Source organism: Terribacillus saccharophilus, assembly GCF_002272075.1.
GTDB classification, from domain to species: Bacteria; Bacillota; Bacilli; order Bacillales; family Amphibacillaceae; genus Terribacillus; species Terribacillus saccharophilus_A.
Window position 1 is genome coordinate 1 of the sequence record NZ_NPBJ01000043.1, and the last position, 55,191, is coordinate 55,191.

Annotated in this window: 63 protein-coding genes and 1 tRNA gene; 8 read left to right on the top strand and 56 right to left on the bottom strand. The window is 43.9% G+C overall.

The window, feature by feature from the left end; all coding sequences use genetic code 11:
• Positions 1-205: 205 nt before the first annotated feature.
• The 13 genes from lysS to spoIIE form a co-directional block, all read right to left on the bottom strand.
• Entirely contained in the window at positions 206-1,690 is a 1,485-nt protein-coding gene (gene lysS, locus CHH48_RS18535; protein ID WP_095220787.1) for a lysine--tRNA ligase, read from the bottom strand.
• A gap of 163 nt (positions 1,691-1,853) precedes the next feature.
• Positions 1,854-2,843, bottom strand: coding sequence for a tRNA dihydrouridine synthase DusB (dusB, locus tag CHH48_RS18540; RefSeq protein ID WP_095220786.1), 990 nt, complete (start codon positions 2,841-2,843; stop codon positions 1,854-1,856).
• Between the two features lie 25 nt (positions 2,844-2,868).
• Entirely contained in the window at positions 2,869-3,366 is a 498-nt protein-coding gene (gene folK / locus CHH48_RS18545) for a 2-amino-4-hydroxy-6-hydroxymethyldihydropteridine diphosphokinase (RefSeq protein WP_095220785.1), read from the bottom strand.
• Positions 3,363-3,725 (bottom strand): dihydroneopterin aldolase, encoded by a 363-nt coding sequence (gene folB / locus CHH48_RS18550; protein WP_095220788.1) that lies wholly within the window; start codon positions 3,723-3,725, stop codon positions 3,363-3,365. The genes folK and folB overlap by 4 nt, the downstream gene beginning before the upstream one ends.
• Before the next feature lie 3 nt (positions 3,726-3,728).
• Complete coding sequence (gene folP, locus CHH48_RS18555; protein WP_095220784.1) at positions 3,729-4,544, bottom strand: dihydropteroate synthase; 816 nt, start codon at positions 4,542-4,544, stop codon at positions 3,729-3,731.
• Between the two features lie 97 nt (positions 4,545-4,641).
• On the bottom strand, positions 4,642-5,565 hold the full coding sequence (gene cysK, locus CHH48_RS18560; RefSeq protein WP_095220783.1) for a cysteine synthase A: 924 nt from the start codon (positions 5,563-5,565) through the stop codon (positions 4,642-4,644).
• An 89-nt stretch (positions 5,566-5,654) separates the two neighbouring features.
• Positions 5,655-6,524, bottom strand: coding sequence for an Hsp33 family molecular chaperone HslO (hslO, locus tag CHH48_RS18565; RefSeq protein WP_095220782.1), 870 nt, complete (start codon positions 6,522-6,524; stop codon positions 5,655-5,657).
• Positions 6,525-6,681: 157 nt separating this feature from the next.
• Entirely contained in the window at positions 6,682-8,730 is a 2,049-nt protein-coding gene (gene ftsH / locus CHH48_RS18570) for an ATP-dependent zinc metalloprotease FtsH (RefSeq protein WP_095220781.1), read from the bottom strand.
• Positions 8,731-8,846: 116 nt separating this feature from the next.
• A complete protein-coding gene (gene hpt / locus CHH48_RS18575; protein ID WP_095220780.1) occupies positions 8,847-9,398 on the bottom strand; it encodes a hypoxanthine phosphoribosyltransferase in 552 nt (183 codons plus the stop codon).
• Positions 9,391-10,809 carry a tRNA lysidine(34) synthetase TilS gene (tilS, locus tag CHH48_RS18580; RefSeq protein WP_095220779.1) on the bottom strand — a complete coding sequence of 473 codons (1,419 nt, stop codon included), beginning with the start codon at positions 10,807-10,809 and terminating at the stop codon, positions 9,391-9,393. Before tilS ends, hpt begins: the two co-directional genes overlap by 8 nt.
• A 62-nt stretch (positions 10,810-10,871) precedes the next feature.
• On the bottom strand, positions 10,872-11,786 hold the full coding sequence (locus tag CHH48_RS18585) for a protein kinase domain-containing protein (protein ID WP_095220778.1): 915 nt from the start codon (positions 11,784-11,786) through the stop codon (positions 10,872-10,874).
• Complete coding sequence (locus tag CHH48_RS18590) at positions 11,767-12,501, bottom strand: vWA domain-containing protein (protein WP_095220777.1); 735 nt, start codon at positions 12,499-12,501, stop codon at positions 11,767-11,769. The genes CHH48_RS18585 and CHH48_RS18590 overlap by 20 nt, the downstream gene beginning before the upstream one ends.
• A gap of 64 nt (positions 12,502-12,565) precedes the next feature.
• The gene (gene spoIIE, locus CHH48_RS18595) at positions 12,566-15,022 is read right to left on the bottom strand and encodes a stage II sporulation protein E (RefSeq protein WP_095231855.1); all 2,457 of its coding nucleotides are present in this window, start codon (positions 15,020-15,022) and stop codon (positions 12,566-12,568) included.
• Between the two features lie 390 nt (positions 15,023-15,412).
• Between spoIIE and CHH48_RS18600 the strand changes: the two genes are divergently transcribed.
• Both CHH48_RS18600 and CHH48_RS18605 read left to right on the top strand, forming a co-directional pair.
• Positions 15,413-15,859, top strand: a complete 447-nt coding sequence (locus tag CHH48_RS18600; RefSeq protein WP_051748206.1) for a MarR family winged helix-turn-helix transcriptional regulator — start codon at positions 15,413-15,415, stop codon at positions 15,857-15,859.
• The gene (locus CHH48_RS18605; RefSeq protein WP_095220773.1) at positions 15,856-17,358 is read left to right on the top strand and encodes a DHA2 family efflux MFS transporter permease subunit; all 1,503 of its coding nucleotides are present in this window, start codon (positions 15,856-15,858) and stop codon (positions 17,356-17,358) included. Before CHH48_RS18600 ends, CHH48_RS18605 begins: the two co-directional genes overlap by 4 nt.
• Before the next feature lie 36 nt (positions 17,359-17,394).
• Here the strand turns inward: CHH48_RS18605 and CHH48_RS18610 are convergent, their stop codons facing one another.
• Complete coding sequence (locus CHH48_RS18610) at positions 17,395-17,970, bottom strand: histidine phosphatase family protein (protein WP_095220772.1); 576 nt, start codon at positions 17,968-17,970, stop codon at positions 17,395-17,397.
• Positions 17,971-18,099: 129 nt separating this feature from the next.
• Here CHH48_RS18610 and CHH48_RS18615 point away from each other — a divergent pair.
• Positions 18,100-18,173, top strand: a tRNA-Met gene (locus CHH48_RS18615).
• Between the two features lie 134 nt (positions 18,174-18,307).
• Here CHH48_RS18615 and CHH48_RS18620 read toward each other — a convergent pair.
• The 7 genes from CHH48_RS18620 to CHH48_RS18650 form a co-directional block, all read right to left on the bottom strand.
• Positions 18,308-18,724, bottom strand: a complete 417-nt coding sequence (locus CHH48_RS18620) for a S1 domain-containing RNA-binding protein (protein WP_038562403.1) — start codon at positions 18,722-18,724, stop codon at positions 18,308-18,310.
• Positions 18,725-18,798: 74 nt separating this feature from the next.
• The gene (locus tag CHH48_RS18625) at positions 18,799-19,179 is read right to left on the bottom strand and encodes an FtsB family cell division protein (RefSeq protein ID WP_095220771.1); all 381 of its coding nucleotides are present in this window, start codon (positions 19,177-19,179) and stop codon (positions 18,799-18,801) included.
• Positions 19,180-19,186: 7 nt separating this feature from the next.
• Positions 19,187-19,786, bottom strand: coding sequence for a spore cortex biosynthesis protein YabQ (yabQ, locus tag CHH48_RS18630; RefSeq protein ID WP_095220770.1), 600 nt, complete (start codon positions 19,784-19,786; stop codon positions 19,187-19,189).
• Entirely contained in the window at positions 19,783-20,067 is a 285-nt protein-coding gene (gene yabP, locus CHH48_RS18635) for a sporulation protein YabP (RefSeq protein WP_428848897.1), read from the bottom strand. Before yabP ends, yabQ begins: the two co-directional genes overlap by 4 nt.
• Positions 20,068-20,127: 60 nt before the next feature.
• Complete coding sequence (locus CHH48_RS18640; protein ID WP_038562415.1) at positions 20,128-20,385, bottom strand: RNA-binding S4 domain-containing protein; 258 nt, start codon at positions 20,383-20,385, stop codon at positions 20,128-20,130.
• 1 nt (position 20,386) lies between these two features.
• Positions 20,387-21,703, bottom strand: coding sequence for a MazG family protein (locus CHH48_RS18645; protein ID WP_095220768.1), 1,317 nt, complete (start codon positions 21,701-21,703; stop codon positions 20,387-20,389).
• Positions 21,700-23,280, bottom strand: coding sequence for a putative polysaccharide biosynthesis protein (locus tag CHH48_RS18650; RefSeq protein ID WP_176466513.1), 1,581 nt, complete (start codon positions 23,278-23,280; stop codon positions 21,700-21,702). The genes CHH48_RS18645 and CHH48_RS18650 overlap by 4 nt, the downstream gene beginning before the upstream one ends.
• A 125-nt stretch (positions 23,281-23,405) precedes the next feature.
• On the opposite strand from CHH48_RS18650, the gene CHH48_RS18655 reads away from it, so the two are divergent.
• The gene (locus tag CHH48_RS18655) at positions 23,406-24,620 is read left to right on the top strand and encodes an MFS transporter (RefSeq protein ID WP_095220766.1); all 1,215 of its coding nucleotides are present in this window, start codon (positions 23,406-23,408) and stop codon (positions 24,618-24,620) included.
• On the opposite strand, the gene CHH48_RS18660 is transcribed toward CHH48_RS18655, so the two are convergent.
• The 24 genes from CHH48_RS18660 to metG form a co-directional block, all read right to left on the bottom strand.
• Complete coding sequence (locus tag CHH48_RS18660) at positions 24,578-25,381, bottom strand: AraC family transcriptional regulator (RefSeq protein WP_095220765.1); 804 nt, start codon at positions 25,379-25,381, stop codon at positions 24,578-24,580. The genes CHH48_RS18655 and CHH48_RS18660 overlap by 43 nt on opposite strands.
• 77 nt (positions 25,382-25,458) lie before the next feature.
• On the bottom strand, positions 25,459-25,995 hold the full coding sequence (gene spoVT / locus CHH48_RS18665; protein WP_095220764.1) for a stage V sporulation protein T: 537 nt from the start codon (positions 25,993-25,995) through the stop codon (positions 25,459-25,461).
• A gap of 147 nt (positions 25,996-26,142) precedes the next feature.
• Entirely contained in the window at positions 26,143-29,673 is a 3,531-nt protein-coding gene (gene mfd / locus CHH48_RS18670) for a transcription-repair coupling factor (RefSeq protein ID WP_095220763.1), read from the bottom strand.
• Positions 29,674-29,763: 90 nt separating this feature from the next.
• Entirely contained in the window at positions 29,764-29,991 is a 228-nt protein-coding gene (locus CHH48_RS18675) for an anti-sigma-F factor Fin (protein WP_175074980.1), read from the bottom strand.
• 87 nt (positions 29,992-30,078) lie between these two features.
• The gene (pth, locus tag CHH48_RS18680) at positions 30,079-30,639 is read right to left on the bottom strand and encodes an aminoacyl-tRNA hydrolase (RefSeq protein WP_095220761.1); all 561 of its coding nucleotides are present in this window, start codon (positions 30,637-30,639) and stop codon (positions 30,079-30,081) included.
• 778 nt (positions 30,640-31,417) lie between these two features.
• Entirely contained in the window at positions 31,418-32,194 is a 777-nt protein-coding gene (locus CHH48_RS18685; RefSeq protein WP_095220760.1) for an ABC transporter permease, read from the bottom strand.
• The gene (locus CHH48_RS18690; protein WP_095220759.1) at positions 32,191-33,078 is read right to left on the bottom strand and encodes an ABC transporter ATP-binding protein; all 888 of its coding nucleotides are present in this window, start codon (positions 33,076-33,078) and stop codon (positions 32,191-32,193) included. Before CHH48_RS18690 ends, CHH48_RS18685 begins: the two co-directional genes overlap by 4 nt.
• The gene (locus CHH48_RS18695) at positions 33,075-33,272 is read right to left on the bottom strand and encodes a PLDc N-terminal domain-containing protein (protein WP_095220758.1); all 198 of its coding nucleotides are present in this window, start codon (positions 33,270-33,272) and stop codon (positions 33,075-33,077) included. Before CHH48_RS18695 ends, CHH48_RS18690 begins: the two co-directional genes overlap by 4 nt.
• A gap of 2 nt (positions 33,273-33,274) precedes the next feature.
• Positions 33,275-33,472 carry a transcriptional regulator gene (locus CHH48_RS18700; protein WP_371809692.1) on the bottom strand — a complete coding sequence of 66 codons (198 nt, stop codon included), beginning with the start codon at positions 33,470-33,472 and terminating at the stop codon, positions 33,275-33,277.
• Positions 33,469-33,771 (bottom strand): YxlC family protein, encoded by a 303-nt coding sequence (locus tag CHH48_RS18705; protein ID WP_095220757.1) that lies wholly within the window; start codon positions 33,769-33,771, stop codon positions 33,469-33,471. The genes CHH48_RS18700 and CHH48_RS18705 overlap by 4 nt, the downstream gene beginning before the upstream one ends.
• The gene (gene sigY, locus CHH48_RS18710) at positions 33,758-34,297 is read right to left on the bottom strand and encodes an RNA polymerase sigma factor SigY (RefSeq protein ID WP_095220756.1); all 540 of its coding nucleotides are present in this window, start codon (positions 34,295-34,297) and stop codon (positions 33,758-33,760) included. Before sigY ends, CHH48_RS18705 begins: the two co-directional genes overlap by 14 nt.
• A 106-nt stretch (positions 34,298-34,403) precedes the next feature.
• A complete protein-coding gene (locus CHH48_RS18715) occupies positions 34,404-35,039 on the bottom strand; it encodes a 50S ribosomal protein L25/general stress protein Ctc (RefSeq protein ID WP_095220755.1) in 636 nt (211 codons plus the stop codon).
• Positions 35,040-35,111: 72 nt separating this feature from the next.
• Entirely contained in the window at positions 35,112-36,059 is a 948-nt protein-coding gene (locus CHH48_RS18720) for a ribose-phosphate diphosphokinase (protein ID WP_095220754.1), read from the bottom strand.
• 19 nt (positions 36,060-36,078) lie between these two features.
• Positions 36,079-37,440 carry a bifunctional UDP-N-acetylglucosamine diphosphorylase/glucosamine-1-phosphate N-acetyltransferase GlmU gene (glmU, locus tag CHH48_RS18725; protein WP_095220753.1) on the bottom strand — a complete coding sequence of 454 codons (1,362 nt, stop codon included), beginning with the start codon at positions 37,438-37,440 and terminating at the stop codon, positions 36,079-36,081.
• A 212-nt stretch (positions 37,441-37,652) separates the two neighbouring features.
• Entirely contained in the window at positions 37,653-37,949 is a 297-nt protein-coding gene (gene spoVG, locus CHH48_RS18730) for a septation regulator SpoVG (RefSeq protein ID WP_038562451.1), read from the bottom strand.
• 119 nt (positions 37,950-38,068) lie between these two features.
• Entirely contained in the window at positions 38,069-38,881 is an 813-nt protein-coding gene (gene purR / locus CHH48_RS18735; protein ID WP_095220752.1) for a pur operon repressor, read from the bottom strand.
• A gap of 54 nt (positions 38,882-38,935) precedes the next feature.
• Positions 38,936-39,805 (bottom strand): 4-(cytidine 5'-diphospho)-2-C-methyl-D-erythritol kinase, encoded by an 870-nt coding sequence (ispE, locus tag CHH48_RS18740; RefSeq protein ID WP_095220751.1) that lies wholly within the window; start codon positions 39,803-39,805, stop codon positions 38,936-38,938.
• 116 nt (positions 39,806-39,921) lie between these two features.
• The gene (locus tag CHH48_RS18745; protein WP_038562461.1) at positions 39,922-40,098 is read right to left on the bottom strand and encodes a small, acid-soluble spore protein, alpha/beta type; all 177 of its coding nucleotides are present in this window, start codon (positions 40,096-40,098) and stop codon (positions 39,922-39,924) included.
• Positions 40,099-40,231: 133 nt separating this feature from the next.
• A complete protein-coding gene (gene veg / locus CHH48_RS18750; RefSeq protein WP_038562465.1) occupies positions 40,232-40,492 on the bottom strand; it encodes a biofilm formation stimulator Veg in 261 nt (86 codons plus the stop codon).
• 183 nt (positions 40,493-40,675) lie between these two features.
• Complete coding sequence (gene yabG / locus CHH48_RS18755; protein WP_095220775.1) at positions 40,676-41,554, bottom strand: sporulation peptidase YabG; 879 nt, start codon at positions 41,552-41,554, stop codon at positions 40,676-40,678.
• Positions 41,555-41,614: 60 nt separating this feature from the next.
• Positions 41,615-42,490: a 16S rRNA (adenine(1518)-N(6)/adenine(1519)-N(6))-dimethyltransferase RsmA gene (gene rsmA / locus CHH48_RS18760; RefSeq protein ID WP_095220750.1), complete on the bottom strand. Its 876-nt coding sequence runs from the start codon at positions 42,488-42,490 to the stop codon at positions 41,615-41,617.
• Positions 42,480-43,043, bottom strand: a complete 564-nt coding sequence (gene rnmV / locus CHH48_RS18765; protein ID WP_095220749.1) for a ribonuclease M5 — start codon at positions 43,041-43,043, stop codon at positions 42,480-42,482. Before rnmV ends, rsmA begins: the two co-directional genes overlap by 11 nt.
• Positions 43,044-43,053: 10 nt before the next feature.
• The gene (locus tag CHH48_RS18770; protein ID WP_095220748.1) at positions 43,054-43,824 is read right to left on the bottom strand and encodes a TatD family hydrolase; all 771 of its coding nucleotides are present in this window, start codon (positions 43,822-43,824) and stop codon (positions 43,054-43,056) included.
• A 68-nt stretch (positions 43,825-43,892) separates the two neighbouring features.
• Complete coding sequence (gene metG / locus CHH48_RS18775) at positions 43,893-45,851, bottom strand: methionine--tRNA ligase (protein WP_095220747.1); 1,959 nt, start codon at positions 45,849-45,851, stop codon at positions 43,893-43,895.
• Between the two features lie 461 nt (positions 45,852-46,312).
• Between metG and CHH48_RS18780 the strand changes: the two genes are divergently transcribed.
• Positions 46,313-46,591 carry an AbrB/MazE/SpoVT family DNA-binding domain-containing protein gene (locus tag CHH48_RS18780; protein ID WP_038562480.1) on the top strand — a complete coding sequence of 93 codons (279 nt, stop codon included), beginning with the start codon at positions 46,313-46,315 and terminating at the stop codon, positions 46,589-46,591.
• 34 nt (positions 46,592-46,625) lie between these two features.
• Here CHH48_RS18780 and rsmI read toward each other — a convergent pair whose 3' ends face one another.
• From rsmI to CHH48_RS18835, 11 genes are all read right to left on the bottom strand, one after another.
• Positions 46,626-47,501 (bottom strand): 16S rRNA (cytidine(1402)-2'-O)-methyltransferase, encoded by an 876-nt coding sequence (gene rsmI, locus CHH48_RS18785; RefSeq protein ID WP_095220746.1) that lies wholly within the window; start codon positions 47,499-47,501, stop codon positions 46,626-46,628.
• The gene (locus CHH48_RS18790) at positions 47,479-47,763 is read right to left on the bottom strand and encodes a GIY-YIG nuclease family protein (protein ID WP_095220745.1); all 285 of its coding nucleotides are present in this window, start codon (positions 47,761-47,763) and stop codon (positions 47,479-47,481) included. The genes rsmI and CHH48_RS18790 overlap by 23 nt, the downstream gene beginning before the upstream one ends.
• Complete coding sequence (locus tag CHH48_RS18795) at positions 47,750-48,496, bottom strand: tRNA1(Val) (adenine(37)-N6)-methyltransferase (RefSeq protein ID WP_095220744.1); 747 nt, start codon at positions 48,494-48,496, stop codon at positions 47,750-47,752. The genes CHH48_RS18790 and CHH48_RS18795 overlap by 14 nt, the downstream gene beginning before the upstream one ends.
• Before the next feature lie 70 nt (positions 48,497-48,566).
• The gene (gene yabA, locus CHH48_RS18800; protein WP_095220743.1) at positions 48,567-48,917 is read right to left on the bottom strand and encodes a DNA replication initiation control protein YabA; all 351 of its coding nucleotides are present in this window, start codon (positions 48,915-48,917) and stop codon (positions 48,567-48,569) included.
• Positions 48,918-48,932: 15 nt separating this feature from the next.
• Complete coding sequence (locus CHH48_RS18805) at positions 48,933-49,757, bottom strand: PSP1 domain-containing protein (RefSeq protein ID WP_095220742.1); 825 nt, start codon at positions 49,755-49,757, stop codon at positions 48,933-48,935.
• A gap of 8 nt (positions 49,758-49,765) precedes the next feature.
• A complete protein-coding gene (gene holB / locus CHH48_RS18810) occupies positions 49,766-50,752 on the bottom strand; it encodes a DNA polymerase III subunit delta' (RefSeq protein ID WP_095220741.1) in 987 nt (328 codons plus the stop codon).
• A gap of 24 nt (positions 50,753-50,776) precedes the next feature.
• Entirely contained in the window at positions 50,777-51,214 is a 438-nt protein-coding gene (locus CHH48_RS18815; RefSeq protein ID WP_095220740.1) for a YaaR family protein, read from the bottom strand.
• Between the two features lie 18 nt (positions 51,215-51,232).
• Positions 51,233-51,562, bottom strand: a complete 330-nt coding sequence (locus CHH48_RS18820; RefSeq protein WP_038562504.1) for a cyclic-di-AMP receptor — start codon at positions 51,560-51,562, stop codon at positions 51,233-51,235.
• A gap of 27 nt (positions 51,563-51,589) precedes the next feature.
• Positions 51,590-52,228 (bottom strand): dTMP kinase, encoded by a 639-nt coding sequence (gene tmk, locus CHH48_RS18825; protein WP_095220739.1) that lies wholly within the window; start codon positions 52,226-52,228, stop codon positions 51,590-51,592.
• The gene (locus CHH48_RS18830) at positions 52,225-53,652 is read right to left on the bottom strand and encodes an aminotransferase class I/II-fold pyridoxal phosphate-dependent enzyme (RefSeq protein ID WP_095220738.1); all 1,428 of its coding nucleotides are present in this window, start codon (positions 53,650-53,652) and stop codon (positions 52,225-52,227) included. Before CHH48_RS18830 ends, tmk begins: the two co-directional genes overlap by 4 nt.
• Positions 53,653-53,724: 72 nt before the next feature.
• On the bottom strand, positions 53,725-53,907 hold the full coding sequence (locus tag CHH48_RS18835) for a sigma factor G inhibitor Gin (protein ID WP_095220737.1): 183 nt from the start codon (positions 53,905-53,907) through the stop codon (positions 53,725-53,727).
• Positions 53,908-54,216: 309 nt separating this feature from the next.
• On the opposite strand from CHH48_RS18835, the gene CHH48_RS18840 reads away from it, so the two are divergent.
• Genes CHH48_RS18840 through CHH48_RS18850 form a run of 3 tightly spaced genes read left to right on the top strand, consistent with a single transcriptional unit; the run spans position 54,217 to position 55,171 of the window.
• Positions 54,217-54,780, top strand: a complete 564-nt coding sequence (locus CHH48_RS18840) for a sigma-70 family RNA polymerase sigma factor (protein ID WP_095220736.1) — start codon at positions 54,217-54,219, stop codon at positions 54,778-54,780.
• Positions 54,777-54,929, top strand: a complete 153-nt coding sequence (locus CHH48_RS18845; protein ID WP_084160723.1) for a YvrJ family protein — start codon at positions 54,777-54,779, stop codon at positions 54,927-54,929. The genes CHH48_RS18840 and CHH48_RS18845 overlap by 4 nt, the downstream gene beginning before the upstream one ends.
• Before the next feature lie 2 nt (positions 54,930-54,931).
• Positions 54,932-55,171 carry a helix-turn-helix domain-containing protein gene (locus tag CHH48_RS18850; RefSeq protein WP_095220735.1) on the top strand — a complete coding sequence of 80 codons (240 nt, stop codon included), beginning with the start codon at positions 54,932-54,934 and terminating at the stop codon, positions 55,169-55,171.
• Positions 55,172-55,191: the final 20 nt, after the last annotated feature.

Below are 55,191 nucleotides of genomic sequence, written 5' to 3' on the forward strand. Positions count from 1 at the left end.
GTTTTTGTTTCTCGTGTTTGCCGCTTCGTTTGAAGCAACTCTAATAATTTACCATGGATGTAATGGCATTGCAATAGTTTTTTTAAATAAATGTTAAACTTTCTTACAAACTGTTACATAGCATTATCCCTCATCCATTTGCATTCTATGCAAATGCCTATATAAAGGTGAAAAGGAGAAGGGCAGAATACCCTTCTCCTTTCTATTAAGAGCGATTACGCATCTGAGGGAACAGCAATACGTCCCGGATGGACGGAGCATTCGTTAACAGCATGATCAGGCGGTCGATACCGATACCCAATCCACCTGTAGGCGGCATACCATACTCAAGGGACTCTAAGAAGTCCTCATCCATTTCGTGCGCTTCATCATTACCTTGTTCTTTTTCTTTCATCTGCGCTTCGAAACGCTCACGCTGATCGATCGGATCGTTCAGCTCAGAGAACGCATTTCCATGCTCTCTTCCTACGATGAATACTTCAAAACGATCCGTGAAGCGCTCATCTTCTGGGTTCTTCTTCGCCAACGGAGAAATCTCAACCGGGTGACCGAAGATGAACGTCGGCTGAATAAGCTTGTCCTCTACACGCTGTTCAAAGAATTCATTTACAATATGACCGAACGTCATTGTATCTTTAATATCAATACCATTTTCCTTCGCTAGAGCTTTTGCCTCTTCGTCACTCATATGCTTCCAGAAGTCCACACCTGTATATTCTTTTACTGCATCTACCATGTGCAGACGTTTCCACTTCGGTTCAAGATTGATTTCATAGTCACCATAAGGAATAACGGTTTTACCAAGTACATCTTTTGCAACATGTGCAATGAGGTTTTCTGTTAATTCCATGATTGTATCCATATCACCATATGCTTCATACAGCTCAAGCATTGTGAACTCAGGGTTATGGCGTGTAGAAACACCCTCGTTACGGAATACACGTCCAATTTCGTAGACCTTCTCCAACCCACCAACGATAAGACGTTTCAAATGCAGTTCAATAGCTATACGCATATAAAGCGGTATATCCAATGCATTATGATGCGTAATGAATGGACGAGCTGCAGCTCCACCCGGAATGCTGTGCATTAGTGGTGTTTCTACTTCTAAGTATCCGATATCGTCCAAGTAACGGCGGATACTTTGGATGATTTTACTGCGAGTGATGAATGTCTGCTTCGATTCAGGATTTACGATCAAATCAAGATAGCGTTGACGATAGCGCTGCTCGATGTCAGTCAAACCATGGAATTTATCAGGAAGCGGACGAAGCGCTTTGGAAAGTATATCAAAGGAAGTTGCCTTAACAGAAAGCTCCCCAACGTTTGTTTTGAACATAACACCAGTAACACCGACGATGTCACCTAAGTCGGCACTGCTGAATAACTCATACGCTTCATCACCAACTTGGTCTTTACGTACATAAAGTTGAATCTGGCCGCTCAAGTCCTGCAAGTGAGCAAAACCTGCTTTACCTTTTCCGCGTTTAGTCATTAGACGGCCAGCAATTGTTACTTCCTCTTTCTTCTCTTCCAACTCTTCTTTACTGAAAGTATCAAAAGCTGCCACTAATTCTTCTGTTTGATGTGTACGCTCGAATCTAGCACCGAACGGATTATAGCCTTGGTTCATAAGCTCTTCCATCTTATCGCGGCGCACCTGCATCTGATCGTTTAATTCTTCACTCATCCTGTTCACTCCCATTTCTTCTATATTCATTCTCTATAATGCTAAAAAAACTGCCAGCTTGACTGGCAGTATCGTTCGTCCTCGTATAATGCAAGGTTTTCCGCATTGCTACCTCGTATAAGTATAGAAAAGCAGCCATGCTGTGTCAATAAAGCACGTCCGATTAAGACATTGCCATAGAAGCTTCTGCTTGGTCTGCAAAATCGTAAAGCAGATTAGCCATGTCTTCTTTTGTGGTTGTTTCATTAATCAATTTGCGCACTTTCCCAGTACCGTCTAACCCTTTCAAATACCAGGCAGCATGCTTTCGCATTTCCATAATCGCTACTCTTTCGCCTTTCAGACGAACTAAACGTTCCATGTGCAGCACGCAAACGTCAATCTTCTCACGTGGTTTTGGTTCGTCTAAAATCTCGCCTGTTTCCAGGTATTGAACAGTTCTATATATCATCCACGGATCTCCAAGAGCAGCTCGTCCGATCATAACTGCGTCAACACCAGTCTCCTCCAACCGCTGCTTTGCGATTTGCGGCGTTGTAATATCGCCATTCCCGATGACAGGAATAGAAACGGATTCTTTCACTTGGCGGATGATATCCCAGTTAGCGAGTCCTTCATAGTGCTGCTCACGCGTACGACCATGTAATGCGACTGCTGCCGCTCCTGCTTCTTGCAGCGCTTGTGCATTCTCCACAGCATAAATCGTACTGTCGTCCCAGCCTGTACGCATTTTAACAGTTACCGGCTTACCTACTTCTTTTACAACCGCAGATACCATTTCATAAATTTTCTCCGGTTGAAGCAGCCAGCGGGAACCTGCCATGTTCTTTGTGATCTTTGGCGCAGGACAGCCCATATTGATATCAATGATGTCAGCTGTCGTATTCTGATCGACGAATTTAGCAGCTTCCACCAGCGTCTCCGGATTAGATCCAAAGATTTGTAAGCTCATTGGCTTTTCCTGTTCATCTATATAAAGCATGTTCATCGTTTTCGCGTTCCGAGTCACGATGCCGTTATCACTAATCATTTCTGCACATACGATACCAGCTCCGAATTCCTTTACAGTCAATCGGAAAGCTGAGTTACTGATACCAGCCATCGGCGCCAATACCACTCGGTTCTTTATGGTGATATCACCGATATTGAACAACGTCTCTACCTCCCATTTGGTCTTTTTATATATTTAATGAACCCCAGCTTCTAACGCCTTGCACATCCTGAGCTGCTAATGTATCCAGCCATTCCTGCACTTTTTTACCTTTAAGGAACAACTCAGGAGCTATCTCAGCTAAAGGGACTAATACAAAAGCTCGTTCATGCATGCGCGGATGGGGAAGGGTAAGTTCCTCAACATTCATATTTTCTGTACTATACAGCAAAATGTCAAGGTCCACCGTCCGCGGTCCCCATCGAATAATCCGCTTACGACCTAAATCCTGTTCGATTTTTTGACAGACATGCAGCAGCTCCATTGGCTTCAAGCTTGTTTCCACCTCTGCCACCAAGTTCAGAAATTGATCTTGGTCCTCATACCCTACCGGATCGGTTTCATATACAGTCGATACCTGATTCAACTTTATTTCCGCGTGCTCATTCAGCGTTTGGATAGCCTGCTGTAAGTATATCTCTCTTGGGGCTATATTTGATCCCAGTGCAATCCACGCCTGTTTCATAGACGCTCCCGCCGTATTTCCACCGCTACCGATTCATAATGTCCTGCTATTGGAGGATTGGGTTTGATAACCTTCACTGTGCACGCCTCCAACAGAGAGAATGCCGCAAACAATTGCTTGGCAATCTCATCTGCCACTGCTTCTATTAAATTCTTCGCTCGTCCTTCAACAACATCTTTGATGACCTCAAATGCTTGTCCATAATGAATCGACTGCATCATATCATCCGATTCACCAGCTTTATGGAGGTCAAGCTCCAGTACAGCATCTACGATAAAACGCTGCCCTAGCTTATTCTCTTCCGGAAATAAACCGTGATAGCCGTAGAATTGTAATTGGTTCATATATATTTTATCCATCATTTACTCCTCCCTTACTAACGCGTCCATCATTTTCACAATTCGAGCTGTCTGTTTTACTTCATGTACCCGAACCATATGTATGCCCTTTGTAATACCAAAAGCTGTCGTAGCTGCTGTGCCTTCATCTCGTTGATCAGCAGGCAGATCAAGTACAGTACCGATGAATCGTTTGCGTGATGTACCGAGGAGGACAGGGTAGCCCATTGCCGTGATTTTATCTAACTCACGCATAGCAGCCATATTTTCATCAAAGGACTTAACAAATCCAATACCAGGATCAAGCCATATATCCTGTCGTTTAACACCTGCATCAATAGCTATTTGGATACTTTCCTCCAGATCAGCAATCATATCCGGAAGCAAATCATTATAATGCGCTTCTTCCCGATTGTGCATTAAAATGATTGGAACGCCCAAACGCGCTGCTACATTCGCCATATCAGCGTCATACTTTGCTCCCCATATATCATTAATAATCGATGCACCCGCTTCGATAGCTGCTTCTGCTGTTTTCGCCTTGTAGGTATCAATAGAAATCGGTAAATCTACCACTTCTCTAATGGCCTGTATTGCTGGAACGACGCGCGCGATTTCTTCATCGGCTGATACAGGTTCATACCCTGGCCGAGTCGACTCCCCGCCAATATCCAAAATATCCGCTCCCTCGGATGCAAGCTTTTGCGCTTGTTTAACAGCAGCTTCTACATTTGTATAACTGCCTCCATCTGAAAAGGAATCAGGCGTCACGTTAATAATCCCCATTACAAGCGTTTGCTTAGAAAGATCATATTCTTTATTGCCTATCATGCGCTTCATATAACGTCAACCTCTCGTTCAATCTATCTCTATAGTGTACACGAATCCATGCATAAAAAAACACCCCTGCTATGATAGGCAGGGGCATTCTGTTCAATTAGTCTTCGAATTGGTAAAGTGGAGTAGAAAGGTAGCGCTCACCGTTACTCGGAACAACAGCTAATACTTTTTTACCTGCTCCAAGCTCTTTCGCAACCTTCTTGGCAGCAAAGATGGCAGCTCCTGTAGAAACCCCGCCTAGCAAGCCTTCCTTGGCAGCTGTTTCTCTGGCAGTAGCATACGCTTCATCATTCTCTACTTGAATGATTTCAGAATAAATATCCGTATCCAGGATTGTTGGAACAAAACCCGCACCAATACCTTGAATTTTATGCGGTCCTGGCTTTCCGCCTGATAGAACAGGAGAGCTTGCCGGTTCAACCGCGATGATGCGGATATCTTTATTCAATTCTTTCAGAACTTGACCTACCCCTGTAATTGTACCGCCTGTCCCGATTCCTGCTACAAACGCATCAAGGTCGCCTCCGAATTCAGCTGCAATCTCCTTACCTGTCGTACGTGCATGAATGGCAGGGTTAGCTTCGTTCTTAAACTGCTGGGGCATGAAATAGCCATGTTCCTTTTGCAATTCTTCCGCCTTCTGAATGGCACCTTTCATTCCTTCTGCTCCTGGAGTTAACACTAGTTGAGCTCCATAGGCACGAAGCAGGTTACGTCTTTCCATACTCATCGTATCCGGCATAACAAGAATCGCTTTATAACCTTTGATAGCTGCTACTAGAGCAAGGCCGATTCCTGTATTACCGCTTGTCGGTTCGATGATTGTATCCCCTAGCTTCAAACTGCCGTTTTCTTCTGCATCTTCAATCATTGCAAGTGCAATCCGATCCTTAACAGATCCGCCTGGATTCTGGAATTCCAGCTTTACATAAATCTCAGCACTATCACTGTCCGCAGTACGATTAAGCTTAACGATTGGTGTGTTTCCGATCAATTCAGAAATGGATGATGCAATTGCCATGATTATTCCCCCTAATTCCCACTATTTTAATTGGATTTATTTAACTGTAAGCAAAATAATGCTAAAAGTCAATCCAAATAAGAGGGACTTCACCGAAGCAGTTCTTTTAATTCTTCTTCCGTAAACGTATACGTTTCATTACAGAAGTGGCAGTTTGCTTCCGCTCCATGGTCTTCATCGATCATCGCTTGGATCTCTTCGTTCCCAAGACTCTTAATTGCATTCTGGATACGGTCCTTAGAGCATTGGCAAGTAAAGCTAACCGGCATAGTATCGAGGAATTTAATATTCTCTTCTCCTATTAGCATCTCGAGGATCTGCTCCGGTGTTTTTCCTTCTCTGATCAATGTAGAGATCGGGGCAATAGAGCTGATCCGCTCTTCCAATTGTGTAATGATTGTATCATCAGCTCCCGGCAGCACTTGCAGAATAAATCCGCCAGCAGCAAGGATGGTATGATCTGGATTAACCAATACGCCCGCACCTACTGCAGAAGGTACCTGCTCGGAGTTGGCGAAGTAATAGGTGAAGTCGTCCCCGATCTCTCCAGAAACAATCGGCACTTGACCGGTGAACATTTCTTTCAGACCAAGATCCTTTGCTACACTCAATGTTCCGACAGTTCCTACAGCACGGGAGACATCCAGTTTTCCGATGGAGTTCAGTTCAAAGTCGACATGCGGATTCGTGATATATCCTCTCACTTCACCTTTTGCATTGCTGTCTACAATAATCGGCCCGACTGGTCCGTCACCTTCAACCTTTACCGTCAGCTTATCTTCTCCTTTAAGCATCACGCCCATCATTGTGCTTATTGTCAACGTACGTCCAAGCGCTGCCGATGCTGTTGCCCATGTATCGTGACGGCGACGTGCTTCTTCCACTAATTCTGTCGATTGTATCGCATAAGCACGGATATTTCCGTTGAATCCTGTTGCTTTAATTAAATAATCACCCATGAGAGCAATGTCACTCCTTCTATATATACCAACCGTTATCGGCCTATTTTTTTCCACAAGGTATTGTATATCTTATCATAATCCTTCAGGTAAATCCTTTTATATGTTTACTATACCCAAACAGAGAAAAAGGCCTCCTAGAAGGAGACCTTTTCTTTTATGCTTTTGGACGATCATCTGAATCATCATTTGTTCGCGGGTTATCTTCAGGTATACCTGACTGATCCGGCGATTTGGAAACATCTTCATCGATAGCTGTGTCATCGGATGGAGTTGCTTCCTTTTCTTCCTGCGGCTGAATTGTGACAGTTACATCCTCGTCACTCTCTTTCAGCAGGCTGGTTTTCTTATCAGATTTGCTGCGTTCAGCGGCAATCTCATCCTCTGTAGGAAGGCGTCCTTTATCAAACAATGTTTGAATTTGGAAAGCATCCAATGTTTCGATCTCAAGGAGTGTTTGAGCAATAAGCTCAAGCTTCTCTTTGTTTTCAGTAAGAATCTGCTTCGCACGTGCATAACACTGATTGATGAAGTTCTGTACTTCCTGATCGATTTCATAGGCGATTGCATCACTGTATGTTTGTTCATTTTGAATGTCACGGCCGAGGAATACATTACCGCCACTGCTAGTGAACTGCAACGGTCCGATCTTATCACTCATACCGTATTCGGTAACCATTTTACGGGCAATACCTGTTGCTCGCTGGAAGTCATTATGAGCTCCGGTACTTACTTCACCGAAGATAACCTCTTCTGCTACTCGTCCGCCGAGCAATCCGGTGATCTTATCAAGCAATTCTGGCTTGGTCATGAAATAACGGTCTTCTCTTGGAAGCATGACAGCATAACCGCCAGCTTGGCCTCGAGGAACGATGGTAACTTTATGCACCATATCTGCATCATCAAGCACCATACCGATAACAGTATGTCCGCTCTCATGGTAAGCAACGATATTACGTTCTTTCTTAGAGATAACTCGGCTTTTCTTCGCTGGACCTGCAATAACACGGTCGATCGCTTCATCAACGTCGTCCATGATAATTTCCTTACGGTCACTTCGAGCTGCTACGAGTGCAGCTTCGTTCAATAGGTTCTCCAAATCCGCACCGGAGAATCCTGGAGTACGCATCGCGATTGTACGCAGATTCACGGACTCATCAAGCGGTTTGTTACGGGCATGTACCTTCAAGACTGCTTCACGTCCGACTAGGTCAGGACGGTCAACTGTAATCTGACGGTCGAAACGGCCTGGACGAAGAAGGGCTGGGTCAAGAATGTCTGCACGGTTTGTTGCAGCGATGATGATGATACCTTCATTAGCACCGAAACCATCCATTTCAACAAGCAATTGGTTCAATGTTTGCTCACGCTCATCGTGACCCCCGCCTAAACCGGCTCCACGCTGGCGTCCAACTGCATCAATCTCATCAATAAAGATGATACATGGTGCATTTTTCTTCGCGTTCTCAAACAAATCACGTACACGGGATGCTCCGACCCCTACAAACATCTCTACGAAGTCCGAACCACTTATAGAGAAGAACGGCACGCCAGCTTCTCCTGCTACCGCACGAGCAAGCAATGTTTTACCTGTACCTGGAGGTCCCACAAGAAGGACACCTTTCGGGATACGTGCTCCTACAGCGGAGAATTTGCGCGGATCTTTCAAGAAGTCGACAACTTCGACAAGCTCCTGCTTCTCTTCATCAGCTCCGGCTACATCACGGAACTTCACTTTTTTCTTCTCTTCATTGTACATCTTCGCTTTGCTCTTACCGAAGTTCATCACCCGGCTTCCTCCACCTTGTGACTGACTCATGAAGAACAAGAAGATTAGCACAAGCAGCAAGATAGGGAGAAGGGTTGTCAAAAGAGTCTGCCAGAAGCTTGGCTGCGGCTCTTCTTCTGCATTCATCTTAACGCCTTGTTCATTTGCAGTGTTGATGATTTCACTCATCAGCTGTTCATTCTGAGGTACCTCAGTCTGGAACTGCGTGTTATCCTCCGTCTCGCCTCGTACCGTATAAATATTATTAGTAGGCTGGACGGTCATGCTTTGTATATCACCACTCTCAAGCGTGGTTCTAAACTTGTTAATGTCGTACTGTTCGATTTCGTTCGTCTGATTCTTGAATAAGTTGATCACACCGATAATGACTACAAATATAATTATAACCATTAAGGTATTGCGGAACACTTTGCTCATTGCCTACCTCCTCCCAAACGAGAAAACTATAGTAAATACTACCATATGCAAAACCTGCTATACAACTAAATACCCTTTACCTTATGTAAAAGGAAGATGATCCATACCGGTACCGTTTATTCAGTACGGGCGCCGCCATATACTTCCGGTTTTAAAACCCCGATATACGGCAAATTACGATACTTCTCCTGATAATCCAAACCATAGCCGACAACGAATTCATTTGGCACATGGAAACCGACCAAGTCCGCCTGGATCTTCGCCGTACGTCCTGAAGGCTTATCAAGAAGCGTGACGATTTTAATCGATTTCGCTTTCCGGTATTTGAACAAATCCACCAGATAGCTCAAAGTAAGACCACTGTCGATGATATCCTCAATGATCAAAAGATCTCTGCCTTCTACTTTTGTATCCAAGTCCTTGACGATTTTTACTTCACCAGAAGATGTCATGCCGCCGCCGTAGCTGGACACATCCATGAAATCCATCTCCAAATGTGTATCCATATGGCGGAGTACATCGGACATGAATGGAAGTGCGCCTTTCAATACACCGATAGCAAGCGGGAATGAATCTTTGTATTCCTCTGTAAGCTGCTTGCCGATCTCAGCGCATTTCGCTTCAATCTCTTCCTTCGTTATCAGTACTTTCTCAATCTCATCATGCATTGCTCGGTCCTCCTGTTTGTTCCCCTTTTTTCGCTTGGTAGCACAGACGCAAATAGCTGCCTGATTCTCCTGTTGTTCTGCCTGTTTCCCCTTTTCTTAAACCGATAAGCCATAAAATGGTGCCAGTCGCATCCTCCACAATCGGCCAGTCCCGCCTATTAACAGCCGGAATTTTTTCATCAATGAAAATATCTTTTACTTTTTTGGTCCCTCTCATTCCGCGCAGCTTCATTTTGTCGCCATTTTTCCTTGTGCGGACCTGCAAAGGCAAGGTAACATCCGCAATGGGCAATACGAAGTCGTGGAAACCGTTTTCGGTTGAGTGTGGGGTAAAAGAGGCCGTTAATAGAGATCCATCAGGTAACGTGACGCTTCCGGGAGCGTGAAATGTATAGTGGAATAAGTCCTTCTCCTCGTTACGGAAAGAAACCGTCATTCGGCTATAAGACTTTGTCAGTTGTAATCCTGCCGGAAAATCTAAAGAGCTGTTTGCTTTAGAGCTAGCTATCAGTTCAAAGAACTGCGCTTCGTGTCGATGGTGCAAGTCCACCGGAAGCGCTTGATACAGATACATCAATATTAGATGATACACTCTTCTTTGTAAAGCAATCGGGTATGTAAGAAATCGTTCTATTTCAAAGGCTGCCGCCTGTTTCCCGGCATCATATTCCACCACGTCAGTAAACATCTCCGCTGCCTGTCCTTCCAGATAAGCTTCATCTGCTTTAAGCGCTTCGCTAAAGCGCTGCGCATGCTGATGGAATGTCGGAAATTCTGTTTTTATTGGGTCGAGGACACGATGCCGGAAAAAATTACGAGTGTAATCTACTGTAGCGTTAGAAGGATCGATACGATACGGTATGTCATGCTGTTCACAATATTGTTGAATTTGCACTTTGCTGCACGATAACATCGGTCGGATGAGTTCTCCGCTAGCGAACGGTCGCGTAATATCCATGCCGCTGACTGCAGCAGGATTAGATCCGCGTGCCAGCCGCATCAAAATGGTTTCTGCTTGATCGTCCCCATGATGGGCAAGGAACATAACATCTGCCTTATAACGATTCATGCATTCCTCAAAATAGCGGTAGCGCATTTCCCTCGCTGCAACCTGGGTACTTTGCTGATGCTCTTTCTTCCACCCCGGAACATCTAAAGTTACAGTTTCAGATACAAGTCCCCATTTTTCACAGGTTTCCTTCACAAACACCGTATCTAACCTAGATTCCTCACCTCGCAAACCATGGTCGACACTTAAGGCGATGATATGCCAATTTCGACGCTGCTTCTGTTCCTTTAAAAAATGGAGCAGCGCCATCGAATCCGGTCCGCCAGATACACCTACCAGGATAGTTGTACCTTCCTTCCATAAACCATGTCTGTCCATAAATGCTGTCACAGTCTGTTCCATTTACCGTCATCCTTATGTAGTTGCTGCTTTTATCGTACCACTTATGCAGCAAGACAAAAAGTTTATTGCAGCAGATAAAGCACATAGCAGGCGATACCATAGAAACTTAACACTACGCACTCCCCCAACCCCGCCTTCCGTCGATTGCTCTTCGCTACTCGGGAAGGTGTTGCTGCAGAAGCAGGAGCCTTGTTCTTCATGAGATGCTTCACCAGATCCTGTTTCATTGCAGTGGCAGTAGTGTACTTGCCTGACAATGCCTTCTCCAAAATGGGCCGTAGTTTATCAGCACGGGAGAGCGCCTTTCGTATAGTGGATTTCGGCGTATCTCCTTTTGGAAATCTTCCGCCATTCATTATTTCCAATGCTGTCATAGCAAGAGCGAATAAATCATATGTGGGTTCTGCTTTCCTGCTTCCCATACCCCAGTGGCCACGGTCATAAAACTCGGTATATTCCTTAATTGCACGCCCTAATTGGGTTGTTCCTCCTACATCTACCCATCGGAGCCGGACAGGATTTTCACTGACTACTAGATTATCTAGCTTCAAATCACCAAAGACCCATCCTGCCTGGTGGAGATAATCCAGATCCTCCAGCAAGCTCAGCAGCAATACCGGAAGCCACTCCACTCCTTTTGCTTTTATGTATGTATCAAGTCTGCTTCCCTGGATATACTCCATCACATAAAAGGTATACAGCTGGCCGCTTGGACTGACATAGTCATCAGTATCAAACAAACAAGGTCCTAGGAAATGTCCCTGGACCTTTTTCAGCGATTGCAGTACGTTCATTTCCATCGTCATCGAGGTACGCTTTTCACTGATTTTCAAGGCGGCATCGACGCCGTTTCTTTTTGTCAGATAAACAGTGCCGATTGCTCCGCTGCCAAGTTTTCGTATCAGCGGATAGTTTCCATTATGCCATTTGCCTGTTAAACGGATACCTGCATGTAAATCAGCTGCCGAATTCTTCATATTCGCTAATCCCGTCTGTACGCTTAGGCAGTGATTGGCGGCTGAATTCATGAATTGCTTCCCGCAGCGCAGGCCCTGTCGGCGTGACTCCGCCTGTAGCAAGCTTCGGGAATACAGAAGACACGTTTTCCAGGCGCTCTGTCCACTCCATTACTTTGACAGCAGGGTCCCTTTTTCCCGGGAAACCAAGTATGGCAAACTTGTTGTTGCCAAGACGTGCATTCATACTAATCGAGAGATCGATTAAGGCTTCCTTCACAACAGGAAGCTTATGGTGCATGCTTGCACTTGTATCTACAAGTATAAGCACTTCCAGATTAGCCGTTTCACTTATCTCTTCAACGACCTCTAGTACATCCCCTCTTTTTTCCGGCGGCAAATCGTCCAATGTATTACCCGGGCCCAAGATCTGCTTTAGTTCCCGATTAACGACCCCCTCGATCGTCTGGGTCATTGCCTGTTTCGTTACCATTTGGACTGTCTCTGTCAAAGCTTGCTTATAGATTAACTGACTGACACCGCCTCCTGCTTTTGCAATATTCTCCACTTCATCAAGGCTAAGTGAATGTTCCGTATGCCCTTCCTCCAGAATACCGATTACATTTACCGTAATATGTTGGGCATTAGCCAAGGCAGCGACCGCTGCTGGGTCTTCGCCGCGGTTGGAGCATCCATCTGTGATCAGCAGGATCTGTTTCAGCGTACTCGGTTTCATCGTTATCCCTCTTCTCCATTCGTTATCTCCATCATCGACGGGAAAGAGAGATATTATACGTTCGCTATGCCTCCTTTACTTTGTTTTTATAAGTAGGAATGGACGCCCAATCCGGCATGTTGCGATCAATTGCTGCCACCATGACTGTCATATCATCCTCTATCTCTCCTGCCTGGCGAACAACCTCTTCCAGGAGCAGATCAGCCATTTCCTGCGGCACGGTAGTCTTCATTTCCTTGATCTTTCGCTTCAGCCATATATCCATGTTCTCAACGTGCCGCGGGGCTTCGAAAATTCCGTCACTCATCATGACGAGCAAGTCCCCTGGCTGGAGCTGCTCCTGGACAACATCCACATCCAGATCCTGTACGATGCCAATTGGTAAGTTACCAGACTCTATTTTAAGGACCTGATCACCGCGCTTGATGAAGCTTGGTGTCGATCCGATTTTAAGGAATTGGACTGCTGCGTCATGCAAATCGATGACTGCCAGATCCAATGTTGCGAATATCTCTTCGTTGGAGCGAAGCGAGAGGATCGAATTGATTGATTTGATTGCCACTTCTTCTCTGATTCCTGACTGCAGAATCTGCTGAAGCAGCCGTAATGTCTCGGTGCTTTCCTCATGTGCTCTGTCTCCATTTCCCATACCATCACTAATTGCAATCGCGTACTTGCCCGCCCCTAGTTCGATCGTGGAAAAACTGTCTCCCGACACGAACCCCCCACCTTTTGCCGCATGTGCAACACCTGTATCCACAACGAATTTCTTAATAGAAGAGAACGCTAGGAAACAGGACTTATCCGGAAACGGCGCTATTTCTTCCTTCGTCACGACGACAGTCTCCCCCAGAATGTCGGATAAAATAGGGCCAATCAGCTTCTGCCCCTCGCCATGGTATCCTTGTATGGATACATGCATCTCAATATCGATGCTCCCTTTCGTCAGGGAGAATACATCCAGCTTGTCCACGACTAAGCCAGCCGCCCGCAAAGCAGCCATCATCTCTACCTCTTGATGTTCATGGTTTTCCTTTTCCTTGACGATTTCTTTTGCAAAGTCACCCATTACCTCAGATACACCGTTAAGCTGATCGGCGACAAAGCGGCGGCTTTCCTGCACTTGCCGGCGCAGCATCTGATTAGCTTGATGGAAACTCAGCTCATGCTTCATCGTTTCAATCACTTTCTTTGATTTGACACAGTGAGATTCCAGATTCCGCTCTAGCAGCTTATTCGGCGGTCCCCCGTCCTCCATATCCTCCTTAAGACTCTCCATTAATTGATAGGTGCGATCAAACTGCTGCGCCCCCCAGCAGCGATCTTTTTTAAAGCACAGCTGACAGGTCTGTTCCGTAACATTGCCAAGCAGAAAATCAGTCTCTCGATTCCGAACATCTTCTGCTGCCCGATCAGGTGTGGCGAAGCTTTTCGCTAATGCATCGAACACATTAGAGAACTGCTGCACCCGACTAGCCGTAACATCCCGTACTTTTTGCAGATATTGCTCCTGTTCTTGGGCTTGCTCAGTAGTACCGGGAACGAAGCGGGACATACGCCGGATCCAGCTGTCCGGCGTCAAAACGAGCAACAGAATACTAATAGCTGATGCAAGCAAGGATGGATATACCTCCTGCATGCCCTGTTCCTGCCCATACACACCGATAAGTAAAGTACCGATAACGAGACCTATGCTCACCCCGAATTTCTTCCCATCCTTTAATAAACCGCCAAGCAAACCAGCAAAGGCTAATAGACTCATCTCATAGAGGCTGGCGACATTGGCAAGACTGAGGATCAAGCCGGCAACCACACCAACAGTCGACCCCATTGCCGCACCGCCGATCAAAGCCAGCAGCAAAACAAAGTAGCGGGAGAATATCTGTTCAACACCGGCCCCTTGTATTTGCCAGCCGATCGTGCCGGTCAGTACCGAGGCTAGCAAAATGATCAAGCAGACTATCTCTTCATTCTTTAATGCCGGATAATATCTTTTAATGGATAATAACGGAATGCTTTGCATAAAGATGATAAAGAGTACAGAACCAAGAATTCCTTCGACACCGATCATCATCCAGTCAAAGCTGGACAAGGTACTTTCATAAGAGAGTGCCAGCATCCTCGGGAGGGAACTTGCCAGAAAGACGAGTACAGCCATGACCCGAATTTGATGCGGTATCTTTTTACAAAGCAGAGCTAAGAAATAAAGGACAAATGCAGCACCTGCTATATAAAGGCCATGTGACCAATGATAGGTACTCGCTCCAGCGACTGTTGCCAATGTGATCTGCATCATCCTTTTCCTTCTTGTCAGCCAGATGGATGCCAGAAATGCTACAGCGAATGGGGAAACAGTGGTCAGTACTACAGCTCGTCCAAGTAAGAAGCCTACTAAAGCCAAAAGCCATGCTTTCTCTATTAATAGAAGTTTCGCCAGATCGAACCCCTTCTTCTTCCAATTTTCCAACCGCTTCTGCTCCACTCCATAGATGCCCCATTTCTTTCTTGATACTGTCTCCATTTCATTGAACACTCCTATCCTCATATTTACCGAGGCTCTGTGTACATACTATGGTAATCCCCGGGCAAACTCTTATTTGAATATAGTCATTTAACCACATCCCGTATTCACAATTTGTCAAAAGAACCGAGTGAGACCCAAAAACATTTCGACTTAATCCCATACCTTCTCACCGGCTTCAACACAGCTTGGACAGCATAAGCTTTTTTGCGGCAATTTTCCCTGTCGTAAAAGGCTCGGGTAACGTAACTCTTGTCAGAAAACTTTTATTTTTTATGGGAAGCGTTTTCCATAAAACTTCGATATTGCTTTTTTTTCAAAGAGGAGTAGAATAGTTCCTACTGAAACAGTTCGCATGCGAACTATTTTTTTGTTGAGGGGATGACAACTTTGACTGATGAGGAAAAAATCAGCCAAGTGATCCAATCGTTTCGATGTCTGAATCAAGCCTTCCACAAGCAATTTTGGCATAATGCTGATCAATTGGGTGTGACTGTCGTTCAGCTGCACATCCTAAAAGTATTAGCGGACGAGCCTGGAACTGGCTTGAATGATCTTGCCCATAAGGTGAATGCGAGCAAGAGTACAGTAAGCGAAACGGTGGAAAGGCTTGTACAAGCTGAATTGGTGAAACGGGAGCGCTCGACACACGACCGCCGCGCAATCGTTCTGTCACTAACTCCAAAGGGACTGGAGCAGAAAAAGACAGCCTACCGAACCTATTTGCAAAGATTGGGGAACATTTCAGACTTCAGCACGGAAGAAGTTGAGACATTATTGTCTCTTCACAGCCGTTTGCTACAAAAGATAACAACTCAAGGAGATGAAACAACATGAAAGATCGTTCCGCCTATGTTAGTCCGGAAACGTTAACCAGAGGTCCGATCGTCGCCATCTTGGTTCTAGGTGCATTCGTAGCTATCCTAAACCAGACACTAATGAACATTGCATTACCTGTCATGATGGTAGATTTGGACATAGAAGAAAATTCAGCTCAGTGGCTGACAACAGCATTTATGCTCGTAAACGGTATTTTAATTCCGATTACCGCCTTCTTTATGGAAAGATTCACAACTCGTAAACTATTTATCACTGCAATGAGCCTGTTCGCAATCGGAACACTTATTTGTGGAGTAGGACCTGACTTTACAACAATCTTAATCGGCCGTATTGTACAAGCAGCCGGCGCTGGTATCATGATGCCTTTACTATTTAATACTGTATTGAGCTTGTACCCAATTGAAAAACGAGGCAGCGCAATGGGTGTCATCGGTCTAGCGATGATGTTCGCACCTGCAATCGGACCTACACTTTCTGGTTTTGTAGTCGAGCACGTATCCTGGAGATGGTTATTCTTCATTATCTTGCCAATTGCTATCATCGATATCATTCTTGCAGTATTCATCCTGCGAAATGTAACGAAAACACAGAAATCATCAGTTGATGTCTTATCCGTCATCCTGTCTACTATCGGATTCGGCGGCTTGCTGTATGGCTTTAGTGTTGCCGGAGACAAGGGCTGGGATTCCGCACCGGTTATCACTACACTTGTAGTGGGCGGTATATCCTTACTTATCTTCATCATCCGACAATTGACAATCAAAAAACCAATGCTCGAGTTCCGTGTATTCAAATACTGGATGTTCTCTCTATCGACTACAATCAACGTCGTTATTACAATGGCTATGTTTGCAGCGATGCTATTGATTCCGATTTTCACACAGAATATGCTTGGTTATTCACCGCTTAAATCAGGTCTATTGCTATTGCCTGGTGCCCTAGTTTCTGCGATCATGTCACCGATTACTGGTAAATTGTTCGATAAAATTGGTGCTCGTCCGCTTGCATTGATTGGACTATTAATTACAACAATTACAACTTACTTCCTAAGTACGTTGACTATTGATACAACTTACACGTATATGATGACTGTCTATACCTTCCGTATGATCGGTGTATCCATGGTTATGATGCCAATCATGACAGCTGGTTTGAATCAGCTTCCTAAACGTTATTACGCTCACGGTACAGCTATGGCGAACACACTTCGTCAGATGGCCGGTGCAATCGGTACTGCATTGCTAGTTACGGTGTTCTCTACTCAATCAAAAGAACACGTTACAGACATGATTACGTCTGGTACACCACAGCAGCAAGCAACATTACTTGGTTCCATCGAAGGTATCAACGACGCCTTCTGGATTGCAACACTTATCGCAGCAGTTGGTTTCATCCTTTCCTTCTTCCTGAAAAAGGTTCGCCCTGCAGATGAGATTGAACAGGAACAATCAACAGCTACTACAACACCTGTCGGAAAACCTTCCGAAACGCATTAATAGAAAAACCTGCATCCGAATGGATGCAGGTTTTTTTTATATATTAGCAAGATGTTCGGAAAGGTTATAATCATGTACCTTCCACTTTTCTTCGATAAACTGAATATTACTCAAGCAAGCGTTAACTAGATGTGTGTTCTCTGTATCAATTTCTCCATTAGAAATAGTAGATAGGATTGCTGATATGACGGCCCCGTGACAAACGAGCAGCACCTTCTTATCACCATACTTCGCATTCACTTCCTGCAAAGCCAGCATAACCCGTTTCACTAAGTCATCCCATGATTCCATACCAGGGAAGTCCCAGCTAGGATACTTTGCCTCCCGCTCTGCCCGCGTCAGTCCCTCTGCCTCACCAAAACCTCTTTCGACGAAACCTTCCATCTCTACAAGCGGCAGCTGTAATGCTTCATTAAGAATATCTGCTGTCTTTCTGGCCCGTTTCATCGGACTTGCTACAATCAGGTCAAAATCACTTCCAGCAAGAAAATCACGGGTAGCCTGCGCTTGCCTGATTCCTCTTTCATTCAGCGGTATATCTGTACTTCCTTGTACTTTTCCTAGCTTATTCCAATCCGTTTCTCCATGCCTGACAAGACAAATCATCCTGATCCCCTCCCCTAATCTATAGTCCTACTATACCGTATTATTCCTGCCAGACGGTACCAATAAATTTATTGTTGACATATAGTCCAGGCTGTTGTATTATATTCCTTGTGCTTCTAAACAATTCATTTATATGGCGGTGTAGCTCAGCTGGCTAGAGCGTACGGTTCATACCCGTGAGGTCGGGGGTTCGATCCCCTCCGCCGCTATCCTTAAACAAGGAATGCAAATTGCATTCCTTGTTTTTTTGTGTATAAAAAAACGGATGCTTTTCAGCATCCGATCAATCATTTTATATCTTAAGATTTGCATTTTATCAAATCCCAATATATAGACAGCAAGTTTAACCTTTTTTAGCGCCTCTGCCACCACGTTTTGATTCTGTGTGTTTCTTAAGGGACGCTAGACGGTCCTCTGAATCCTTCAGGAAGCGATTCATTTTTGCTTCAAAATTCTCGGGGCGCTCACGATGACCACCGCCATGTCCGGAACCTCTATTGTTGTTATTACGACGTGCTGGTGGCGGATTATCTTTCGCTTTCTTGATTGAAAGTCCAATCTTTCCGTCCTTCTCATTAATAACCTTGACTGTGATCATATCACCAACAGACAAATGTTCATTAATGTCTTTCACGTAATTATCGGCAACTTCACTAATATGCACTAGACCAGTAGAACCTCCTGGCAATTCTACGAAAGCTCCGAAATTAGTGATTCCCGTTACCTTACCCTGATACTTGCTGCCTACTTCAATTGACATAAAAAAAATGCTCCTCCTTAAAGTTTGAAAGAAATATACTTCTTATATATTATATAAAAGCTTGGAAAAGGGTGTCAATAAGAGGGTTCCTCTTCAGTGATTTTAAAGATGGTTTCACCGTCTTTTGAGTAGAAATAGTTCGTTCTGGCGATTTCCAGTACATAACTCTTATCGTTCAAAAGTTCGATTTCCTCCTTGAGATCCTCTTCCTTCTTTTTCAAGCTGGCTAACTCTTCCTGCTTCTCTTCATATTCTGTCTGCTTAGAAGCATAAACACCACGCTGATGAATATGATAACCTATCATTAATCCCAGCAAAACAACTGCAAAAGCGGCGAACAAGATCAAACGCCGAAAGAGTCTTTTCTGTTTTTTCCGCTGCCGTTCTGTATATGCATCGTATTGTCTCGTGTAGCTGGACTCCATCTTCGTTACATTTCGTTTCTTTCTTGCCACGCCATTTTTACCTCCTTGCTTTGCGTAGTGAATCAAGTGCTTTCTTTGCTATATTCTTCATTTTACTATAGATACCTGCTAATTTGGAGTAAATTTTTCGGTACTTTTTTGGCGTCATTTTCCACACTACACGCCCAATCAGGCGTATTGGATAGAAAAGGATTACTAGAACCAATCTTATCAATCTCCATAAAAGCGTCACTACTCCTCCTGTCAGCAGTAGGAGCCCTTGGAGCAGCAAACGGATTGGCGTCAGGATAAGAACCTGTAAAATCCGTCTGACGATCAGGATGGTCCGCCGGATGACACGGATAAGCCATTCGAGCACCCGCCGATAGCTTGTCTGGAATAAAGCTCTATATCCTGCAAAACCACATAACAAAGCTAAAAGAATATAAAAGCGCATTTCCCCCTGATTCACTTGAAACAGCAGGAAAAACAAGAGCAAAGTCTGCAGCAGCCAAAAGCCGCATTCCATGATGTAACGCATGAAGACCTGCTTCTTCCAGTGTCGTTCGAAGCGGCGGAACGTATCCATGGCTGCACCAAGATAGACCCCGCCGGCAATCATCGACACGATGGTTAGGAATTGGACCGTGAGCGTCATTTGAAGAGCTTGCTAAAGATTCCTTTAGCCTTCTCCCCATGATGCTCATCCAAATAGGATAGCTCTTGGATTTTGCCTTTGATTGATACCTTCCCCTCCTGCAGATCCAGGTTCTTCATATGCAGGTTGCTCCCGCGAATGATCATATAGCCCATCTCAGTCTGGAGCAGGAATTCTTCGCTATCGAAGCTGTCCACTTCCTTCACGCCGCTGATCTCGAGCGATTTCCGATTAAACATCTTTATATCATGATCCGCTTGGGTATTCCGGGTTTGATCCATCATTACCGCCTCCCTTTATCCCTAACAATCTATGAAGGCAGGGACAAGGTTAGAACGGGTTTATTGTACAGGCTCTTCCTTTTTCACTGTGTACAGTGTCGCAGCATCTTCCTTCTTAACTGCTTCCTTCAGCTGCTGTACCTCTATCGTAAGCAGCTTCTGACCGAAGCGGATTGCCATCTCATCTCCAACCGCTACATTCGTTGAAGCCTTCGCCTGGACGCCGTTGATCGTAATACGGCCTTGATCGGCCACTTCTTTTGCTAATGTCCGGCGTTTGATCAATCGTGAGACTTTTAGAAATTTATCTAAACGCATATTATTCACTTCCCTTATCCGTACTTTTCTTACCCTCTATTACTTGATGCAACGCAATTTCTGGATTTATTTTATAATAGCCCGCATATGAAGCAATAGCAAACAGAAGCTCTCCAACGACCTTTTCATCCACCTCTGCCTCTGAAGCTCTTCTGCTAAACTCCGCCAGCAGCTGCGCTAAATTAGATGGAGAAGGTTTCCGCTTGCCCAACTCTGCTGCTTTCATTAGCTCCGGCTGCATTGATTCTTCCTCTTGCTCAAAATCATTCTCTGCTTTTTCTTCCTGCTTAATAGCTTCCCAGCTCTTGCTCAGCTCTTCTTCTGTTTCCAAGACTGCCTCTCCGAAAACGTGTGGATGACGGCGAATCATCTTTTCGGTCACACTCCGAATGACGTCTTCAATAGAGAAATAGCCATCATCTTCACCGATCTGACTGTGCAGCATAACCTGGAGCAGTACATCTCCGAGTTCCTCAATAAGATTCTCATCATCTTCCTTATTGATAGCATCAATCAATTCGTAAGCCTCTTCGATCAAGTATCTCCGTAAAGATTCATGTGTTTGTTTTTGATCCCATGGACAACCGCCTGGACCTCGCAGTGTCTGGATAACCTCACGTAATCGGTAGAATTTGTGGTTCATCTCCAGGGAGACTGCTGGCGGTACATACACACTCATCAAGTTGCTGAATTCTACACTCCTGTCCAAGTCCTCCAGCATTACAGTTTTGATACTCTCATCCGAGCTGCCTACTGCATCTACAATCGTAATCGGATATTCCGGCGGTAAATCTTCCAATAACTCCAGTTTTACTTCCGAAGCTACCATTTGGTCATACACCTGACAGAAGATGAGATGTTGTCTGTATTCCAACTCATCACGTTTGAATGACGTAGCGTCGACGAACTGAAAACCATCAATCGGATCAATTCTCAGTGCAGAGAATAAATCATCTAAAAAGCTCTGTCCTCCGATAATCTTAACGTCCACTTCTTGTTGAGCCAATAGCAGCTGAACTGTCATTTCAGCCAGCATCGGATGACCCGGAACTGCATAAATCAACGAACCTTCCTCAGCTTGTCGGAATAGAGCATTTGCTATCTCTTCGTAGACCGATTGAAAATCTGGATTGTTTTCGTAAATTTCGTCATAGGAATGGAACTCCACCCCTTCTTCCTCCAGTGTTCTGACAACAGGATGATCCTTCGTTCTTACAAAGATAGGCTCACCATGTTCTTTTAATTTCTTATATATTCCTAGTGACAACTGATTTATATCGCCACCACCAAGACCGACAACTTCAATTGTATGTTTCATTTTTCTTTTCTCCCTTCCAAGTGCAGTAAGTATTTGCTAAATGGCAACGATTCTAACTCTGCCCGATTGAATGCTCCTGTCTTAATCAAGGTTATTCCATACAATAAAGCACCTACCATGACTGCAAACAATACATACGCTAATAACAAAATTCGTGTTTTCACGTGAAACAATTCGACGGCAGCTACATATAAAAGTCCGACAGCGACAAGCATGGACAGTAATCCGACAAATAGACTTTTCCATGGAAGCTGAAATAATTTAATCTCCGGCAGATGCTGTTTAAGTAAAAACATATTACAAGCTAATATGCATGCCACAGTAATTACAGTCGCCAATGATGCACCCATGATTCCATAGATCGGTACGAGCCATTCATTCAAAAACCATTTTAGAAGAAAACCGGCTGCGATTATAGCAGCTGTTTGCTTCCACTTTCCTAAAGTCTCTAACATCGAAGCTGTCGTCAATGTAAGCGAACAAACAAAGATCGTCAGCGTGAATACTTGCAAAGAATATGTACCGACATCATCCTTAAACAACAGTTCGTTGACTAGCGGAAACAGAGCGACCAATCCAGCCGTTGCTGCGATTGATAATAGGAAGCTGAGCTTCCACCCGCTATGCAGCAAATGAACAACAGCCTTTTTCTCACTTATCAACTGTTCCTTCGTTATGGACGGGACGAATGCTAATGCCAGAGAGGAACCGACAACGATGCCTAACTGGACTAGCGGCTGTCCTCGATCATATATCCCTTTCCATTCACGTGCTTCATCCAAATTTAAACCATGATCTAGCAATCCGGAAACAAGCGTGAAAGCATCGGCAAACTGTAATAACAGCAATAGCATATAGTTTAGACAAATAAAAAGGCCGTATACGAGGATTGTCTTAATGATATGCGCCCACGGAAGGCGCTGCTCTACCGATGAAATAATCGACTCTTTCCTCATATAAAGACAAAGTATTACGATACCAAAGCATGCCCCTATTAAAGATGCCAGTGCAGCTTTAGCTCCAATGTCGTACAAATCACTCCCTGAACCGACAAGTAAGAAAGTGACGGCAAGAATCAAACCTACACGGACAAGCTGCTCCACTACTTGTGAAACAGCTGTCGGCGTCATATTCTGCTTCCCTTGATAAACACCTCGCAGAATCGAAGTAAAGGGCACTGCTAAGAAAATGAAAGATGCTGCTTGGAGTGGTTTCTCCAAAGCTGTATCACCCATCAACCCAGCAATTTGCGGTGCTGCCATATACAGCAAAGCAAATGTAATCACAGCCAGTCCGAGTAAGAAAACTCCTATCGGTAAATAAAACGAACGAAGAGATGGCGATGTGCTACGGTACCGATCAGCAACTAGCCTGGACACCGCTGCCGGAATACCGTATAGAGCCAGACTCGCTGCTATCCCAAGGAATGGATACACCTGCTGATAGATATAGAATCCCTTATCTCCTACTATATTTTGAAACGGGACCCGATAGCCCGCACTTAAAATCTTACTGATCAAACCAGCGACAGCCAGCACAAAAGCACCATGAAACAGCCGCTTCATCCCTAACCCCATCCGATGATTCCTCCAAACTTTTCCTATTGGGATTATACCATATAGCATATCCTGCTTTAACTTTGAGCAAGATCCAATACGACTTGTCTCCGTTAAAGAAATATGCTGGATTAGAGGTGAACAGCATGTATAAGGAAGTTATCAGAAATAAAAAAGCAGTCTATTACTTTTCAGGAGGCGCAATATCCCAAATCGGTGATATCTTATCAGGGTTAGCCTTCCTGTTTCTCGCTTATCGTTTGACTGGATCCAGTATCCATACAACAATGGTTGCTATTGCAGAAACTACGCCATACCTTCTTTTCGGATTATTCGGCGGAGCTTTGGCAGACCACGTCAACAGAAGAAATCTAATGGTGATCATTGACCTATTAAGACTGATTATCCTTACTATAATCATCATTCTCTACATACAGGATTGGTTAACCTACCCTCACCTTCTGGTTGGCAGTTTCCTGCTTCAGTGCTGTGGATGTTTTTTTAATCCGGCTCACCGAGCTGTGCTCCCTGAGATAATCCCAGAAGAAAAACTGTCTACCGCCAATAGTGCCTGGGACACCATTCAACGTACTGCATCCTTAATTGGTCCGATAATCGCAGTCTGGCTGCTGGCGAGTGCTGATATTATCTACTTTTTTGTAATAGATGCAGCTTCCTACACAATCAGCGCTCTTTGCCTTTCTCGTTTGCCGATTATGCCTACGTCTAGTAAGGAAGGCAGACTGTCTATCGTATCCCTTTATAGATCCGTATTCGATTTCTTTAAATGGATAAGAAAGAAGCCCGCTCTCGTGCATCTATTTATTACCACCTTCTTCGTGGTCTTTTTTAACACTTGGGTATGGCGGGTTGGCATATTACTTGCGTTCGAGGAAAACACACACAATGGAGAATCCTGGTATAACGCACTACAGATCGTATTTGGCATCGGAGCAACAATAATCAGCATTTTAATTCCGCTACTGATAAAAAGATTGGACATGAAAAAATATATTCTCGGATGCGTTATATGGGGTTCTGGAATCAGTATAATCGGTTCTGCTTACATGGTACCCTTCTTCTTTGTCGGCGCTATCCTTATCGGTATAGGTCTTCCTATAAGCAGCTTGACCCGGGTGTATCTTATACAGACCCATGTACCAAAAGTGATGCTAGGAAGGGCATTCAGCTCTAATGCTGTACTCCTGTATGCAGCAAATACGCTGTCACTGGCACTTTATGCCGGCTTATTACCCTTCCTATCCATTCGCAGCCTCATCCTGGTAAGCGGAGCAGGTATATTAGTAATTGTTTGTTTTTATATGTTAGTTATGGTTTTCCGAAAAAAACCAGGAGTCTGACCGTAAATACGCCTGAATACTGCGTGGTAAGAAGATACATTCTTAAAGCCTACTTGCATGGCGATGGAAAGGATGGAATCGTCAGTTTGACGGAGCAGCTTCTGGCTTTGGATAACACGATATATTTGAAGCCAGCTATAAGGAGACAGACCAGTTTCCTTTTTAAATAGATGACTGAATTGATATTTCCCTAACTGCGTCAGCTGCACCATGTTGTCCAATGTCCAGTCTTGCTGATAACTTTGTTTTAAAGCATCCAGAACGACGTGCACGGTTGGTTCATACCCTTTAATGTTCCACTTATTACTATGAGATCCTGGAACAAGGCGGAGCAGAACCATCGCCAGCTGGATCCAGCTGTTCTCAAGCCACAGAGCTCTTTCCTTTTCTGTAGCTGCCATCCTCCAATATAGATGAGTCGTGGAAAACCATTGTTGAAGAAGTGGGTGTTTACATACCACTAAAGCGAACATAGGATCAACTGTACTTCCGCTCAGTTCCTCTGCTACCTCTGTTACAAAAGCTGGCTTCAGTTCAACAATCCACTTTTCCGACGTATGGCGGAGCTGTTTATGTATCTCATGCGGATTAAGGAGCATGGCCTCACCATCAGACAGTAGCATGTTATGTTTCTGAAATCGGTAGGCGGCATGACCGCTAGGGCTGAAAATCAATTTATACGTATCATCATCCCGCCAGTTTCTTTCACCGAGCATTGTTGTCCGGTTCAATAAGAGACCATTCGTATGCTCCTCTATCATAAGCTCTCCTCCTCTTTTGGATTAGCTTAGCACAAAAAGAATCCCGCAACATAATCAGTTGCGGGATTCCACCTTTACTATTCCATCTGTCTTGCAAGGAAATTAGCAGCTGTTTCTGCTGCTTTCTCTTCGACTTTGCTAAGTTCGCCATCATTACGGCTCACGATAATAACACATCCAATTGGGTCGCCGCTAGCAATAATCGGACTGACCACATAAGCTGCAATCTCTTCTTCCCTGTCTTCTACAAGATCTACACTGCCAGCTTGATTATTTATCGCAGTCGTCCTCTCCATCATCGCCTTTTCGACAACCGAACCAATGCCTTTATTCATGTATTCTTTCTTCGATTCTCCTGCAACTGCAATATATTCATCACGGTCACATATCAGGACTCCATGATCAATCGAAGTAAATAATGCTTCCGCGTATTCTTTTGCGAAGTCACCCAACTCACTAATCGGAGAGTATTTCTTTAAAATAACCTCACCATCACGATCCACAAAGATCTCCAGCGGATCTCCTTCTCTAATGCGCAGTGTCCGGCGTATTTCCTTCGGGATAACAACTCGTCCCAAGTCATCGATTCTACGTACGATTCCTGTAGCCTTCATCTTCCAATGCCTCTCTTTCTGTATCCTAAGCTGCTCTGGGGTATTTTCTACTTATTATGAAGAAAAGAAGAATTCACCAGTTGTGAAGTTAGTATGATACACATCGGCATTACTATACATTTCCTGCGCAATTTTTAGTAACGTAATTTAGCTGGCCCGCTTTAGTTCGCGTATGGCTTGAATGAACTCTTCAGCTATTTCATATCGTCGTCCATAAGAGTTTCGATCCCAATTAAAGACGATTTTCAATTTCTTATCCTCTGTACCAAGCTGGACCATCCGGCCGTATTGATTTGCGAATTCGAACAGCTTGCTGCCGTCAACATGCTGACTCATATCGGAATCGACCAAAATCTCCATACGCTGTTTTTTCTTCTTCTCGCTGATGCTTTCGATTTTTTCGCGTTTGGCATACATCTTCAAAGAAGTGACATGGAAGAGGTTGCCCACTTCTTCAGGATAGTCACCAAATCGATCGATCAATTCTTCCCGTAAATCATGAATTTCCTCTTGAGATGTACAGCTCTGGAAACGTTTGTACATATCGATTTTCTGTTTCTCGTCTTTAATATAAGATTCTGGAATATACGCATTGATATCCAGATCAAGTTCGACCTCGAATGGTTTGATTTCTTCTGCAGGTTTACCTGCCTTCCGTGCTTCCACTGCTTCCGTAAGCATCTGGGAATACATATCAAAACCGACGGAATCGATAAAGCCATGCTGCTGAGAACCAAGCAAGTTGCCTGCTCCGCGGATAGTCAAATCCCGCATCGCAATTTTGAATCCTGATCCGAGTTCAGTGAATTCCTTGATTGCCTGCAGACGCTTTTCCGCCACCTCTGTTAACACTTTATCCTGCTGGTAAGTGAAATAAGCATATGCCACACGATTAGAACGTCCTACTCGACCGCGTAATTGGTATAGCTGACTAAGTCCCATTCTGTCTGCATTATCAACAATCAATGTGTTCACATTCGGAATATCCACACCTGTTTCGATAATGGTTGTGCTGACAAGAACATCATATTCTCCTTCAAGGAAGGCGAGCATGACACTTTCCAGCTCAGATTCGTTCATTTGTCCGTGCGCAAAGGCGACTCTGGCATCATCAACCAAAGCTGCAATCTCCTGTGCTTTACGCTCGATATTTTCTACCTTGTTGTAAAGGAAGAATACCTGGCCATCACGAGCCATTTCACGTTCAATAGCCTCGCGGATAAAGACTGGATTGTACTCCATCACATACGTTTGAATCGGGAACCTATTTTCAGGTGGTGTCTCGATAACGGAAAGATCACGAACACCCAGCATGGACATATGCAATGTACGCGGAATTGGTGTTGCAGTCAAAGTCAGAACATCCACATTCGTCTTCAGCTGTTTTAGTTTTTCTTTGTGTTTTACACCAAAGCGCTGCTCTTCGTCTACTACTAATAGGCCCAGATCTTTGTAGACAATGTCCTTGGATAATAGTCGATGAGTACCTACGACTACATCCACTACGCCGCTTTTCAGATCTTTGATTACCTCATTTTGCTGCTTACGCGTGCGGAATCGGCTCATCAGCCCTACATTGACTGCGTGGTCCTGGAATCTTTCCAGAATTGTCTCATAATGCTGCTGTGCCAAAATGGTTGTTGGCACTAAGATTGCTACCTGCTTACCATCAGCGATCGCCTTGAATGCTGCACGGATAGCCACTTCCGTTTTCCCATATCCGACATCACCACAAAGCAGCCTGTCCATTGGCCGTTCCCGTTCCATATCCTTCTTGATTTCATCAATGGTACGCAACTGATCTTCGGTTTCTTGATAAGGAAATGCCGCTTCGAATTCTCGCTGCATCTCGGTGTCTTCTGAAAATGCATAACCTTTGGAAGCTTCTCTCTCGGCATAAAGCTTGATCAGTTCATCCGCAATATCCTCCACAGATGATTGGACCCTGCTTTTAACCTTCTTCCACTCTGTTCCGCCAAGCTTGTAAAGCTTTGGTTCTTTTCCTTCTGATCCAACATATTTTTGCACAAGATCAATCTGATCAATTGGCACAAATAACTTATCGTCTCCGGAATAGCGGATCAGCATGAAATCCTTGCGCAGATCCTGCACCTGCAATGTCTCAATACCAACATAGCGTCCAATACCATGGTTTGCATGGACAACGTAGTCGCCTACAGCCAGCTCCTGGTAGCTCTTGATCCGCTCTGCGTTAGATATTTTCTGCTTCCGCTTCGGTCTTGCTGAACGCTTTTTAAACAGTTCGTTCTCAGTCAGTACTGCCAATTTGTGAAAAGGCAGCTCAAAACCGCTGCTGATATTACCAATCAAGATAGTCGGTGTGTTCACCGGCAAGGAAACACGCTCTGCAATGACTGCTTCCATATCGTAGTCAGCTAGAACAGCCTGAATTTTCTCTGCACGCTGCTGGGTAGGTGCCATTAAGATAGTAGAATAATTGCTCTTTTCCCACCGCTCCAGTTCATTTTTCAGCAAATGCATCTGTCCATGGAATTGCTGCATAGCCCTGCATGTTACATTTACAATATTTTGAGGCTGTGTATTCGGTATATGACGCAGGAATACGCTCAAATACAAACGTGGCTGCTTCATTTTCTGCAGTACTTCATGCCAGTCAAACGATAATTTCAGCTGTCTGACGGTTTGATGCGCTTCCAGCAGACTCTGATGCCATTCCGCTTCCTCTTCATCGAGCCGATTAGCTGTTTCTTGGATTCGGCTCATTTCATCAAGGATAATATAGCCACCTTCACCAAGATAATCTAACAGACTAGCTGGCTGCTCATAGAAATAGCCTGCATACTTGGCCATGCCCTGAAATCGCTCTTGCTGGCGTAGCCTTTCAAGATCCTGACTGACAGCCTCAAGAACTTGCTGCTTATGTTCATCCGACTGCAGCTTGCTTATTGTTTCCCCTAGCGCTTTCTCCAACCGATCTGCTGCTCTGGCGATGTCCTCACTATCGATGAGTAATTCCGTAGTAGGACCCACTTCGACCGAGTCTTTTTTCTCCAAAGAGCGCTGTGTGTCTGAATCAAAATAACGAATGGAATCGACTTCGGTATCAAATAATTCGATTCTGATCGGATTGGATTCCGTTAACGGATAAATATCCAATATCCCTCCGCGCAGACTGTACTCTCCTGGCGAAGCAACCATATCAGTACGTTCGTATCCCATATCGACCAGTGCGCGTAAATAGTGCTCTAAATCGATTTCTTCCCCAACACGAAAAGCCAGCTGATAGCTTTCCCATTTAGCTGGTTGTGGCAGTATTCTTTTTAGTGCTGCAGCCGGAGCTACCAAGATACCATTCTCGCTATGTTTCCAATTCCGCAACGCATCCAAACGTTGTGATCGAAGCTCCGGACTGGAGATGGCAATTTCGGATGCTAATAATTCATTCACAGGATACAGGTACACATTTGAATGCGTACTCAACTCCAATAAATCTTCATAAAGTGTTTGCGCCTGAGTCAGCTGATGGGTGACCAGGATTACCTTTCGCCGTATGGAGTCCTGCAGCACAGTTGCCAGTACTCCCCTTGCTGAACCAGACAATCCTGTCAAAAGCTGTTCGTCCATCCCAGACTTTATCCCATTAATGACTGATTGTATGTCATCCTGAGTTGAGATAAATTGCTTGATCTCTTGCATAATGCCTCCTTCTGCTAGTACATGTCATAAGCAAAAAATGCCTTGGTTCACGCACCAAAGCTTTGTATGACAACATTATTTAGCTTTACGTTATTGCATGAAATGATCCAGCTCATGATAATGCGGATTTCGCTGCAGCGCATTTTCGCAATCCTCACATGCTACCTGACAGACGATATGACCCGAATCGATCTGCACCATTTCCTGATAGTCTGCCGCGGATAATCGATCCCATCCGAGCGCCTTAATATCCACCTTATATTCATCCAGCTCTGCTAGCTGTGTTTTACAATGACGACAACGATAAACGATAGCCATAGTTACGCCTCCGGGACTTAGAATTGACTCTGTCAAAGTCTGCCCGAAAGCGCATAGATTCATACTTATCTTGTTGCAGTGTATGAATCAGCGATTGAAATCATTCATCACGTTCAGGAAAGGTTCCTTCAGCCAAGTTTCTGTGGCATCTGCCGCCTTCTTAACACTATCGACGATGTCTGGTATTTCTTCCTTGTGGAAGCGCTGAAGAACATAGTCTACAACAGGCTGCTGACTGACCGGACGGCCAATGCCGAGTCGCATACGCTTGAATTCTTTTGTACCCAAATGCGCAATCAAAGAACGGATCCCATTATGGCCCCCATGACCGCCTTTTTCCCGCAGTCGTACTTTTCCTGCTGGTAAATCCAAATCATCATAAATGACAACGAGATCCTCAAGATCTACATTATAATAATCCATAAGCGGACGAACGGCTTCACCTGATAGGTTCATGAAAGTTATAGGCTTTACCAAAATTACCTTTTCCCCATTTATCAAGCCGGTCGCATATACACTATTGAATTTTTTATTTGTTAACGGCAAATTGTGCCGATGCACTAATTCATCAATCGCAATGAACCCTATATTATGCCGTGTCTGATCATATTTCTGACCTGGATTCCCAAGTCCAACAATCATTTTCATATTTATAAACGCCCTTTACTCATAATCCATTCCAAAAAAACTATACCTTAACAGAAAATAAAATACAAGAAAACCGAAAAGCGAAGAAGAACGGTTAGAAACGGAGGAATAGGTGAGAAAGCCCGGAATGAGATGCTTTTTCTCATGCAGGGATTTATCGCCTATACCGCAGTTTCTGTTCTTCGCAGCTAGACACCACCGAAAAGCGGAAGAAACCGGTTAGAAACGGAGAAGTAAGGGAGAAAGCCCGGAGTGAGGCGTATTTTCCTTACGCAGGGATTTATCACTTACGGCGCAGTTTCTGGTTTCTGAAGCTAGACACCACCGAAAAGCGGAAAAGACCGCTTAGAAACGAAGCGGTAAGCAAGGGAGCACGGAGTGGATGACCTTTCCACGCAGGGATTCATTGCTTACAGCGCAGTTTCTGGTCTTTGGAGCTAGACAAAACCGAAAAGCGGAGAAGAACGGTTAGAAACGTAAGGATAGGTGAGAAAGCCCGGAATGAGATGCTTTTTCTCATGCAGGGATTTATCGCCTATACCGCAGTTTCTGTTCTTCGCAGCTAGACAAAACCGAAAAGCGAAGAAAACCGGTTAGAAACGGAGGGATAGGTGTATTCACCGTTAACACCCCACTGCTATTCTCCTTCTCCGACAGTAAGGATAAATCCTTCATTCTTGCACAAAAAGCACATCAAGGATGCTTGCTTTCCATCCTTGACATGCTTTGCCTATACTTTCTATCATATCCTTTGCCTGTAAGGAATAATCCTACTTCATTAAAACTTTACACTTTTTTCAAATTGTTTCACCATTGTAAAAAGTAATAAAGCAATAAAGGCAATCGTTGTAACGAGTACAGCTGCAATAGGCATAGTACCCTTTCCCGTACTCAGTAGCTCTGTTGCCAGGTTGAGGAGATTTGAAGGCAAATAAATGGCTATATCAGGTATTACTGTCGACAAGAGAGCGATACTAGCCAGTATTAAGATAGATATGCCAGCTACTCCTCCACTGCGACGAAGAAACGTACTAACAAACAACGTGACTGTTATAACTAGCACAATCCATAAACAATAAATCACAAAGCTTTTCCATACGGAACTAAGCGACACATCAGAAAAAAGGATGTTTGTATAATACCATGCGGCTCCATAGGAGATTGTAAAGGCACCAAGATGAAGCATTACAAGCATCGTCCACTTACTGAATATATAGGTGGCAGTATTTACAGGTCTGGAGAACAGCTGCATAAGAGAGCCGTTATTTCTCTCCTGTACAATTACATTCATACACGCAAGCACAATAATTGCCGTTCCAATCGTATGTAGCTGAGACAAAGTCCCCGCCAGAACTTCAGCACCGCTAGGGATTGGAAGTTCAATTACTGCTCCTGGCGGCAGACTATTAGAATTCTCCAAAATTGTTGGCATAAAATATAAACTGATTGGCTGAAGAAGTGTCACTAACAGGATGACAGCAGGCAGCCAAACCAGCTTCTTTTCTCTCCAAGCCTCTACCCATTCTTTATGAAACAGCACATTGAATCTCTTCAACCTTCCATCACCTCTATGTAATGTTCTTCTAAGGTTTTTTCTTCTGCCCCGAAATACCTGACTCCTATGTCTTGCTGGATACATTTTTGCAGTAGCATATTGGGCGTAACATTATGCCGCAATGTTCCGATGATCTTCCTTGATTCCTTTATATCTATCTCTTCATAAAGCTCCAGCAATTCTTCAATCTGTAAAGATTCTAATGTTTCCAAGCGATAGCGTTCTCTTAGCCGATTCCCCTTCCATTCCTTCATGTCTTCATAGGATATACTTTGACCTGATTTCATAATTAATGCCTTATCACATATCTGTTCCGCATCATGCAGTACATGTGTAGAAAATAGAATAGCCATATCCTTTTTCAAATCCTCCAATATATCCATGACATCAATTCTTCCAGCTGGGTCAAGAGCGGATACAGGTTCATCAAGCAAAAGAATTTTCGGCTCATGCATGATTGCTTGCGCTAAGCCGAGACGCTGTTTCATCCCTCCAGAGAAAGCTCCTATCTTCTGTTTCTGTGCTCCTAACAATCCTGTCATTTCCAATACACGCAAGCTTCGTTCTTTTATAGTTCGTTTAGTCATCCCAGATAATGTTCCAGCTAAAATGAGATATTCTTTAGGGTACATCCAATCGAAGAAGGTGGGATATTGAGGCAGAAATCCAATTTTATCTTTGTTAAGTACTTTGTTATCACTCATTATCAACCCAGCAGTTGGTGTGATTAATCCAGCCAGCATATGTAAAGTTGTTGTCTTACCCGCTCCATTTGGTCCTAAAAGCGCAATACACTCATTTTCCTTCAACTGAAGACTTAGGTTTTTTACCGCGACATGTTTTCCGTATCGTTTCGTCAATCCTTGTGCTTCTAAAATAGTCATTTATATGCATCCTTTCTTTGCCCAATCACGAAATAAAGGATAGGTCCGATGATACTGATACAGAAAATAATTACTATCCAGACCCATTTGGGTCCCAGCGTTTCTTCTGCTCGAATACAACTGATCAATGCAATAATGAGTAAAAGAAACTGGATCACGATAACAGGCAACAACAATGTCACAATGTTCTCCATCTTCAGTACCTCCTTTTATCTTTACGAATGATAAATACATAATATAAAAGAAGCGGTGTAGGAAACTGAATCAGTCCGACAATCCCCCATGCCCATGCATGAGTACCTCTTCTTTTTGCATCCATGTACAACCAGATTCCTTGTGCCAGCAATATAGGAATTGCTAAGATAATAATTTTCAGTTCATTCGAAGATATCATGTGACCCTTCCTTTGCTTCTTTCAACTAGTAATAGGATGACAACAGCAATAATTGAAATGAGCTGCATAATGTAGAAAGCCCAAGTGATATGTACGGCCATAAGCATGTACACGGATAGCAACACACATGCTAGAATGATGAACCTGCATAGTTCTCTGCGCATTCTTTCTCGATATCTCTTCTCACCCGAGCTTATCTGCTGCAGCATCTCATCCGTTTCAGGAACATCAATATGTAATTTTGCATCCATTTCATCCCAGGTTTCGTCCATCTTCTTCATCCATTCATCTTGTTTCATCTGACCACTCCTCTCTTAATTTCTTTAACGCATAATGAATACGGGACTTTACTGTCCCTTTTCTTAATTTTGTCATTGCACTAATTTCCTCAATTGAATAACCATAATAATGACGAAGCAATATTAACGTCCTAGTTTCTATAGATAACGATGCAAACAGATCCAGATGCAATGACCAATCCATATTGCCTTGTTCTAATTCCCATTTCATTTTTCGTTTTTCATTCTCCGTCAGCTGCAGTTGTCTTTTCCTATCTCGCTTACTTTTCCGTTGTTCATCCAAATATAAGCGAGTTGCGATAGATATAAGCCATGTAGAAAATTTAGATTGATAACGAAATTTCGGCAAATTGATATATGCCCGAATCATCGTTTCCTGCAGCAAGTCTTCTGTCATTTCTTTATTCATCGTGAGTTTAAAAAGATAACGATATAAGAACGTATAATATTGCTGGAAAAGCTGACTGAAAGCCGATTTGTCTTGTTTGGCATTTTCAATCGATATGGTTTCCGCTGATTCCTCCATCTCACTCCCCCTTCCTTCTCTGACTATATGACGTTTTAGGAATTTGAATGGTTCAATCAAAATAAAAAAAAGCTGTGCCTTTTCAGGCACAGCTTTTTGTAATCACTTAATCTTCTTTATCGTTCTTAGATCCTTCTTCGATTGCTTCTACATCATCCGCGTCACCAGTAGTTGTATCATCTGTTTCAATCTCTGCAGTAGGTGCAGTGACTGTAGCGATTGTTGTATCAGCATCCGTTAGGATTTCATAAGAACCATCTGTTGGCAGGTCGCCAACACTGATGCTGTCACCGACTTCAAGTTTGGAGACATCGACTGTAATCTGATCTGGAATGTCGTTCGGTTTTGCACTGATTTCCAAATCATATAGTGGCTGCTGAAGAACGCCGCCTTCACTAGAACCAGGTGCTTCACCTTCAAGCTGAATCGGCACTTCTACATTACGCGCTTCGGACATATTTACTACATAAAAGTCCGCGTGCACTAGACTGCCTTTCAAAGAATCTGTTTGATAGTCATGCAGCATGACATCTACTGTATCGCCTTTAACATCAAGGGAAATAATTGCGTTTTTCCCTTCATCACGAACAGTTTTCAGTAAGTCAACGCTATCTACCGCGACACTTACAGGATCTTTGCCATTTCCGTACACGACTGCTGGAATGATACCTTCTTCACGCAGTCCTCTAATATAAGATTTAGTATTGTTTTCTCGTTTGTCTGCTTTAAGTTTTACTGCCATCGTAATCACCCTCCATAGTTTTTAGGCGTCTACAAAGTATGATTCCCTTACGATTCCAGTATTAAACATTAATCAATCAAACAGGATACTTACAGATTGCTGTTCGTGAATACGAATAATTGCTTCACCGAACAATGGCGCAACAGAAAGCTGCGTGATATTTTCAATTTGCTTCTCTTTTGGAAGAGGAATTGAGTTTGTCACAACAAGCTCTTTTATTTGTGAATTTTGGATTCGCTCGATTGCCGGTCCGGATAGAACTGGATGAGAACATGCTGCGTATACTTCTGTCGCACCTTTTTCTCTCAATGCATTAGCAGCTAGCGTCAATGTTCCAGCTGTATCAATGATATCATCGATGATGATTGCAGTTTTGCCTTTGATCTCTCCGATGATGTTCATCACTTCTGCCACGTTTGGACGAGGGCGGCGTTTGTCGATGATTGCAATTGGCGCTTTCAAACGATCTGCCATACGGCGAGCACGGACTACACCGCCGTGGTCAGGAGATACAACGACGATATCTTCCAAGTTCTTTTTCTCGAAATAATCGGATAGAATTGGAACACCTACCAAGTGGTCGATCGGAATATCGAAGAAACCTTGGATCTGCGGTGCATGCAAGTCCAATGCCAAGACACGTGTAGCTCCGGCAGTCTGCAGGATATCAGCGATCAGTTTGCTTGTAATTGGTTCACGGGCACGGGCTTTACGATCCTGACGTGCATAACCGTAATAAGGCATGATGATGTTAATTGTTTTAGCTGATGCACGTTTTAATGCATCAATCATGATGAGCAGCTCCATCATATGCTGATTGACAGGTGCACTAGTAGACTGGACAACATAAACGTCACAGCCGCGGATACTTTCTTCGATATTGATCTGGATTTCGCCATCGCTAAAGTGGGAAACAGTGATTTTACCCAGTTCTACGCCAATGTGGTCTGCAATTGACTTAGCTAACTCCGGATTAGAATTCAAAGAAAAAACTTTTAACGATGGATCATTATAAGGCATGTCGAGTAACCCTCCAAAATTATTTATTCTTTAGATAAGAATTTTTGTTTTCTTGTCTTGCTCTGGCAATCGATAAAGCATCTGCTGGTACATCTTTTGTTATGGTCGAGCCTGCTGCCACAAGGGCACCTTCGCCGACCGTTACTGGTGCAATCAGGTTCGCATTACAACCGATAAAGGCATTGTCCTCAATCTTCGTCAGATGTTTATTCTTTCCGTCATAGTTCACTGTTATTGTACCACAACCGACATTAACATCTTTACCAACTTCAGCATCACCGATATAGCTAAGATGAGAAACTTTACTTCCCTCACCGATAGACGCTTTCTTCACTTCGACGAAGTTTCCGATCTTCACATTATCTCCAAGCTGTGCTTGAGGGCGAATATGAGCGAATGGTCCAATATTGACATCATTTCCGATTTCACTGTCATGTGCTAAACTTTGCTTCACAACTGTGCGGCTGCCGATTGTGACATCCTTCACTTCTGAGTTCGGACCAATGATGGCATCTTCTTTGATAACTGTCTTTCCAAGAATCATCGTGTTTGGCAAAATTGTTACATCCTGCTCGATAACCGCATCTGTACTGATATACGTTGAATCAGGGTCAATGATTGTTACGCCATTACGCATATGCTGTTCATTGACACGACGCTTCATAATCTGTTCTGCTTGAGAAAGAGCTACCCGATCGTTTACACCCATTGTTTCGTCAAAATCAGGTGTCTGATAAGCGGTTACAAGCTTGTTATCTTTTTTCAACAGCTCAAGTACATCCGGAAGATAATACTCACCTTGGGCATTATCATTCGATACATTATGCAATGCTTGGAATAATAGCTTATTATCAAAGCAGTATGTCCCTGTATTGATTTCATCCACGAGAAGCTCTTGGGCATTCGCATCTTTATGCTCTACAATACGCAGAACCTCTCCAGAGTCACTGCGAATGACACGGCCATATCCTGCTGGGTCCGGCGCTTTTGCAGTCAATACTGTTGCACTCGCTCCTTGCTGTTCGTGATGATTAAGCAATGCTTGAATCGTTTGGCCTGTAATAAGAGGCGTATCTCCGCTTAAAACGACAGTAACACCCTCATTGTCTTTCAAGAACTCTTCCGCTTGCAGAACCGCATGTCCTGTACCAAGCTGTTCCTCTTGAAGGGCATATTCACTCACATCTCCAAGTTGGGCTTTTACGTCTTCTGCTCCGTGCCCGACAATGGTAATTAATTTATCTAATTGTAAAGAATTCAACTGGTCAGTAACATGCTGTACCATTGGTTTACCCATAACAGGATGCAGCACTTTGTACAGCTTCGATTTCATCCTGGTGCCTTTCCCGGCAGCAAGGATGACTGCATATCGGTTTGACATGCGAACCCTCCATTCTTTTTATCCTCTGTAAATATATCTTAAAATAATTGTCATTTCAACAGGCGCAGCGCTCGAATTCAAGTAATTCGAGACGTTTTTTTCTCCAATCAACTGGATTGTGAGCATAAAAATAACAGCTATCCCATATGTTAGAACAGCTGTTAATTTTACCTTTATAGAAGATGACGTCATTGTCATCTATTGAGCTCATATCAAGAAGCGCCAGCGGCTTCCTCATACTCCACTTCTATTTCTTCTCCTGCACGATGATATTCCTGCAGCACAGCATCCTGTATCTTGCTCCGGGTACCAGAGTTGATTGGATGCGCTACATCGCGGAATTCACCGTCTGGTGTACGTTTGGAAGGCATAGCGACAAACAAGCCGTTATTCCCTTCGATGACACGAATATCGTGTACAACAAACTCTTGATCCATTGTAATAGAAGCGATAGCACGCATTCTTCCCTCGGTATTAACGCGGCGTAATCTTACGTCAGTAACTTCCATTATGCTTCACCACCCTTACCTTATTTAGAACTTATTACCAGTAATTCTACATAAAGCTGGAAACTCCTGCTCCCAATAGAACTTTTTTAAAAATAAATCGGTAAGGTGGAAAAGCCGGATTAGTTAAAGTAATTACCTTTTTGTACTTCGACCCGCTGATTACGTACATCAACGTTTTGGATCTTAATTAATGACGTGTAATCTTCTACTACACGTTCTTCTTCTTCGTCCTCTGCTTCAGCCAATACGCCTATAGCAGTAACATTTGCATTGAATTCCTGCAAAAGACTCTTCATTCCGTTTATGGTTCCGCCTGCTTTCATGAAGTCATCCACAATACAGACATTAGCTTGATCCGGGATACTGCGCTTAGACAAAACCATCGTCTGAATCTTCCTGGATGAACCAGAAACGTAATTCACACTCACTGTCGAACCCTCTGTCACCTTCGGGTCTCGTCTAACAATGACAACAGGGACATTCAAATATGCAGCAGCTGCATAAGCAATCGGAATACCCTTTGTAGCGACAGTAACCACTACATCAATTTCGCGGTCATGGAATGCCGTTGCAAAAAGACGACCGATCTTATTAACTGTTGCTGGTTCTCCGAGTATATCGCTCATGAATAGATATCCCCCAGGAAGAAGCCTGTCCGAATCTGCCAGCTTTCTGCATAGCTCATCAATGAAAGCAGCACTGTTCTCCTTGGAGTATACCGGGATGTAGCGAACACCACCAGCAGCGCCGGATACAGATTGTAAGTACCCAATACCTTCATGTTGGAACATATCATTTATAATCGACAAATCCTCGCTGACGGAGGATTTGGCAGCAGCGTACGTCGTCGAGAAATATGGCAAAGACACCAATTGTTGCGGATGATTCATTAAATAATTCGTCATCGCAACCAAACGTTCACTTCTTTTCATCTCTACACCTCAAAACCGAATGTTATTGTTAGATAATAACATTCTCGTACGGATTTAATCAAGCTCCGTTCGCCCTCCGAGCATCCGTACAACATACACTTGTTCACAAAATCCTCTTAAGCTGTTGTAGATCCGATAAGCGCGGCTCTCCTGGGATACGAGAGAGAAGACAGTCGGTCCGCTTCCGCTCATCAGTACCGCATCAGCTCCTGCTTCAACCATTTGCTGCTTAATTTGTTTTACTTCCGGACAAAGTTTAAGCGTAACTGGCTCGAGTACATTACCGACCTTGTCACAGATCGATTGAAAATCTCCTTGCTCAATAGCATCGACCATACCCTCTGTATCAGGATGCTGAATATGATCGATTTTTAACTGCTGATAGATCGTCTGGGTGGATACACCAATTCCCGGATTAGCAAGTACAACCCAGCAAGCTGGCGGAGCTGGAAGTTCCTTAATCTTTTCTCCACGTCCAGTTGATAATGCTGTAGAACCGTATACACAGAAGGATACATCCGAACCAATTTTCGCACCGAGCTCAGCCAGCGTATCCAACGATAGCTGCAGATTCCATAGTGTATTCAGACCGCGCAGTACTGCCGCTGCATCACTGCTTCCTCCAGCAAGCCCAGCTGCGACCGGTATCTGTTTGTCTATGTATATCTTGACACCTTTATTGATATTATATGTATCCTTGATCAATTGCGCCGCACGGTAGGCAAGATTACGCTCATCGTTCGGAACAAAACGATTGTCCGATTCGATTTCGATCTTGTTCTCCTGTAACACGATTAACTCTATCCGGTCTGCCAGGTCGATCGTTGTCATAACCATCTCTACCTCATGATAGCCATCCGGGCGTTTATACAGTACGTCCAACGAAAGATTGATCTTAGCTGGCGCCTTTTCGAGCAAATACATGTCATGTCACCTACTTTAGTTGAATTTCTCCAAAATTGTATCATAAAAAGGAAGTACAGGCTATTCTGCCTAAAAAGAAGAAGCCCTCCTCTTCATAAAAAAAGAAGGGCTTCACTTTATTGCTTATCGCGCATCGACTGTTCGGCCATGGCAATGGCATACTTGACCATGTTCCCGGCGTCGCGGGAACGAATGCCGCCCCAGCCTTCCTTTTGTACGGTGTCGTAAAATCCAAGTTCCTTTGCAATTTCCTCTTTTAGTGCATCAGACATGATTCCTCTTCTTCTGCCCAAAGAAAACAGCTCCCTTCAGAGATTATCACGACATCCTTATTTTCTGCCCAAGACCGTACGCTATGCCTGTCAGATGTTTGCAAATAAGACAAAATAAAAAGCAGGGGACTAAGCCCCTGCTTTCGTTTATGCGTTATTTCGCAATTTCGTTTAAATCATCCGTATCAAAATCTAATTCGACTGTTTCGGTTAAGACATCTGCATAGCTATAGGAGACACGCTCAAACGCATTTTCATCTTGATCAAGTTCTACGATGAATACAGCTGGATACGTTTCCGCAAGTACTCCGCAACGTTCGATGGTTTTCTTTCTCCCACCATTAGCTTTCAATTTTAAACGTTTACCAATTTGTCCTTCGAGACCCTGCTTAATTTCCACTAATGTTTTAGCCACTGCACTCCACCTCACTGATCTAATCATAGCATATTTTAGGTATAGAGTCAAATAAAACTTTTTATTATAACAGCATACCAATTTTGATGTCAATGAAAAGATTAAATGTTTCTTATTTCACTTTATTCTTTCAAATCCATACAAAATTATGCATCAGTGGTAAATTTACGATAAGGCAAGGGTCTAGGCGTCTTCTTTCTCCTCGTCTGGATCCACGAAAGGCAACCCTGTCCGAAGCAGGCCGCGAGTTTCAATTCCACCAAGGCCGCGTTCTCCTGTCAGTGTATTTCGGAGTGCATCCCATACGCCCACTTTTTCCATAAACGGCGTGAATGCGATTTTGGCAACAATATAAACCGGGTCCAAGGCATGGATATTAATCCTGCTTGGAGAGCTTGCAAAATTCGCCCCTGCACGTATCAAAGATTCAAAATGAGATTGGCAAGCGCCAGCAAAGATGATTAATTGATCTAGATGCGGATACAAGCGACGCGCCTCCCTTACCGTTTCGACGAAATACTGGGAATTTCGATAGGCACGGATATCCTGCTTATCTCCTTTGTTTTTCTGAAAGGCATCATGTCCTGTAATGACAATAATATCTGGCTGAATCTTTTCCAATAGGGAAGCAATTTGAAGTGGCATTTCTTTTTCATTCAGGTGGACACCATGTACTTGGATGCCGAAGCGCTGATAAAAATCGATGCACTTTTTTAAATATGTCTTATCTCCATCTATGTGGAGTACCTTTGCAGGAATCTGGAAGTAATTTGGGCTATGCTGATAACCAGAGGTTGATTCATAATCCCGCTTATCCTTCATCAGCAGGTAATCCTGGCGAAAGAGGCGGTAGGAGTAATCTTCTTTATCCTGCCATGTTTTCTTGCGTTTCGTTATTTCACGTGTTCCAGTCTTTACAAGGTCATCCTTGGGGGCGTCTGCGATGAGTCGCATATCTTCTCCATGCAAGATGACCTTATTGGCTGTAAAGCTGGATACACGGAACATTAAATCGTGCTGATATGATATTCTAGTGACGATATCACCAATCGCCAAATCCATTCCGTTCACCTCACCCACCAAAGCTTTCTCCTACAGCGTATGATGGATGGGCAAAAATGTTCAGCCTTTAGCTGTAAAGGTATTCGCTAAAGCAGCGAATTCCTCCATCGAAAGCGATTCTCCTCTTCTTGTGCCATCGATTTCAGCTTCGTTCATGATTTCTTCGAGCTCGTCTTTAGAAAAACGAGAAGAAAAATGCCTATTCAGATTGTTACGCAATGTTTTTCGTCGCTGGCCGAATGATGCTTGAATCAGGTCGAAGAAGAATTTCTCATCCTCTACATGGACTGGGGGCTCACTGCGTACTGCTAGATGAAGAACAGCCGAATCAACATTTGGCTGCGGCATGAACGCTGTTTTCGGTACAGTCATCACGACGGCAGCTTCTGTATAATATTGAACTGCCAGCGATAAGGAACCATAGCTTTTCGTATTTGGAGAAGCGGCCATGCGGTCAGCTACTTCTTTTTGAATCATGACTGTTATGCTGGAAATCGGCAGATTCCGCGTAAGCAGATTCATCAATATCGGTGTTGTAATATAATATGGCAGGTTTGCGACGATTTTTACTTTTTGGTCGCCGAAATACTGCTGTAGCTCCTGCTCGACATCTGCCTTCAAAATATCCTCGTTTACGACTTTAACATTGTCATATGGTGAGAGTGTGTCCTCCAGGATAGGCAATAGACGCTGATCTATCTCAAAAGCCAATACTTTATTTGCTGCGATAGCTAGCTGCTCTGTCAATGCACCCATCCCTGGTCCAATTTCAATCGCACCAACATCTTCTGTTACTCCTGCATGATGGATGATATTCCGCAGGATATTTGTATCAATCAGGAAATTCTGCCCGAGGCTTTTCTTGAAGGAGAAATTATATTTCTTAAGCAGTTCCTTCGTCCTTGTCGGTGTGGAAATATGCCGTTCATTCGTCATTGTCTTCCTCCTGTATAATTTGCTGCATCGTTTCGACAAACAATTGCTCTGGTATCCGGAACATAGCAAGCCGTTTGAGAAGCTGCTTGCCATTTGTATGGCCGATAGACAGTCTTTCTCCAAGCTTTTCCCGCCGCTGTTTTGCTCTTGGTCCACCAAGGAGACCGTATGCTATAACAGCTTCCCTGGAGATTTCCGGTTCGTACATCTCGCTCATCTCATACACTTGCTCCAAGGCTGTCCGAATTGACTCAGCTGAAGCGTGCTCAATACCTATTCCTTTGTTATTACGTGCACGCGCTTTATCCTTTGACAGGAACGCATGCTTACATCCAGGCACTGCCTGGGAGACAATATGACGAATACGCTCACCGGGATAATCAGGATCAGTAAATATGATTACGCCTCGCTTCGCTTGTGCATGTCTTATTTGTTCAATGATACCAGCATGTATAGCAGATCCGTTTGTCTCAATTGTATCCGCCTGGATCGCCTGATTTATCTTAGCTGTATCGTCTTTACCTTCAACAACAATCACTTCTTTAATTTGCACGTTATACCCTCTATGATTTGATTTGATATAGTCTTTCTGCATTTCGCATTGTCAGCTCTGCCAATTCCTCGTACCCAATGCCTCGCAGCTCAGCAATCTGTTCAGCTACAAGCTTCACATAAGCAGGTTCATTGCGTTTGCCACGGTTAGGATGCGGTGCCAGATACGGACAATCTGTTTCAATCAGCAGCCGATCTGCGGGTACCATTTTCGCTACTTCCTTCGGTGCCTTAGCATTTTTGAAAGTGACAGGCCCGCCTAGGGAAATATAGAAGTTCATGTCCAGAAACTCCTGCACAAGATCCGCTTCATCACTATAGCAATGCATGATGCCTCCGACTTCAGCTGCATTTTCTTCCTTCAAAATCGGAATGATGTCCTGTGTTGCTTCCCGATTATGAATGATAATCGGCAGCTTAACGCGTTTAGCCAGCTGAATCTGCTTTCGCAGCACATCCTTCTGAATATCCTTTGGTGACTTGTCCCAGTGATAATCCAGACCCATTTCGCCAATCGCCACAACTTTTGGATGTGACGAAAGCTCCTCAATCCGATCAAGATCAGCATCTGTCATATCAATCGCATCAACAGGATGCCAGCCGATTGCTGCATAGACGAAATCGTATTTCTCCGCAAGCTCGATCGCCGAGGTGATTCCTTCCTCATCACAGCCAATAACTACAAGACGGGATACGCCCGCATCCTTTGCCCGCTGCAGCATCTCTTCACGGTCTTCAGCAAACTGCTTATCATTAATATGAGCATGTGTATCAAATAACATAGCATGATGTCCTTTCTATCTGTTAAAAAAGGAAAAACGCTTGCGTGCAAGCGTCTCCCCCTTGTTTATTATTTTACGATTGATCCATTTGGCAAATTCTGCTCCACTGTTGCCAGCGCAAGCTTGCCGTCTGCACTTTCACCGGACAGAATCATCCCTTCGGACATCTCCCCGCGAAGTTTAACCGGCTTCAGATTTACCACACAAAGCACTTTCTTGCCGACAAGCTCTTCTGGTGTATAATGCTCTGCAATACCAGAAATAACCTGACGCTTCTCTGTTCCCAAATCAAGCTGGATCTTCAATAGCTTATCTGCTTTCTTCACTTTGTCAGCAGCAATAACCTCCGCCACGCGGAACTCCAGCTTTGCAAAGTCCTCATACTGCACTTCCGGAAGTGAAGCCGCTTCCTGCTCCTTTTTCGGCTGTGCTTTTTTCTCTGGTTCAGGAATTTTCATCATGTTCTTAATTGCTTCCACTTCTACCTTTGCATCCAGACGAGGGAAGATCGGTCCTTCTTTCTTCACTTGACGACCTGTTTTTACTTCTGTTGTCAGAAGCGTATCCCAGTCTTGGCTTGCTTCTTCTACACCAAGCTGCGCAAAGATCTTAGCTGGTGTTTCCACAAGGAATGGGCGAAGCAAAATGGCTACTTGGCGCAGCACTTCTGCTAGGTGAGCAAGCACGTTTCCAAGACGATCCGCTTGGGCTTCGTCTTTTGCCAGCACCCAAGGCTTCGTTTCATCGATATATTTATTTGCTCGGCTGACTAGCTGCCAAATTTTCGCAAGAACAACGGAAAACTCCATGTTCTCCATTCCGTCTTCTACTTCCTTGACAGTTTGTTTCGCCATTTCTTCGAGCGCCTGCTCGAATTCCGTCTCTCCAGCAACATAAGCTGGCACAATACCTTCTTTGTATTGGCTGATCATAGCTACTGTACGGTTCAGCAAGTTGCCAAGGTCATTTGCCAGGTCAAAGTTCGTACGATCGACGAAACCTTCCGGTGTGAACACACCGTCTGCACCGAATGGCACTTCACGAAGCAAGTAGTAGCGAAGCGGGTCAAGACCATAGCGATCCTTCAAATCAACCGGGCTCACGACATTTCCTTTTGATTTACTCATCTTGCCGTCTTTCATTAGAATCCAGCCGTGTGCGAAGACTTTCTTCGGCAGCGGCAGATCCAATGCCATTAGCATGATCGGCCAGTAAATTGTATGGAAACGGACAATTTCTTTACTCATCAAATGAACATCGGCCGGCCAGTATTTCTGATAAAGACTATCATCATCAGAACCATATCCAAGTGCCGTAATATAATTGGATAGCGCATCAATCCATACATAAATAACGTGCTTCGGATTCTCAAGCACTTTTGGTCCCCATTCAAATGATGTACGGGAAACTGCCAAGTCTTCCAAACCAGGCTTGATGAAGTTGTTAATCATTTCATTCTTCCGGCTCACAGGCTGGATGAATTCAGGATTTTCTTCATAATACTTCAGTAGGCGGTCAGCATACTTGCTAGTCCGCAAGAAATAAGATTCCTCTTTTACGCGATCGACCGGGCCGCCGCAGTCCGGACATCTGCCATCGTCCAGTTGTGTTTCCGTGAAAAAGGATTCACAGGAAGTACAGTACCAGCCTTCGTATTGATCCAGGTAAATATCATCCTGTTCCAATAGTCTGGAGAAGATTTTCTGTACCGTTTCCTTATGACGCGGTTCAGTTGTGCGGATGAAATCTGTATTGGTAATCTCAAGCGTCTTCCATAAAGCTTTGATATCTTTTACGATATTGTCCACATATTGCTGTGGTGTTACACCTTGCTCTTCTGCTTTGCGCTGGATTTTCTGACCATGCTCATCCGTACCTGTCAAATACGCGACATCATATCCGCGCAGACGCTTATAGCGAGCCATCGCATCACCGGCTACTGTCGTATAGGCATGTCCGATGTGCAATTTGCCACTCGGATAATAGATTGGCGTTGTAATATAAAACGTTTTATTCTCTTTCTGCATCTGCTTACCCTCCATTAAGAAAAAAGCCCACCTGCGTGAGCTACTCGTATCGCTATTACACTTATCTCTATTGTAGCGACTTTCCGACATAAATTCCAATCCAGCAGAAATTTTTTTCTTTCCTGATGCGACATAAAAATAAGCACATATACGTATTTCTATGGTAATAATCCGACACATTAAGCGAATGTGTCGAATTCTGTCGAGTATTCGACAGAACTCTCCTATCATCTTTCTATTTAGATATCCCTATTTAATTTACTCTTTTTACATATACAACCATTATAATAGTATTAAATACCCAATAAATTCCCTTTCTTCTGTTTTTGCTACCAGCAACATGCTAAACTTCAATATTTTTGAATTGACACTTATGTAAATCACTGGTACGATAATCAATAGTTAAATTGTCGAATAATGACGAATAAACATATATAAACACCCGAGAGGAGAAACATTATATGAAATCAACAGGTATTGTACGTAAAGTCGACGAATTGGGAAGAGTTGTTATTCCAATCGAATTGCGCCGTACACTTGGAATCAATGAGAAAGATGCTTTGGAAATCTACGTAGATGATGACCGCATCATCCTTAAAAAATACAAACCGAACATGACTTGCCATATTACTGGTGAGATCTCCGATGACAACTTGTCTTTGGCTAACGGTAAACTAGTTCTTAGCCGCGAAGGTGCAGAAGAGCTAATCAACGAAATCCAAACACGTTTGAACAAATAATAAAAAACCGCTCCGGTTGGAGCGGTTTTTCTTTTTACTCAACATGATAAGCTTGATACACGTCTCGTTTAGGAAGCTGACGATCTACAGATACTTGCTTGATCGCTTGCTTTGAGGGCAATTCTTCATTTTCTATATACCAATCGACATGCTCTTGCACACTCATGTCCTGCCAAAAAGTCTGAACTTCTTCAAACTGCTCTGATTCTGAAGCTCCTTCTACTACAAGGCAGAACTCACCTCTCACTGTTTCAGAGGAAGCCCATTCCTTAGCTTCTTGTATAGTTCCTCGCAGAAACTCTTCATAGCGCTTTGTCAGCTCTCTGCCAAGCGCTATTCTTCTGTTCCCAAAAGCCTCGTCCAAGGCAGTGAGTGTTTCCTTCAAGCGGTGCGGACTTTCATAGAAAATCAGAGTTGCCGCCACTTTTCGCAGTTTCTCTAACTCCCCTGTTAGTTCCTTCTTCTTCCGAGGCAGGAATCCATAAAACTGATAAGCATCTGTGGAAAGACCTGACCCGACTAATGCGACAAGCGCCGCATTTGCACCAGGCAGTACGACGACCGGATAGTCAGCTGCTGCCGCTGCTTGAACCAATTCCTGACCCGGATCGCTAATAGCCGGCATACCAGCATCACTAACCAAACCAACATCTTTCCCCTCTTCCAGCAAATCGAGAAGCATCTGCTCTCGCGCTTTCCTATTGTGCTCGTGGTAACTGATTAGCGGTGTCGGAATCTCAAAATGGTTGAACAGTTTCTTCGTATTCCGTGTATCCTCTGCTGCGACAGTATGTACTTGTTTTAAAGTTTCCAATGCTCTTAACGTAATATCCTGCAGATTGCCAATTGGCGTCGGAATAATGAACAGCGTGCCTGTCTGATGTTCTTCAAAGCTTTTCTGTGATTGCATACGATTTTCCTCCTTCCTGGACAAGTGCCCATTTTCGATGCTTCGGAAGCTGTTTGATTCTGTATTCCTCCCGCAGAGCAGCTTGCCTTGAGTCAAAAAAACGGATATAAACAAGGATGAATGGACCCCTGCCTTTTGTATATTTTGCCCCTTTACCGGTGGCATGCTGCTTTAAACGTTTCGCGAGTGCATTTGTGTATCCAGTATACAGACTTCCGTCCTTGCACTTCAGCATATAGACCATATGCTCACTTGCTGCCATACAGGATTTCCTCTAATTCTTCTGTATATCCTCCAGCTTCCTTGTGAGAATATAGCGGCGGAAGAATCTTCAAACCAGGATTGCCATTGCGAATCCCCTCTATCAGGAGGATATTAGCCTCTTTCCCAGGCTTCGGATAGACAAGCCGCATCCGTTTTGGTTCGATTTTCTGTGCCCGCATACTTGTGACAATATCGAGCAAGCGATCCGGACGATGAACAAGGCTAACCTTTCCACCTGGTTTTACGAGTTTACGGCATGCTAGAATAACATCATCCAACGTACACATAATTTCATGACGCGCAATGGTCAAGTGCTCATTTAGATTCTGCTCGTTTTTGCTTGGAGTCTTGAAATAAGGAGGATTACATGTAATTGCATCAAATGGACCATTTCCTAAGACAGCTGGCATCTCTTTCAAATCACCATGTATCATCTCCACTTGATCGTCCAACCCATTCAGCGCAACATTCCGCACTGCCATATCATAAAGACGCTCCTGAATCTCGACACCTGTTACCTGCGCTTTTGTCCTTTTGCTGAGCAATAAAGGTATCACAGCATTACCGGAGCATAAATCCAATATTCTTCCTTTTGAAATTGGGATTGCTGCAAAATCAGCCAGGAGTACTGCATCCAATGAAAAGGCAAATACAGTCGGGCTCTGGATAATGCGCATGTTTTCATCAGCAAGCAAATAATCCAGCCGCTCATCCCCTTTTAATTCCACCATACACTTAATTCCCTTCTTGTTTTTTTACAAAAAAGGACCTTCCCTACTAATTGTAAGAAAGGCCGCCACATCATTTATTCTTATTCAAGAACGTCAAACAGAACAAGCAATCTTCATTACGTCTCGGACTGCCGAAATGCACATTACAGATATGGAAACCTTCTTCATATAAACGCGCCAGGTTATCATATCCTTCGCCAATCTGCGCATCCTTGGACGGTGAGCCAATGCTTCCGGCTTTCTGTTCCTGTTCAGCTTGGCCATCTAGACGATTGCGCAGGTGATGGTTTTCTACCGTCAGACGGTTATTCTCTTCCAATAGCTCCGCTACATGACCCTTTACATCGCCCAGCTGCTTGTACAGCTGTCCGATTTGCTCTTCCATCTGTGTGACATGCTCCAGTATTTCCTTCTTGTTCACCGTCTCTCCACCCCATTATTCCATGGCTTGCGTTGAGATAACTCCTTCTTCGATCAGTTCATCTAAGGTATACTCAATAACCCGTTCCTTTTCCGGCACTTCAATCTGAACCAACCGTTCCAAAATGTTCAAGCCGACTACCTTACCCGATCCGTAAGAAGTCCGAATCGCTTCACCCAAATCCGGAAGCTCACGTTTCGCCTCTTCATACTCATCATTTTCATACTTCAGACAGCACATCAGCCGTCCGCATAGACCGGAAATCTTCGCTGGATTCAACGATAGATTCTGATCCTTCGCCATCTTGATTGATACCGGCTCAAAATCACCCAGGAAAGTGGAGCAGCAAAGCATTCTGCCACAAGGACCAATACCGCCTAGCAGCTTCGCTTCATCTCGCACCCCAATTTGTCTAAGTTCAATTCTAGTCTTGAAGACTGCAGCCAGATCCTTCACCAGGTTCCGGAAATCGACCCGGCCGTCTGCTGTGAAGTAAAAGATGACTTTATTTCGATCGAAGGTATATTCGACTTCGACCAGGTTCATGTCAAGCTTATGCTCTCGAATCTTCTTCTCACAAACCTTATGTGCCTGCGCAGCGTTCTCTGTATTTTCCGCCACGGTAAATTTATCTTTGTCTGTTGCGATACGAATTACCTTTTTCAGAGGAAGGACGACATCCTCTTCATCCACTTGCTTATCTGCAAGCACAACTCGTCCGAATTCTACGCCGCGAACAGTCTCTACAATAACATAATCGTCCAAAGCAACCGAAAGTTTGCCCGGATCGAAGTAATAAATTTTACCCGCCTTTTTAAAACGGACACCAATGACTTGCATCTACCCATTCACCTCTGCATCTGAAGTGTCAATTTTTCCATAACAAGTGCAGGATGGACATTCTGGTCTAATTGGCGTTTCGCTTCCATAACGGACTGCAAGCTATCAGTAGCTCGCTGCCTCGTCCAATGGCGAAGGCTGTTCTCAAGCCTGTCTTTCTCCTGTATATAGATAATGGAATCCGGCCTGTCAGCATAAAGATAGATAATGTCTTTAAACCACAATAATAGCAGATGTAACGCCAGCTGCTGCAGCTCGCGATCCTTCATCACAGGCATCCATTGACTATGGATAAACAAAAGCGCTTCGTTAGGCCTGGTTTCCAGCACTTCTACTAATTGTACCACTAGTTTTCGCGCTTTAGCAAACCACTCTTGACCGGAAATCTCCATTGCTTCCTCATAATTCTGCGTCAGCTGGGACAAAAGTCGGGCTGAAGATTGCGGAAGACCTTCCGAAATCAGCAATTCCTCGAACTGTCCTGCATGCAAAGGCTGCAGTGCGAGGATCTGACACCTGGATTGAATTGTCTGAAGTAATGCTTGGCTATTTTCCGTCAATAGGATTGCTGTTGTATGAGCACCAGGTTCCTCTAGAAACTTGAGTAGGCGATTGGATGCATTGGCTGTCATCTTATCTGCGTCTTCCATTACGTATACCTTGCGATCGGATTCCATACCAGTATAGGAAAATTCCTTTTGCAGCTGGAGAATCTGATCGTTTTTTATAGAGGCACCATCTGGTACAATCCAATGGAGATCCGGATGGTTGCCAGAATCGATGCGGCGGCAATCCTTACATGCATTGCAAGGCTCTGCGTCCTTGCGGTTCTTACAAAAGATACTCTTGGCAAACAAGCGGCTCAATGCCGATTTGCCAGTTCCACGCGATCCTTGGAATATGTAGGCATGAGAAATACGATCGCGTTTCAGGCTGTTGACGAGCATTTTACTGACAACAGGCTGTTTTGTAGACATTTCAGCCCAATTTAACATAACGTTCTTCCTTTATTAGTTACTTCACGTGTAAAGATTGAAAAGGAGCCCTTTGATCTCTCCAATCAAACCGAGAACACCGATTTGCTGCTTTTCCTGATCCATCAGAATTTCCGTCAGCTCCATCAGCTTCTCATCGATCAGCCGCACAGTCGTGAGCTTCCTGGACCCATGCTGGTTCCAGGAATGCTCATGGTGCAGTTCCATCCCATTGTCCTTTACATCTTCCATGAACTTCTTAATCTTGCGTTTATACAAAGCAAGCTCCCGGAACGAACGCGTACGCGCGAGCCGTTCTCCTTGCTTGGTAATGTCCGTGATCAGCTGCTGCAGTTCTTGTCCCTGCAGTTTCCTTCTTTGGGACTGCACCAGATCCTGGAACCTTTTCGGCTCAGCTGGTGCCTGTGTCGTATTCTTACGTGCAGCATCGAGCTGTGCACGTAAATCAGGACCGATTTTCAACGGTATTGTCTCCTTTGTTTAGAACTTTATAAAGGAATCGACAGGAAGCACGAAAACAGTAGCTCCGCCAACCTCTACTTTAACAGGGTTCGGGATATAGGAATCCGCATTGCCTCCCATTGGAGATATCGGCGCCACCATCTGATTGCGCTGACTGCAGTTGTCCTTGATAATATCTAGCACATCATCGACTTGATCATCCTCACAACCAACCATAAGCGTCGTATTCCCTGCTTTCAGAAAGCCACCTGTAGTGGATAGCTTAGTCGTCTTGAAATTCTGATCTCCGAGTGCATCTGTCAATCTGTTGCTGTCTTTATCCTGAATAATTGCTAATACTAGTTTCATCTTATTTCCTCCTCCATGTCTTTTCCATCACTTTTCTTTATCTTGCAAAAAAGCCATGATCGCTTGCACAGCATTTTCAGCTACGTCAGCAAGCGGTTTGGAAGCATCTAGTGTCACATAGCGGTCCTTGTATTGTTCCCGAAGAATCTGATACCCTTCATAGACACTTTCATGGAAGGATAATGCTTCTAAGTCCAATCGATTCTGTTCTCTACCTTTATTCTCCGAAATTCGTGCTAATCCTGCTTTTGGTGAAATATCAAAGAATAATGTCAAATCCGGCATGGTAGTTTCAACAGCAAATCGATTGATATCCATCACTTCCTCCATCCCAAGACCGCGTGTATAGCCCTGATAAGCCAAGCTGCTATCCACAAAACGATCGCATAGTACGATCATTCCCTTTTTCAGCGCTGGCCACACCTTTTCAACCAGATGCTGTCTTCTGGCAGCTGCATAAAGCAGTGCTTCTGTACGGCCATCCATGCTAGTATTGGCTGGATCCAGAATGACTGCACGGATTGCCTCCGCTATCTCGATCCCGCCCGGCTCACGTGTGGCAAGTACCTGATAGCCTTGTTCTTCTAAACGAGCTGTTAAAAGCGGTACCGCAGACGTCTTGCCCGCACCTTCTCCGCCCTCCAGCGTAATAAACAATCCTGTCAAAATAATTCTCCTTCGTTTGTGCCTCTATACGTAAGCATCCCTTCTTCGATATGTTCATTTTGAAAAGAGATGCTGCTATTCTTCCACAATTGTATCATTTCCACATGCTGTTTTGTAACGATTTCTCCTTTTGCCAGTACCGGTATACCTGGCGGATAAGGAATAATTGATTCTGCTGCAATACAGCCGACAGCCTCGTCCCAATTTATAAAGACTGGCTGCTGCTCTTCCATCTCTGCATAACTTACAGCAAGCTCCTGTATCGGTTCAGAGAAAAGATGAGCTGCTTGGACAGGGCTGATAGATGCTGGTTCCTTCATATCTTCTATAGCTGTTCTGACACGATCCAAATTGTCTTCTGATAGTATTTCTAATCCATGGACAAGCAAAATATGCCGATCAGTTACTAATTCTGGATAGATACCGGATGACTCCAGCATATTAGCAAGCTGTCTCGGCTGATAACCCTGCCCTACACGTAAAACGATTTTTAGCCAGTCACCATCCTGGCTCTCCACTTCCCATAAATCCGACGCAGAAAGCAGTTTACGAAAAGCTTCAACAGCAGTATGAAGCTTATTCATATCCTCCGCTGTACGAGTAGCTAAGTACTTCCTGGCTGTATCAAGTGAGGCAAGCAGCAAATAAGACGGACTGCTTGACTGCAGCATCCGCAAGTAACGATCAATAGAAGCGATGGAGATAATCTGGCTGTTCAGATGAAGATAGGAACTCATCGTGAACGCTGGCGCCATTTTATGAGCGGACTGGACGACAACATCTGCTCCAGCCTCTAAAGCGCTTAAAGGGAGTGTCTTGGCGGTCTTTAAATGAACCCCATGGGCTTCATCCACTAAAACAGGTACCCTGCTCGCATGTGCCATCTCAACGATTTCTTTCAAATCAAATACCGAACCGAAATAGTCCGGATACGTTAATATAAGTGCTTTTGCCTCCGGATACCTTTGAATTGCCTTTTGTATCGTATCCTTCCTGGGGTGAGTATATCTCTCTTTCTCTTTATCATATGCAGGCGCCAGAAAAACGGGCTTTGCTCCAGCGAGCTCCAATCCGTTCAGTATCGATTTATGACAGTTGCGCTGCACGAGAACTATTTCATTTTTTTTGATGCTTCCGAGAATCATTGCTACATTTCCAACTGTACTTCCACTAACTAGGAAACGTGTATGCTTTGCACCAAAATAAGACGCAGCTAGTTCTTGTGCTTCTGCTATAACCCCTTCAGGAGCATGAAGATCATCCAGCCCCGTTAGTTCCGTCTGATCGAGTAATGCAGCGGTTCGAAAGAATGATTCCTCTTCAAAAAGCTTTCCATGTTTATGCCCTGGTACATGGAACGATATTGGATCTTGTTTAGCGAACTGTACTAACTTATCGTATAGCGGCGTATCGAACTGATTCATTTCATTTCTTCCTTTGAGCTTTTTCACTTATTATACGCACACATATAAAAAGAAAAAAGCCTAGCTTAGGCTTTAGTGAAATGTCATTTGGTTCAGGTTACGAAGTTTCTTCACAAAATAGTGATATTGAACTTCCTTCGGTTCTGTCTGGACGATTTTCTGTTCACATTCTCTGCAGATAAATAAGCGATAAAGATGTATACCTTCTTGTTTTTCTTGGTCACAAATACCGCATAAGCATTTTTTGTTCATCATTCTCCACCTCCGTTAGGTTAGTTTCTCCTAAACTAACGAACATCATACCTGCTAATCTTGTAATCTAAGTTTATGTTCAACTTGCAGAGATGTTGTTTGTACGGTTTGTACGTATTGACGTTGTCATATTAGGTTCTGATTCCCTTTTATAAACTATAGGAGAATAGGAAACTTGCTAATAAAAACTGCAACAGGCAGCGCAGATGGACAAGCAGGTTGGGACTATCCGAAAAAGTCTTTTCAAAAAGGCTGATTTTTTTTACACTAAAATAGAACATACGTTCGTTTTTGGTTGAAAGGGGGAACATAATGATGTGCAGCAAGGAGAAACCCGAACAAGGAAAATTTCATCCAAATGCAGCCTTGATGCAAGGATTCCTGAAAGATGAACAGCACCGCATTGTTTACGAACAAGCAGAACGTTATCCTTCCGAGGCAAACCTGCAAAAGCTTAATGCTGCTTTTCAGCAATTTTATACAGAAATACAATTAACCAATTATCTTACGATGACACTTAGCTATTATGCGAGAAATTACAGCAAACAAGCAGCAGTACTTCAAGGCAGAGAATTAACAGTCCTTGATCAGCCAGCAAGCGAAGAACAAGAAACAAGTAAAAAGGAGATGCTCGTAGCCAAGGAAGATCAGACTGTGTACAGCTGGGAACAGGCCATTCATGATCCAGCTCTCTTAACTGCTATTCAGGACTTGCCTACTAAACAGAAACAACATTTAGAGCTGCATTTTATCCATCAGCTGACTCATACTGAAATTGCTGAGAAACTGGACATCTCCCAGCAAGCTGTTTCAAAGTCAATTCAATCTGCACTTAGGAAACTCCGTTCAGTCTTGCCGGAAGGAGACGCGCCATGACGACAGAAACCATTATTTCTATGATCGGTAACCTTGGCTTTCCTATAGTAGTCTCATTTTATTTGCTCATACGTCTTGAGCAGAACATTAAGCGCCTGGAGCAAACACTGCAGGCGCTAATAGAGCAGATTCAAAAAGGAGGAAACTAAAATTGAACACATTACTTGAACTTACAATTAAAGCAAAAGCTGAAGATAAGGCTGCACTGGAAACTATGCTTATCCGATTTCAGCCAAAGATCCGGAAACTGAGCAGTTCTGCACCATATGCATGGAAAGAAGACATGGAGCAGGAGCTGTATATCCAGCTAATTAAAGCCATTCATCGATTTGAAATTCAAGAGGTGGAGCCTCAGTGGAATTTCTCTCATCAATTTCATTCCGCAATATAAAAAATCCCTGATCCTAATTG

What these genes read in the sequence shown, in the direction of transcription:
- spoVG (WP_038562451.1), bottom strand. Translation starts at nt 37,949, where the DNA reads ATGGAAGTTACTGACGTAAGATTACGCCGCGTTAATACCGAGGGAAGA.
- spoIIE (WP_095231855.1), bottom strand. Translation starts at nt 15,022, where the DNA reads ATGGAGACAGTATCAAGAAAGAAATGGGGCATCTATGGAGTGGAGCAG.
- yabQ (WP_095220770.1), bottom strand. Translation starts at nt 19,786, where the DNA reads ATGACGCTCACGGTCCAATTCCTAACCATCGTGTCGATGATTGCCGGC.
- ftsH (WP_095220781.1), bottom strand. Translation starts at nt 8,730, where the DNA reads ATGAGCAAAGTGTTCCGCAATACCTTAATGGTTATAATTATATTTGTA.
- CHH48_RS18675 (WP_175074980.1), bottom strand. Translation starts at nt 29,991, where the DNA reads ATGGCTATCGTTTATCGTTGTCGTCATTGTAAAACACAGCTAGCAGAG.
- CHH48_RS18645 (WP_095220768.1), bottom strand. Translation starts at nt 21,703, where the DNA reads ATGAAACATACAATTGAAGTTGTCGGTCTTGGTGGTGGCGATATAAAT.
- CHH48_RS18640 (WP_038562415.1), bottom strand. Translation starts at nt 20,385, where the DNA reads ATGCGTTTAGATAAATTTCTAAAAGTCTCACGATTGATCAAACGCCGG.
- CHH48_RS18835 (WP_095220737.1), bottom strand. Translation starts at nt 53,907, where the DNA reads ATGATGAACAAAAAATGCTTATGCGGTATTTGTGACCAAGAAAAACAA.
- folK (WP_095220785.1), bottom strand. Translation starts at nt 3,366, where the DNA reads ATGAAACAGGCGTGGATTGCACTGGGATCAAATATAGCCCCAAGAGAG.
- sigY (WP_095220756.1), bottom strand. Translation starts at nt 34,297, where the DNA reads ATGGAGGAATCAGCGGAAACCATATCGATTGAAAATGCCAAACAAGAC.
- CHH48_RS18790 (WP_095220745.1), bottom strand. Translation starts at nt 47,763, where the DNA reads ATGGCAGCAAGTGAGCATATGGTCTATATGCTGAAGTGCAAGGACGGA.
- CHH48_RS18720 (WP_095220754.1), bottom strand. Translation starts at nt 36,059, where the DNA reads ATGCCTTATAATGATCCATCGTTAAAAGTTTTTTCTTTGAATTCTAAT.
- tilS (WP_095220779.1), bottom strand. Translation starts at nt 10,809, where the DNA reads ATGGAACAGACTGTGACAGCATTTATGGACAGACATGGTTTATGGAAG.
- pth (WP_095220761.1), bottom strand. Translation starts at nt 30,639, where the DNA reads ATGAAAATGATTGTTGGACTTGGGAATCCAGGTCAGAAATATGATCAG.
- CHH48_RS18830 (WP_095220738.1), bottom strand. Translation starts at nt 53,652, where the DNA reads ATGAATCAGTTCGATACGCCGCTATACGATAAGTTAGTACAGTTCGCT.
- CHH48_RS18585 (WP_095220778.1), bottom strand. Translation starts at nt 11,786, where the DNA reads ATGAAGAATTCGGCAGCTGATTTACATGCAGGTATCCGTTTAACAGGC.
- CHH48_RS18695 (WP_095220758.1), bottom strand. Translation starts at nt 33,272, where the DNA reads ATGGAGAACATTGTGACATTGTTGTTGCCTGTTATCGTGATCCAGTTT.
- CHH48_RS18705 (WP_095220757.1), bottom strand. Translation starts at nt 33,771, where the DNA reads ATGAAACAAGATGAATGGATGAAGAAGATGGACGAAACCTGGGATGAA.
- CHH48_RS18660 (WP_095220765.1), bottom strand. Translation starts at nt 25,381, where the DNA reads ATGATAGAGGAGCATACGAATGGTCTCTTATTGAACCGGACAACAATG.
- folP (WP_095220784.1), bottom strand. Translation starts at nt 4,544, where the DNA reads ATGAAGCGCATGATAGGCAATAAAGAATATGATCTTTCTAAGCAAACG.
- spoVT (WP_095220764.1), bottom strand. Translation starts at nt 25,995, where the DNA reads ATGAAGGCTACAGGAATCGTACGTAGAATCGATGACTTGGGACGAGTT.
- CHH48_RS18805 (WP_095220742.1), bottom strand. Translation starts at nt 49,757, where the DNA reads ATGCAAGTCATTGGTGTCCGTTTTAAAAAGGCGGGTAAAATTTATTAC.
- CHH48_RS18820 (WP_038562504.1), bottom strand. Translation starts at nt 51,562, where the DNA reads ATGAAACTAGTATTAGCAATTATTCAGGATAAAGACAGCAACAGATTG.
- folB (WP_095220788.1), bottom strand. Translation starts at nt 3,725, where the DNA reads ATGGATAAAATATATATGAACCAATTACAATTCTACGGCTATCACGGT.
- CHH48_RS18620 (WP_038562403.1), bottom strand. Translation starts at nt 18,724, where the DNA reads ATGTCAATTGAAGTAGGCAGCAAGTATCAGGGTAAGGTAACGGGAATC.
- rsmI (WP_095220746.1), bottom strand. Translation starts at nt 47,501, where the DNA reads ATGCAATCACAGAAAAGCTTTGAAGAACATCAGACAGGCACGCTGTTC.
- CHH48_RS18770 (WP_095220748.1), bottom strand. Translation starts at nt 43,824, where the DNA reads ATGTTATTTGATACACATGCTCATATTAATGATAAGCAGTTTGCTGAA.
- CHH48_RS18690 (WP_095220759.1), bottom strand. Translation starts at nt 33,078, where the DNA reads ATGACTATTTTAGAAGCACAAGGATTGACGAAACGATACGGAAAACAT.
- CHH48_RS18590 (WP_095220777.1), bottom strand. Translation starts at nt 12,501, where the DNA reads ATGAAACCGAGTACGCTGAAACAGATCCTGCTGATCACAGATGGATGC.
- ispE (WP_095220751.1), bottom strand. Translation starts at nt 39,805, where the DNA reads ATGTATTTGCTCGAAAAGGCGCCAGCTAAGATCAATCTTTCGTTGGAC.
- holB (WP_095220741.1), bottom strand. Translation starts at nt 50,752, where the DNA reads ATGTTAAATTGGGCTGAAATGTCTACAAAACAGCCTGTTGTCAGTAAA.
- hpt (WP_095220780.1), bottom strand. Translation starts at nt 9,398, where the DNA reads ATGCATGATGAGATTGAGAAAGTACTGATAACGAAGGAAGAGATTGAA.
- rsmA (WP_095220750.1), bottom strand. Translation starts at nt 42,490, where the DNA reads ATGACGAATGAACGGCATATTTCCACACCGACAAGGACGAAGGAACTG.
- metG (WP_095220747.1), bottom strand. Translation starts at nt 45,851, where the DNA reads ATGCAGAAAGAGAATAAAACGTTTTATATTACAACGCCAATCTATTAT.
- mfd (WP_095220763.1), bottom strand. Translation starts at nt 29,673, where the DNA reads ATGCAAGAGATCAAGCAATTTATCTCAACTCAGGATGACATACAATCA.
- yabP (WP_428848897.1), bottom strand. Translation starts at nt 20,067, where the DNA reads ATGGATCAAACCCGGAATACCCAAGCGGATCATGATATAAAGATGTTT.
- yabG (WP_095220775.1), bottom strand. Translation starts at nt 41,554, where the DNA reads ATGGATTTGGCGATTGGTGATATCGTCACTAGAATATCATATCAGCAC.
- CHH48_RS18845 (WP_084160723.1), top strand. Translation starts at nt 54,777, where the DNA reads ATGACGACAGAAACCATTATTTCTATGATCGGTAACCTTGGCTTTCCT.
- lysS (WP_095220787.1), bottom strand. Translation starts at nt 1,690, where the DNA reads ATGAGTGAAGAATTAAACGATCAGATGCAGGTGCGCCGCGATAAGATG.
- hslO (WP_095220782.1), bottom strand. Translation starts at nt 6,524, where the DNA reads ATGGGTGATTATTTAATTAAAGCAACAGGATTCAACGGAAATATCCGT.
- CHH48_RS18780 (WP_038562480.1), top strand. Translation starts at nt 46,313, where the DNA reads ATGAAATCAACAGGTATTGTACGTAAAGTCGACGAATTGGGAAGAGTT.
- CHH48_RS18715 (WP_095220755.1), bottom strand. Translation starts at nt 35,039, where the DNA reads ATGGCAGTAAAACTTAAAGCAGACAAACGAGAAAACAATACTAAATCT.
- CHH48_RS18840 (WP_095220736.1), top strand. Translation starts at nt 54,217, where the DNA reads ATGATGTGCAGCAAGGAGAAACCCGAACAAGGAAAATTTCATCCAAAT.
- CHH48_RS18795 (WP_095220744.1), bottom strand. Translation starts at nt 48,496, where the DNA reads ATGGTGGAATTAAAAGGGGATGAGCGGCTGGATTATTTGCTTGCTGAT.
- CHH48_RS18655 (WP_095220766.1), top strand. Translation starts at nt 23,406, where the DNA reads ATGTATAAGGAAGTTATCAGAAATAAAAAAGCAGTCTATTACTTTTCA.
- CHH48_RS18700 (WP_371809692.1), bottom strand. Translation starts at nt 33,472, where the DNA reads ATGATATCTTCGAATGAACTGAAAATTATTATCTTAGCAATTCCTATA.
- CHH48_RS18605 (WP_095220773.1), top strand. Translation starts at nt 15,856, where the DNA reads ATGAAAGATCGTTCCGCCTATGTTAGTCCGGAAACGTTAACCAGAGGT.
- cysK (WP_095220783.1), bottom strand. Translation starts at nt 5,565, where the DNA reads ATGGCAATTGCATCATCCATTTCTGAATTGATCGGAAACACACCAATC.
- purR (WP_095220752.1), bottom strand. Translation starts at nt 38,881, where the DNA reads ATGAAAAGAAGTGAACGTTTGGTTGCGATGACGAATTATTTAATGAAT.
- glmU (WP_095220753.1), bottom strand. Translation starts at nt 37,440, where the DNA reads ATGTCAAACCGATATGCAGTCATCCTTGCTGCCGGGAAAGGCACCAGG.
- CHH48_RS18650 (WP_176466513.1), bottom strand. Translation starts at nt 23,280, where the DNA reads ATGGGGTTAGGGATGAAGCGGCTGTTTCATGGTGCTTTTGTGCTGGCT.